Raw genomic sequence first — 44178 nt, forward strand, 5'->3', positions numbered from 1 at the left:
TACAATGTCAGCCAAAGACAAGTTTCATGAAGTCGTCAAAAACGCACTTCAAAAAGATGGGTGGATGATAACCGATGACCCTCTCAAAATTCGTGTTACTACTACAAGCAAATTATACATAGATTTAGGTGCCGAGAGAATTCTAGCTGCTAACCGCAATGGAGAAAAAATTGCTGTTGAAGTTAAAAGCTTTATAGGTGCCTCGACGATGACAGAGTTTCACGTCGCAATAGGACAGTATACAAACTATCGTTATGCTCTTGACGACTTACAATATGAACATACCTTATATTTAGCTGTACCTTTAACTACTTATAATGATTTTTTTAGCGATAAATTTGTACAATCAGTCATTCAGCGCAGTCAAGTTAATTTAATTATCTACGATGAAGAGAAAGAAGAGGTTGTAAAATGGCAAAAATAGATGAATACCGAGAAGCTATTCAAAAAATGCTTACAGAATACGCAGAGCGAGATTCTGATGAGGAAGATGTTGAATTACAAAAAGTATTTGACACCTTACACGACCATTATCAACTTTTATATGTAGGCTGGGAAAAACGAAAAAGAATATTTGGCCCAGTTATGCATCTAGATATTAGAAATGAAAAAATCTGGATTCAGTGGAATGGTACAGAAACCGATATTGCAGCAGAATTAATGAGTAGGGGCGTAGCTAGAGAAGATATTGTGCTAGGGTTTCATACACCTTATATGCGACAATTTAGTGATTTTGCAGTTGGATAAATCTTGGAATATTGTGATTTTAACCATAATTTGACCAAACTTTTCCTTTAAGTTACACTCAGGATGATTGGGTACTCGCTGAATTGGTCGGCAGAGTTAATAGGAGAATTTTATGGTATGGATATTTAGCTTATCTGCTGAGTGTGGTTCAGACTCAGAGCTAGCGCAGGAATTTTCAAAGCATTTTGATGGCGCCAGTTTGACGCTCTCAAATGGTACGAATAGTAATTAAGCTATTTGTGCAGTTACTTGTACTACACAAATAGATAATTTAAAAGTTTTGAAATTTGTCAAAATTCCCAATTATGATCTGGGTCATCAAGAGCGGCTCTAACAGATGCTAAATCAGCAAAATCTTTGAATGGGCTAGACTTAGCAATTTCTACAATTGAATGCAAAGCTAAATTTAACTGGTTATTATCACTACTTGCTATTGCATTATCCACTTTTTCAAATAAAAAGCGAAAGTTCTGTGACCGCTCGTCAAATGATAATTCAAGATACTTTATTAAAGCATCACGCTGCGCTTTAATCTGGGTAATAGTTGTTTTTTCCCAAGCTTCAATACCACGTCGTTTTGTACGTTCTTCTTCTGCTAAAATTTTGTATTCGGTATAGGCTTCAACAATCGCGCGTAAACATTGAGAAGCATCCGCACCTCCATGTAATACTTCTACAGGAACTTTTTTTACGTTCATATTTAGCTACCTGGTAAAATGCGGTATTTTTCTAATACGGTGACAGCACCAAGGTTCAACTTTCCTTCATTATTTAAAACAGGCGTTTTCAATATTTCTACTAATCCCTTCATCAAAATACCTACTTGTTGAAACTTCTCAGCATCCCTTTTAGAATCAAAAGTCTGAGATTCAAGTTCGTTAAGACCAGAAATTGCGCGAGAATTTAGAGATTCAAATACTCCTTTCAACTCATTAATACGTTTTCTCACTTCTATCGCATAGTCATCAGCAGCATAAATTTCCATGACAGCTTTATTAACTTTGGCTTCATATTCGCGCGCTTTTGTCATCGCTTTTTCGCCTTCACTAGCTGCGAAAAATCCGCCAATAGCTAAAGCAGGTAAAATAGTAATGCCACCCAAAACTACAGCACCAAGAGCCATACCACCGCCACCTGCTGCAATTGCTCCACCGCCAAACCATGCTAAAGTCGCATTCCAAGCAGCGGCGCCACTAAGACTAGAAATAGCTGTTCCTGTACTTGCTGCTCCAATAGAAGTTGCAACTCCTATTGCACCACCATAACCAGCAGCAGCAGCTCCAGCAGCTTTGGCGCCTTCCATAAAATATTGTTCTGCTCCTATCGCCGCAGCTTTGTACTCTTTAAGTTGTTGAACAGAAAAGTCCATTCCTTCCAAAAGCCGCTTTTCACTTTCAGAAGCTTTTCTACCTGTACGCTCAACAAATTCTACAAAGCGCTTAATAGTGCCTCTAATTACATTAGGAATCCTCGAAGTTATAGAAGTTTACATATTCCATGACCAACCAGTATTATTTTCTTGTAAGAATAAATCAGGGTTATTCTATATTGTACTTAGTATAGATGAAACAGATTCTTCAGAAATATGGTTATATGCCCCCATTTCTAAATCTAGATTACAGAGATTGGTTCGGGGCGAAGTCGAACTTAGAGATGTGTTTACTGATGCAGAAGATGCCTTTGTTTATCGTGTAGAAATCCCGTATGATGATGAGTCAAATGCAATTGTCGATTTGATTGATTGTCATGAAATACCAGATGAAGATTTGCCAGAAGAAGGAATAACAATTCAATCTGAAAAATGGGATGATTAACGGATTTGCTTTATTTGCTTAGGTTCTAGATAGCTACAAATCTTACGTCCGGGCAAGCTGCAATCGCTATCAATACAGCGGCTTGTAATTCTTCCATTCGCATAACCTCCTTACTTAACTGCCTAGATTATCCAACGTTAACTTGCGAATATAGCTAATTTATAAAATACTGTTGTGCTAAATTTAGAGTCAATAGCTCATCTAAATCAAAAAATAACGTCTCTGGCAGGTACTTTTATGACTGACCTTTATGGAGGAGTAGACCCTAGAAATATCCCAACCTACTCTATTGGTGATGCCGCGCGCTACCTACGCATTCCATCAGGTACTATTCGCTCTTGGGCAGTTGGGCGAAAATATGTGACAGAAGACGGTTCATGTTTTTCTAAACCGCTTATCAAAATTAAAAAACTTAAGCCACTGCTCCTCTCGTTTACTAACCTCGCCGAAATTCATGTTCTTCGAGCAATTCGTAAACACCACAAAATTCAATTAGATAAGGTACGAACTGCTCTTGATTATATTGATGAGCAGTTTCAAGCACCTCATCCCCTAGCACTTGAACGTTTCCGTACTGATGGCGTTGACTTGTTTATCGAGCGATATAATTCCCTCGTTAATGTCTCTAAACGCGGGCAAACCCAACTGAAAGATGCTTTTAATGCTCATATTGAACGAATTGAACCCGATGATACTGGGCTTGCTATTAAACTTTATCCTTTTACTCGCTCTCATGAGGAAAACAATCCTCGTATCGTGGTTATTGACTCTCAAATCGCCTTTGGGCGCCTCGTTATTGCTGAAACAGGAATCCCAACTCGCGTTTTAGCGGAACGTTATCAAGCGGGTGATTCAATTGACGAGCTTGCCTATGATTATGACTGCGAGCGTTTTATGATTGAAGAAGCTATACGTTGTGAACTGCCTGCTGCCGCATGACTGAACCTGAATCTATTACCTTTTTTATAGATCGATGTTTAGGTAGCAAACGTATTGTTGAAAAGCTTAAGGGTGCTGGTATCAGCGTTGAAATTCACGACGACCATTTTGGCAAAAATGCCAAGGATGTAGATTGGCTACCAGAGGTTGGTAAAAGAGGTTGGGTTGTTTTGACCAAAGATAGTAGTATTGGTAAAAACTTTTTAGAAAGGATTGCTGTTGCCCGTGCCCACATTAAAATGTTTGCTTTTGCTTCCCAAAGTGTATCAGGCGAAGATATGGCAACAATCTTTTTAAATACTATTGTCTTGATGCAAGAATTTGTTCGTAAGCATCCTGCCCCATTTATTGCCAAAATATATCGTGACGGGCGCCTCGATATGTGGAAAGATTATAAAATATTGATGGAAGAACTGGAGCAATAAAATAAAAAATTTCAATCATATCAAACTGTCTTGTGGGATAGGCGTCCTCGCCTGTCCCTCATTACTGGTAAGGATGTCTATTGTACAAAATAATTAAGTCGTAGGACGGCCAGGGATGCCCGTTCCACAAGATGCAAGATAATTAGTTTCACTAGATAATTAAAAAACAAGCCGATGGCGGGATTTGAACCCGCGACCGCTCGATTACGAATCGAGTGCTCTACCACTGAGCCACATCGGCACCATTATCACCCAAAACTCTCACGATTATAGCACTCACAGCATTAATATGGTAGAACAAAATTCTAAAAAAAATCCAAATCAAAGTCCAAACGGACGTGCGTCTAAACTTGACCCAGAAATTTACGCGCGTCTCAAAGCCGAAGCTGCTGCCCCATATCGAGGGTTTCGGAAGTTTTTCTATTTTGCTGGCGCCGCTTCGGGATTCATTGGCGCCTTTGTGTTTCTGTCTCAAATCATTGCTGGACGAGACGTTGAAACCGCATTGCCGAATTTTGCACTACAAACAGGAATCATCGCTCTGATGGTGCTTTTATGGCAATGGGAACAAAAGCGAGAACATAAGAAGGGCTAATCCAGTGATTTGCTTTACTTTTGTTCATATGACGCAACATACTGCAATAAAAGGTGAGGAAACATAAAAAAATATTAGGAAATTCAGAATTCGCAGAATTTCTGAGAAACTGATAATTGTTGAAACGAGGTCAGCTTATATAAAGACCTTGAACATACATAAACGTTATTAAATGGGAGTCAGCTTTTTAAAGACTCCAGCTTAAGATTAAATCGACTGCATACTTTGTGCCAGAATTGACGATTAGTCATTCTGGCACATTTAATTTTTAAATGGTAATTATATAAAAGTCTGTTTATGACTGTTACTAAAATTTGGAGTTGACAAATGCACAGATTTATGGATGAATTTGATTAACAAATTTGTAATGCTAAGTTCATAAAGTTAAATTCATAAAATTAAATTGATAGGGGCTGTACTTGTTTGAGGATAATCCGATTTCGTCCTTGTTCTTTGGCTTGGTATAATGCCTTGTCCGCTGTTGTTATTAATTCCTGTGGTGAGGAATCAAAGTTAGGAATCATTGTTCCGACTCCTAAGCTCAAGGTGACATACTGACTTACAGTAGATTCAACATGAAAAATTTCTAATTCGCGTATTCCTGCCTGCATTGATGCTGCAATGCTAACTGCACCAGCACCAGTAGCATGTGGCAAAATTACCGCAAACTCTTCACCACCATAACGAGCGACTAAATTTTGCTCTTTTTCGGCTGTATATTTCAATACTGTAGCAACCTTTTGTAGGCACGTATCTCCGGCTGGGTGTCCGTATTTGTCGTTAAAACGTTTGAAATAATCGATATCACATAATATCAATGATAGCGGCGCCTGTTCTTGCGCTAAAGATAACCATTTGGAATTGAGACATTGATCAAAGTGGCGCCTATTAGCTACATTCGTTAACCCATCAACGTTTGCGAGTTGCTGTAAAGCTTGGTTTGCAGCTTCAAGCTGTTTATAAAGTTGAGCTTGCTGTAACAGTCTTCGGACTCGCTGGCGTAATACTGCCCAATGAATGGGTTTTGTAACAAAATCACTCGCTCCAACTTCAAACGCATGGTCTACTGACTCCGGGTCATCTAACCCAGTAATCATCAATATCGGTGTTCGCTCCCAGAGTTTGGAAATAACTGTATTCCCAAATGAACCATTGCCGCTGTCAAAGTTGGCAAGTGCAACGGCAAGATTGTTTTTAGCAATTTGTAGTAGTTGTTTGCAGCAAGAAAAACCATCCATTTCTGGCATAACTGCATCCATCAGTATCAAATCTGGTTTTTCTTGTTCAAAAGCTTCCAGACACTCTCTACCATTATTTTTTTCAACTACTCGGTAGCCTTCTTGCTCCATAAATTCACGCAACAGTAGCCGCATGGTTTTGTCATCATCAACTACAAGAATTAGTGGTGGTTTTCCCTTAATTGTTACTGCTCTATTGCCTGACATGAGTTTCGTTATATTCTCAGAGTTTAGTAGTATGGAAGGACACTCGAAAGTAGTTAGCTAGTCGGTATCATGACTAACTAAATCAAGGCGCCTGCAAAGCAATTACATATCGGTTAAGAAAATAACCACAATCTTGCTCTGCTTATCACAAAAGGTTATATAGTAGTAAGGGAGTTTTTACGTAAGGCTAAAAGTTTATAGGGATATATAGTAAAAAGTTTGTTGTCATGCTGATGCCAACAGCAGTACACAGTGTTAGTAATCTGATTACAACGTGAGCTTGACAAAGCTAGTGTATGGCTAAGATGCATAGATACTCTCATTCGGAACGCAAAGACTGGTTTACTTTTTACACCCACCGATAGCAGGTGTAATATTGTTACTATTTATATTTCCCATCTATTAGCGCGTAATTTCATTATTTCTAAAAATGATTACTTTTTACTGGCTGTGGAACAACAAGAGAACGCTTACAAAGCCTGTACTCACTTGCTTTTCTGACTTATAACCCTGTGAATCAAGTAAAATATAAGCGCACATTACCTGTCGGAAAAACTAGAACATGGGCACTATTCCCCAAAAACTGCAAATTGGATATTATTTTTGTATACCAGGTATTAGTACTGAATGCGTGTATAGAAAAGCAAGTAGTGTAGAGTGTAGTTTAGGCGCTGCAGAAAATAAACAAATCCAACTAGTCTAATAAATAAACATGCCAAATTCGCTAATGTATGAGGAAGATTATTTCGTCATCCTCGAAACAAATCAACCAGAACAAATTGTCTCAGTCTTAGAACTCCAAGAAAAACTCAAAGCCACCTTACAAAAGTTACAACCAGAAGATTTACCGAACGACTTGCGACAGTTTGAGTCAGTAGAAGCACAAGTCAAATACTTAATTGATACAAGTTGCGAGTTAGACCTTGGTCCCGGAGAGTACTTACAATGGTATGCAGTGCGTTTGGAAAAGTAGGGTGCGTGACGCAATAACAATTAACGAAGCAACAATCTAGTAGCGTCACGCACCTACTAGTATTTGTGTATGTTTAACTTTTGGTAGTAATCAAAGTTAGTTCAATTTGTTCTTCACCTGTCTGTGCTACCTTGACTTCAACGTTAGGTCCAAAGTACTTCGTCATTTTTTCCTGTTTTGCTTGCCATGCTTCTAACGGTACGCAAGGTGAATCAAATTCTAAAGTTAAAGTGTATGCTCCATCAGTAGAGGTTTCGCGTAAACCTGTGACAATGGGCATTTCATCATCACTTGGACTCAGTTGAAGGTATTCAAGTGCTTGGTCAAAATGAGCTTCTTGTCCGTAGCAGTAGCGAGTAATATCCTTGCGGATTTTATTTTGAGTTACTGTTGCTTGCTCAGAGCGCAGTTGTAATACCTCTGGGGTAGTTGGCTCAGTATAAGGTACTGGCTCAAGTTCGCTCGCTTTGAGCGCTAGTCCTCCCAACAGTAGAGGTATACCGTAAAAGAAACCAGCCAGGTTGAGCGTAGCGTTATCGTTAGCATACGCAATAAAACCAATCGTTGTTAAAATGCCACCTACAGTTAAACCGAGAATCGACAAGCGAATTTTGCCAAACATAATTACAGAGGTATAAATTAATTTATCAGGACTCTAGTTTTTATATCATCGGCTATTGTTTGGCATTTAGGAAACATTTTAACCTCTGGGTAAATGAAACATAATGTGCTATGTCCCGTCTCATACCTTGTAGATGCAATATTCTGGGCTACTTGCCTGTAAACTACAAAGTATACCGTGAATTCTATAATCATTCCAGATTGTGTCTCTTGGCGCCTGGAGATATTACTAGAAATCACTAAAATTAAGCCACTAAAACAACAAAATTATAAATTTCCAAATCCTTATGGTTTGTGCTAATAAATTCCTCACAAGTAATTTACGCCGTTTCGGTATTGCTTTAGTGCTGCCTGTTACACTTTTCGGCGCCCTCAATTTAGATAACCCGTTTCGCCAAAACACATCCCTAACTTCGACACTAACAGCTTTTGCTCAAAATGCTGGACAAAATCGCGGAATTCGCATTAACTCCGACGTTCAAGAGTACGATGCTAAAGCGCAAGTCGCTACAGCGCGCGGTAACGTGCAAATGTTCTATCCAGCCCGTGGTATTCAAGCAACAGCAGCTCAAGCACAGTACTTCAGCCGCGAGCGTCAAATTATTTTAAGTGGTAATGTGTATGTCTTACAACAGGGCGGCAATAGCATTAGAGGCGAACGTGTAGTTTATTTGATCGATGCGGGAAGATTTGTCGCACAACCACAAAATGGTCGTCAAGTTGAATCTATTTATATTATCGATGAAGCACAGTCTGCTGCGGCACCTGCTCCCAAAACACCCGCATTAAAACGTTCCAGATAAATGTATAGACGTTACATATCGTGGAGACGTTACATGTAACGTCTCTACAACACATGGCGCCATCGTAGCAAGGTGTAATACAGAGTGAAAATAGTCTTAGAAAACGTTCATAAATCTTACGGTAAGCGAGTAATTGTTAACCGCGTTAGTATATCGGTCGCTCAGGGAGAGGTTGTTGGGTTGTTGGGTCCAAATGGAGCAGGTAAAACAACTACGTTTTATATCGCTACAGGTTTAGTCAAACCCAACCAAGGCAAGGTTTGGCTTGATAATATGGATATTACTGCCTTGCCAATGCACAAACGCGCGCGTCTTGGAATTGGCTATTTAGCACAGGAGGCAAGCGTATTTCGTCAATTAACAGTGCAAGAAAACATTCTTTTAGTACTCGAACAAACAAATGTACCCCGCTGGGAATGGTCGATCAGAATGGATACACTACTCCGAGAATTCCGTTTGGAAAAAGTCGCTCGCAGTAAAGGAATTCAACTTTCTGGAGGTGAACGGCGCCGGACTGAGTTAGCGCGCGCTTTAGCCGCAGGAAGCAACGGGCCGAGTTTCTTATTATTAGATGAACCCTTTGCTGGAGTTGACCCAATTGCAGTTTCAGAAATTCAGCAAATCGTAGCACAACTTCGTGATCGAAATATGGGTATTCTAATTACTGACCACAACGTTCGTGAAACTCTCGCGATTACCGACCGTTCGTATATTATGCGTGAAGGACAAATACTAGCTAATGGTACATCAGAAGAATTGTATAACAACCCTCTTGTTAGGCAATATTACTTAGGCGATAATTTTCAAGTTTAGTTTAGTTGTTCGTATTTGTTCGTTGTAAGGACTTCAGTTCTTCCCTTATTCTATATACCCATAAAAAATAATTATTATTAAAACCTCGCATACTCACCCGCCCTTTGCGGGTTGATGTTTATTTTAATGACATATGATGGCATCAAAAAAGCTCAAATCATTTTATAGTATTGGCTCGTGGGTACCATTCACCATTATGGATCGCTACCTAATCAGCCAATTATTACCACCGTTTTTATTTGGTGTTGGTGCATTCGCATCGCTTGTACTAGCTATAGACAGCTTATTTGAAGTGATGCGAAAATTGGTAGAATCTGGGCTTCCACCTGCCGTTGCATTGAAAGTTCTTGTTTTACAACTACCTCGTAGCGTTGTATTTGCCTTTCCAATGTCAACGCTATTAGCGACTTTAATGACCTACAGTCGTCTTTCTGGTGAAAGTGAACTCGTGGCCTTGCGTAGTTGTGGGGTCAGCGTTTACCGAATGGTAATACCAGCAGTGATGTTAAGCTTAATGGTTACGGGTTTAACTTTTGTTTTCAACGAGAAAATTGTTCCTGCTGCAACTTATGAAGCCGGTCTCACGCTAGAAAGCGCAATCAAATCGGATAAACCAACGTATCGACGCGAAAATATATTTTACCCTGAATACCGCGAAGTTAAAGATGCCAAAGGCAAAAAACAAAAATACTTATCGCGCTTATTTTATGCCGATGAATTCGACGGCAAACAGATGAAAGGGTTGACAATTATTGACCGTTCTGAGGGAGCTTTAAACCAAATAGTTGTTTCTGAGTCTGGCGAATGGAACCCTATCGAAAACATTTGGGATTTTTATAATGGAACAGCTTATTTAATTGCACCAGATAATTCCTATCGTAATATAGTTCGCTTCAAGCGCCAAAAAATTGAACTACCCCGTACACCATTAAGTTTGGCAGAACGTGAGCGTGACACAGAAGAAATGAATATTTCCGAGTCGATACAGCAACTTGAGTTAGAACGTCTTAGTAGTAATGATCAAAAAATTCGCAAACTTAAAGTACGTATCCAGCAGAAAATTGCCTTCCCGTTTGCCTGTGTTGTGTTTGGTTTAGTTGGTTCGGTTGTTGGAACTGTTCCCCAACGTACAGGTCGAGGCGCCAGTTTTGGGATAAGTTTGATAGTAATTTTTTCATTCTACGTGTTGCTAGTTTTTACGCGCGCGCTTGGAGATGCTGGTATTTTATCTCCTTATGTAGCCGCGTGGTCGCCAAATGCATTTGGTTTGGGAGCAGGTATGATTTTGTTAGTGCGAGTTGCTAAGAAGTAGGTCAGGGCAGGCTGTCCGGCCTACCCTACGTTATTAATATCGCTTCATCGCGCGCTGCATTTCACGTTGGTCATCGCGTCGCTTCATATCTTCGCGTTTGTCGTGTAATTTTTTACCTTTACCTAGAGCGAAGCTAACTTTGACAAGACCACGCTTGAGATACATTTTTAGGGGTACTAAAGTTAAACCCTGCTGTTCGACTTTTCCTACCAAGGTTCTGATTTCTTTACGATGTAACAGCAGTTTGCGAGTACGACGCGGTTCGTGGTTGAAATACTCGCTACTTTGGGTATAAGGAGAAATATGCACGTTGATGAGCCATATTTCACCATTGCGAATTAGCGCATATCCATCTTGGAGATTTACTTTTCCAGCGCGGATCGATTTAACCTCTGTCCCTGTCAGTTGTATTCCTGCTTCGTAGGTTTCGAGGATTTCATACAAAAAGCGCGCTTGACGGTTGTCGGCAATAACTTTGAAACCTTCGCTTTTTTCTTTCATCTATAATTTGGCTCGTATCGTACATGTAAAAGAATTAATCTTTACATTTTTACTAATATAACCAACAAATCGCTCTTGACCTCTAAGCATTAACAAATAACAACGTTCGGTTATGGTTGTATACCTATAGTGCGAGTTCAAACTTAAATATCTTGAATAAGTTTATGGCTAATGGTTGATTTAACCAAGATGTTGGCTCTGTAAAGTTAGGAGTAACAAAAAGTTGAATAAGGATTTTTACCATGAAACGTCATTTTAGCAAAGTCATCAGCGCTAGTGCGTTAGCTGCAGGTTTGTCTATATTACCTTTGTCAATGATAGCTCAGGCTCAAACTAATACAGATAGTGGCGCCTCAACAAATACAACTACCACTAGAACTACGAACGATGGTACTGCTTACAGAGATAATAATTTTGATTGGGGATGGTTAGGATTACTTGGTTTAGTCGGTTTGGCAGGTCTTGCTGGTAAGAAGCGCGCGGAAGAAACTCGTTACCGTGACCCTAATGCTGTTGGCACCAGTAACTACCGCGAGTAGTACAAAAAATTAAGCATTTGCAATAATTGAATAACTAGGTGAATAACTAGTGGTCTGTGTCAATAGTTTTGATGTGTTGGAAAATAAAGTCCCCCCAACCCCCCTTATTAAGGGGGGCTTAAAACTGCTCTTATTCCCCCCTTATTAAGGGGGGCTAGGGGGGATCAAATCTATAGTAACACCCCAGAATTAATGACATGAACCACTAGGGCATTCGCAAAAATCGTCAACAGTTTTGCGAATGCCCTTTTTACATTTTTTAATTTGCTGCGGGTTGGGGGTCGGGGGAGTTGATTTCTTCGCGGTTATATGAAGGTTGTTGCGTCCAGTAGCTCGCTACTAAAGCTACCATTAACCACCATAAGGTGTTAATCTCTGGACGATACCAAACTGTATCTACTAAACCATGACCGAGCATTGCTACGAGTGATGCTATGGCACCTATCAACCATAATCCATCGTTGTTGTGGGCAGCACGAAATTTTCTTAACTGTAGCCAACCTGTGTTAAAGGTGACAACTAAAAACCATAGAAAGGCGCCTAAGCCAATAAAGCCCATTTCTACGATAACTTCTAAAATGATTGAGTACGCACTTAATGCTGTGAAACGTGGTATTTGATACAGCGGATATACGTGGTTAAACGAAGCGTGACCTGGACCAATACCAATTATCGGACGGTCGCGAATCATTTGGAAGACCGCAGTCCATACGTTGATTCGGAAATTATTGCTGCTATCGCCCCGACCTGCAAAAATACTTACTATCCGCAGGCGAAACTCTTCTGATATACCAAAAGCAACAGCAAATAATGCCACAAAGCTACCAAGTATGATTGGCACTAACCAAGTTCGCCAAAACCTCGGTAATAAGTCACTGTACCAATAGCGTAATAGTAACACAAGAACTATTGAAGCTAATGCTAGCCCGATAAAGCTACCGCGACTGTCAGCAAATCGAAAGCACGCAATGTTGATCACCAACATTGTGGCAGCTAACGCCTTACGCGCGATTCCACGCCAAGCAAAAATAGCTATCAAGCTTAAAATTACCGCAGGCAGCAAATACCCTGCTAGTAAGTTGGGATTACCTAAATAACTATAAACTCTCGTATTTTTAGAAAGTGGTGACTCTGGGTCTACCCATGTCGCTAACTGTGCGGCGCCAAATAACTTTTGCCTGACTCCATATACACTAATAACAAGCGACACAAGCAGGTATAAAACAAGCAATGACTCACGAAACGGAGGCAATCTAAGTACTCTGGCACAAAGAGCAAATAGTAATAGATAAAGACTAAGATTTATGAAGTCTGAGATTGCGTACTGTCGTACTGGTGACAATGCTGTTGCTAGGAGGGCGACTACCCAGTAAAGCAGCACTAGCAGGTGGATGGGGGTAACAGTTGGGATGTTGTGATCTGCTGGTTCATCGGATACTGTTAAAAGTAGCCAAAAAGCCGCACATGCTCCTAAAAGTACCCCCGTCAACGTGCTTGTGACAAAAGGCGTTAATGCGTAAACAAAGCTGACTAGTACCGCAGCTATTGTTTCTCCCCACTGCATTATGATGCTGCTTTGCTTCCAGGTACGCAGCAGCCCAAACAGTGAGCGGTGTAAGTAGCTAGTACTTAGGTATTGCCTTAGAGGCAAATCGGACAATGTAAATCGTTGCCAAACTAGATTCATAAACAACGTCGCGATATAAGTCTACTCCCTCAAAGGAAGTGCGACTTAATCATAATCTGCATAGTTCCAAAAAGTTAATAATCATAGACTGCAAATTGTTAATTAGTACTCACAAGGCGCTGGGAGCATTAATTGTCTGTCTTTTCGGCTGTTACATCTTGGATAGGTAACGATAATACATAGCGGTATCCCGATTCCAGAGACCCCTGAATCGAAATTTGCCCTTTATGAAGTTCTGCTAACTGGCAACTCAGCAATAAGCCTAAGCTTTCGCGCGACATATGGCTTGTTGATGCTTTTAAATCCAATTCACTAGAATTCAACGAAACGGCGCTATTCGAGGCAAATGCATCTTTCGATTTCTCTACCATTACCGAACCGTCTGACATTTCTTGGTTATCTAAATTTATATTATAGTTCTGAGCAATGCTTGTCAGTTCGAGTAATGGCTGTGGATTCAAGCGGAAATACGGGTCAACTTCAGTAATTCCATCTCCCAACCAAGGATGAGAAACCCATACTGTAACGTTGAGGGAATCATCTTTGTAGGAGACATGAATCCGCACAATACTACCTGTCGCCGAAACCTGAATCACACTAAAGATCAGGTGATACAACATTTGCCGCACTTTATCTTTATCCAGAGGTAAAATGCGATTACGCCCAGGTTCTAGCGAAAGCCGTATATCTTGCTCACGACGATTTGCTGCTTCTTCAAGCGTATTAATCGCTTGTTGACATAGCATTTCAATATCTACTGGCGCCACATTCAGTACGTCAGTATTGCTATCCATTGTGCCTAACTCGGTAATTTCGTTAACGAGCGAGAGCAAATAACGACCGCTGTGCTGAATAATTTCGAGGTATTCACGCTGTTTTGTTGTTAATGGACCGTAGATTTCCCGTCCTAACACACTCGCCATTCCCAGTACTGAAGTTAATGGGGTACGCAACTCGTGTGTTAATTGCGATAACAGTTCGAGTTTAAGTTGGTTTGTCGTGCCGTCGTTTTTAAGGTCTTTTTGTAAAATTGGCGCCGTCAGCTTGATTTCTTTGCTGCTAATAGGTTGTTGTGCCCAACCTGAGTCACCATGTCCTTTTTCACCAGTAGATGATTGTAACAAGCGGTTACGCTCGAACTCGCTCATGCTCCAGCGCGCGATGATTTGTAAAAATTCGATATCTCGCGAAGTGAAACTACGTGGTACAAGGTCAAAAACTGCTAGCGTTCCTAAGCAATTACCACTAGCATCGATTAATGGCGCCCCCAGATAAGCACGAACTCCGTATTCTTGCACAAGCTTGGTTGTTACAAGTTCGGGGCTTGAGTATTTATGCGTATCGTTAATAACAATAATTTGATTGCTATCAACTACAAGCGCACAGAAAGATTCCCGACGCGGTAAAGCTCGCGCTTGTGCAAGTTGGTTCATTAATCCCAAACGAGATAAACCGACTGCGGATTTAAACCAGTGACGTTCCTGGTCAATAAACCCTAGTAGTGAGATTGGAGCTTCGAGAAAATGGGCAGCTGTTTGAGTCGCTTCCTCAAACACTGGAATCGTCTCATGCTGGCGTAAACCTAACTCAGATAAGGCTTTGAGACGTTTTTGCTCCCGAGAGTCCGAAGTACTCCAACCTTCCTTTATACTTAATAATTTGTGTTCCGGCTCTAACATTACCACTGTTACCTGGATAAGTACTCGATAGTGTATTTCATATAACCAAGCGAAAGTACTGGTTATTCCTATTTTTAAGCATTCCCCATTTTCATCCCAGACAAACAATTCTTCTGTATTTTTTTTAAACCATTTCAAGTCCACGATTTAAAGTACTGTTTGCTACACGATAAAAAACGCCTTAAATCCCCGAACACAGACGCTTTTGATTTGTAGCATCTCGAACGCCACTACAAATATAAAAATAATCATTAACATCCTGTAAATCGAAACCTGAACTACGCAGCTCGTTGCTACCTCAGCAATATTCCGTGACGTATATGTTTTATATATTGCTATCATTTAAATAAATATACGGTAGTCAAAATAAATTTACTTAGAATTGTACTTGTAATTTTAGTATTTAAAATATCATTGTTATTACTGAGGTAGGTTAGTGAATGTTTTGTGCTAATTATTAATTAGGAAACTATATTTTCTAGTTCTAGAAATATCTAATAATTTATCAATAAGGAGCTATATATATTATGTAATATATATAAACTGAGCTTGCATATTATTTGCCTCAAAAACATAAAAATACATCTAATTACAAAAGAAAAAGCAAATAAAACTCAAGCTTAATAAAAAATTTACATTTTCTTTATATTGATGACCTATCGAGTAACCTATGCTCAGTCAAATATAGATTTAGAGCTTCGTTGAAGGTCATTTCAGCAAAGTATTTTACTCAATTTCAGTTATTTGAATAATATGAACGTTAAAATTCCTTTTGTAGATTTAAATTTCCAACATTTACCTATTCAAAACAAAATAAATTCTGCTATACAGTCCGTGTTGCGCTCCGGAGATTTTATTTTAGGTAAAGCACTGACTGAATTTGAAAAAGCCTTTGCAGCAGCATCTTCAGTAGAATTTGGAATTGGAGTTGCTTCTGGAACTGATGCTATTGCTTTGGGGTTACAGGCAATAAATATTGGCGCCGGTGACGAAATAATTTTGCCTGCTAATACATTTGTGGCAACTTTAATAGGGGTAATCAGAGCAGGTGCTACGCCTATTTTTGTAGATTGCGACCCCGAAACCGCTTTAATTGACTTGAATGCAGCATCACTAGCTGTGACACCTAAAACAAAAGCAATTGTTCCAGTCCATCTTTATGGACAAATGGTATCACCCTTAGAACTATTAAGTTTTGCAGCTAGACACAACCTATTAATTTTTGAAGATGCAGCACAAGCGCATTTAGCTAACCGTGATGGATATCGTGCGGGTTCAGTTGGAAGTGCAGCAGCATTCAGCTTTTATCCTAGTAAGAACTTAGGTGCTATTGGTGATGGAGGAATTGTGCTGACTAACGATGCGGAAGTCGCGCAAAAGATGACGCGCTTGCGTAACTATGGTGCCTCTTATAAATATTATCACACCGACCCAGGTACAAATAGCCGTTTGGATACCCTTCAAGCAGCAGTACTGTTAGAAAAACTACCACACTTAGCTCAATGGAACCACGAGCGTTCTGTAATTGCCCAACTGTATGATTCAGAACTGGCGCCGTTAGCAGCAAAGGGGATAGTGCCGATGCAAAATCAAAGCGGCTCTGGACATGTATATCACTTATACGTTGTTAGAATTACTGAAGAATGTCCAGTATCACGCCAAGACTTGCAGCAAAAACTCATTGAAGTTGGAATCCAAACAGGCATTCATTATCCCATTCCTTGCCACCTTCAACCCGCATTTAATAATCTTGGTTATCAAATAGGTGATTTTCCCCATGCTGAAGCATTGGCAAAACAAATACTTTCATTACCTATGTACCCAGGTTTAACTCCAAGTCAAGTTAAAGAAGTAGTTGCAGCGATCTCCGAGACAGTTCCTCACTCCCTTACTCCTTACCATGTATCAACGCCAATTTAGAACTACAAACCCAACAGAGTTATTCAACTTCGCCATAGTTGGTATATTGGTACTGCTATATGCTCCTATACTTTTGCACTGGTGCGATGGTTGGATTAATAAAACCATTAGTACCGAACATGAGTATTTTAGCCACGGCTTGATTGGTTTACCCTTTGCTGCATACCTAGCTTGGTTAAATAGAAAATTATGGTACAGACTACCTCCGCGTAATCATCCGCTTGGCGCCGTTTTATTATTGTTGGGTGCGTTTTTTTACACTAGCGGCATCACTGAAATGGTAAACCTGTCGCTTCCGATTATTTTAACTGGCTTATGTCTATGGCTAAAAGGTCGAGCCGGGTTGAAACTGCAATGGTTTCCTTTAATCCTAGTATTTCTCGCAACACCTAATTCACTACCGTATCTCATTGCTCCGTTTACCTTACCACTACAAAGCTTTATTGCTGGTACAGCTGGTTTTATATTGAACCAGTTAGGGATGAATATTAATGTTGACAGTATATATCTATATGTTGGTGGTCGGGTTGTTGAAGTGGCGCCGTACTGTGCTGGCTTAAAAATGATGTTCACAACGCTATATGTATGTTTGATGCTGCTACACTGGACAGGCGCCATTGCCTCACGTCGTAAAGTCCTTTGGTTTCTCTGTAGCGCAGTTGTGATCAGCGTTGCTGCTAATATTATCCGCAACACACTTCTAACGTTTTTTCACGGAACTGGTCAAGAAGGATTATTTAAATGGCTACATGATAGTTGGGGTGGTGATATTTATTCAGCTTTGATGCTGCTATCCCTTGTTCCAGTTCTAAATTTGATTGATAACCATTTTTCCGAACCATCGGAAGCAAACGAAGAACCTATAGCTTGATTTACAGATTTTGATCCCCCCTTGAAAGCCTTAATAAGGGGGGAACAAGATTTAAAGCCTCATCTTAGATAAGGAACAAGATTTAAAGCCCCCCTTAATAAGGGGGGTTGGGGGGATTGATTACTATGCTTTAGTATATTTGTCAATTACCTTGGCAAAATCTGGCACTGCTTCTTCCACGTGCTTCTTGGCTGAACCACGAAGCTTTTCATATGTTCCCTTGACAATTTGACGACTTGAGTTCTTGACTTTCCCATCAACTATATTAAGCAATGCGTCTGCTGTTACAGAACTACTTGCTGCCAAATGTCCCACTGGGTCACCATTCTGTATACCTTCATTCCATATCGGGTCAATAGCTGTAAAGCATTCTGGTAAAAGTTGCTCTACGGCGCCGTTAACATATCCAGGCTTAATTCCCTTAAGAGCAGCATAAGCGGCTTTTAATGCCATACCACTAATACCTGACTTTGAAGCAAGCTGGGTTTCAATCATGTTGCAGCAGTCATCAACAACCATTTGTTTTTTGGTTGGGTCTAAAAGTCCTTGGTTTAGTTCCATGTCACTCCTCTTGTCTTGAAATTTTTCTTTATTTTACAATTATACTGATGTACTACAGATTACTCTGTATCCTCAGCAATTACTTCGTTTTTTTGCCGCTCAATCCGGATAGCGTCCTATGATTAGCGACTCGATTCACGTGTTGCTTATAGATAGATTTCGCAAAATCTTTACCAACTATAACAAGTATTTGACTTGACGCAATTAAAAAAGTCGCAATTTTATCTGAATCTTTACTTGTTAATTTACGGTTTTTGTAATTTCAAATACCAATTCAAAAAAAATAAAAAAATATACACATTTATTGATACCAATGTTATCTAAAAAGATGTATAAAAGTTTATAAGATATTTTTTCCATGAATTTTTGTTGAAGTATTTAATGCTTCTCGTAATGAACGTTCTTTATGTGATGGCTTTGACATCAATGTGTGTACTGATTCATTTTGGAGAATAGTTAATGAGTGAAGCTAATATGCTTATATTCCCTTGAGTGTTGGGTTACGCGCATTGCGAGGAACCCAACCTACAAGTTAAACAATGTTATTTAAGCTATTTATTATATTATCAAGCCTTGATACAGCTTTTTTAAATGATAACTTTTCATCCTCACCTGCATAAGACATAGCAATGACAAAGCTTTGATACTCTTGTTCATAAATAGGGTTATTTTTTAAGCATGAAGACGCTCTTTGTAAACGCTCAAGCGGTTGAATCTCAGATAAATTGATAGTTTATTTGTAACAATAATATTTTCTAACGCTGTTATAGTCACCAATGTCCTTAAAATCCTTACGTATAAAGACTTCATCATCAGCAAGCGTAATTTTTTCTAATATCTTATCCTCCAATGTTTTAGAAGCCTCAAGGGTATTCATATTCAATTAGCCTTTAAATGTAAAATTTGTGATTGAGGAACGATGCCTAAATTATAACAATATTTGTATGGTGCGTTACGCCACTAACATTTTACAAAGAAGCGCAGTTATTGGTAGCGTAACGCACCCTACTTCTAACGGATGTTTCAGTAAAAGTATATTTTGCTGTTGTAGTTGACTGTAAAATTGATATCACCAAATGCTTAAATTTATACAACAGCAAATCACTTCTACAAAAATACGTTGGTTTGGAATTCGGCACCGTTGGTTTATATTAATTCTGTTATCTTTTTGGCTTGTAGTTTTATTATGGCAGGCGCCTATCGGATCATCTATTTAACCTTTAGTTAATAATTTTCTTGAACAATGGGAAAATAGGATTCGACAATTTCATGGTGACTCAAATGATTGCAATACGTCGGAAACATAGGAAATGGATGGCTTTGATGGCATCTGCTGTCTTGATAACATTTGTCGCGTTTGGCTGTGTGCCTTTTCTTTCCAAGCAAACGCGCGGTAACGGTATCAATGTAATATTAATGATTGGCGATGGTATGGGATGGCAAATGGCGCGCGCTGGTGCAGTTGGAAACGGCGCTCCTATGTATACATCCGGTAAAGGACAAGGTTTAAATTTTCAAAAGCTTAAGGGTTATACTTGGGCGACTACTTACGGTACGCTCATACAGGGCAAAGATGGTTCGTTTTCCCCTAATAACTCAGCCCTTGATGAATCAAATTTTGAAACTGGCAAAAGTCCCGTCACGTCTGGCTTTGTTTTCAAACCAGCATTCAATAACACTGACAGTAAAAACCCCAGCATTACCAACGGTGGTAATTTGGTTGGCTATGACCCAGCGCGCGGTGGTGTAAATCCTTGGACACCCGGTAACGACAAAGAGTATATCAAAATAAATTATCCTGATTCGGCGGGTACTGCTACAACTCTTTACACAGGCGTTAAAACTTATAACAACGCGATGGGTGTAGATATTTATGAAAGGCGCCAAACTACTATTCTTGAACTTGCTGCACTCAAAGGTAAATCTACAGGTTTAGTTACTTCAGTCCCCATTAGCCACGCAACACCTGGCGCCGCTGCTTCTTTTGTAAATCGACGCAGCAAGTATGATGCTCCTAATGCTGACCTAGATAATATTCTCCAACAAACGCTAAGAATCTTCAAGCCGACTGTGCTATTAGGTGGTGGTCATCCGCTTGACTTGGATAACAAAACAGCTTTAGGAGGATTTAATAACTATATATATATGATGGAGTCAACTTATAAGGAGTTCAAAGCTAATCCCAAGAATAACTCCTATGGTTACACCTTTGTAGAACGAGGACCCAACGCTGCTAAAACTTTATTGGAAACTGCTAAATCTCTTGACCCCAATAAACACGAAAAGCTTTTGGGATTATATGGCGCCCGTGGACAAAGCGGTAATTTACCTTTTAGCACGGCGAACGGTGATTACAGCAGTACTGGATTTGATAGTGCTTCGGTATATTCTACCGCGAGTAAAAATAAACAAATTCCTCAACCTGACAAAATACGCCCTTTATTACCAGGTGAAACCGATGCCGATTTTATCAAAAGAGAAACCAACGAAAACCCTACTTTATCTGATTTAACTCAGGCAGCCTTAACTGTTTTGGGTAAAGACCCTGATGGGTTTTGGCTGATGGTTGAAGGTGGGGATATCGACTGGGCTTGTCACGATGATAATATGGACAATCTAATTGGTACGGTTAAAGACTTTGATAAAGCTGTTGGCGCCGTCGTGAGTTGGATTAATAATAACGGTGGTTGGAAAAAGAATTTGCTAATCGTCACTGCTGACCATGACCATTATTTAACGCTCAATCCAAACTTTCCCGAATTAATAACTCAAGTCGGCGCCGAGGATTTAACTTATAACAAACATATACCAACTGAAGCCGCGCATTTTTGGGGTAGTGATAACAGTATTAAATATGGCTGGGGTAATCATAGTAATCACTTAGTGCCTGTCTACTATCAAGGTGATGTTGTCAGCTTTGATAAATATATTGGCAAAAATGTTACATTTACAGACCACCCACCCGGAGGTGCCGCACAAACAGTTTCGATACCTGGAATTAAAGGTGCTATAGACCAGTCGCATATTCACCAAATTATGGTTGATGCAATAAAGGCGCCTACTGTTAAAAGTTAGATTGATATATAGTGATGTATAAATATTAATTTAATAATTCGGGTTGTTGTCGGACAATCATATCGTATAGGGGTTGGAAACTAAACCAACCCGTATAATGTGAACCGACTTGATGACGTGCTAAAGTAGCTGAGTCGTGGTTGATAAAGTTGGGTTTACCAGCAGCTTCAGCGAGTAATTGCGCTTGACTGTTACGCTCCATTGATATGAACCACCATGCAGCTTCATCAACTGAGTGACCAACTGTTAGTAAACCACGATTTTTGATAATCAAAGCTTTGTTGTCAGCTAGAGTTAGAGCGACACGTCTACCTTCTTCAACGCCTAAAACTTCGTCATTATATTCATGGACAGTATGGTGCTGGTAAAAAGCACAAGCGTCTTGGCTGAGTGGGTCGAGTGGGCGCCCACTTGACGACCAGCTTTTGCCATAAATGGAATGAGTATGAACAACAGCTATTACATCAGGACGTGCGGCGTGAATTTGGGAATGTATAATATATGCAGCTTTGTTAACCGGGTTATAGCCTTCGACTACTTCGCCCATGTGGTTAACACGAATAAGGTCACTAGCTTTAATCTCTCTAAAATGCATCCCCAACGGATTTACCCAGAAATGATCCAAGTGTTCTGGGTCACGTGCGCTAATATGTCCACCAACACCTTCATCAAAACCATATTTAGAAAAGAGTCGGAGGGTTGCGGCGAGACGCTGCTTGCGGTGTAAACGTTCTTCGCCAATACAAGTAAAAGTAGGTAGAGTTAGAGTTTGGGGTTTGAATCGCGCTCTTGTTTGCATTTTTAATTTATATATATAGGTTTAACAGGGTTAGCAATAAAAACAAATTTTTAAGGCTTTTTATACAAGTTTATACTTGTCTATATATTTATGCACTTTTTCGTTTCAAATAATTACAAATAGTTACGAATAGTTACGATAATTCAGAAACCGGGTTTCCACATCTTAAGCGGGTGAAAATTTTTCTACAATTTATGTGAAGACTATATACAGGGTCTTGTCTTTACTCAGTAATGCAAGAACGCATAGGAATATTGATTGCATGTCTAAAACCGTTGCCGATGTGATGAGCCACAACCCAGTTGTTGTTCGACGTGAAACTACCTTAACCGAAGCAATAAAGATTTTAGCAGAGCGTCGAATCAGCGGACTACCCGTTGTAGACGATAGTGGCAAACTCGTAGGCATTATTTCGGAGACAGATTTGATGTGGCAGGAAACAGGTGTAACACCACCTGCCTATATTATGTTTCTCGATAGTGTGATTTATTTACAAAATCCTGCCACATACGAACGCGATTTGCATAAAGCGCTTGGGCAAACGGTTGGAGAGGTAATGAGCAAAGACCCTATTACTATATCTCCAGATAAGTCGCTGCGTGATGCTGCCAAACTTATGCACGACAAAAATATTCACCGTCTGCCGATACTTGACAGCGAGGGTCAAGTGATTGGTATTCTCACACGAGGTGACATCATCCGCGCGATGGCTAGTAGTTAATTTACTAGTATATTTACCCTCACCTATTCAAAGAAGTTTTAAAAGAGAGAGATTTTTAATGAGCGTTACACCTGACGAAGTTAAGCAGATGCTTAGTTCAGAAAATTTAGGTGACCGTCTACGCGCGGTGAACTTAATTAGAGACTTGGAGCCAAAAATTGGTTTTGAGTTGATACAATCTGCAATGAATGACTCGAATACGCGCGTTCGGTATTCAGCAGTGAGTCAGATGGATACTTTGGGTGGACAAGATTTAGATTTATCGCTGTCAATATTGCGTCGCATGTTGCAAGACCCAGAACCCGACGTTCAAGCTGCTGCTGCTGACTGTGTAGGCGCCTTAAAGTTAGTAACAGCATACGATGAATTGAATCAGCTATATCACAGCACAAGCGAATGGATTGTACAACTTAGCGTAATTGCCACATTAGGAGCATTAGGGGAACCACGGGGGTTTGAGTTGCTAAAAGAAGCACTCGACTCAAGTAATGAATTAGTTAAAATTTCCGCCATTAGCGCTCTAGGTGAGTTAGGGAACCTCGAAGCTGTTTCTTTAATAGCACCACTTGCAGAAAATCCTGACTGGCAAATTCGTCATCGAGTAGTCCTTGCTTTACGTCTTCTAGGTGGAGAACAAGCAAACTCGATATTGCAGTCTTTAAGCAACGACGAAGTAGAAGCTGTTGCCGCTGAAGCCAAAAGAACTGCCTAGTAGATATATAGTCATGAATTAATTAGGAATTTCCAAAAATTAAATTAACCTGCAATTGTGGGGTGGGCATCCTTGCCCACCCTAATTATTGGCATTGCTTAATTTTTTTGCTGAAAATGGATTGACGATGCTGTTTATTATTAGAAAATTTTACAAAGATAATACAAAGTTTTATTTTTTATTAGTGAAAGCATTAAGCCTCGGACTTTTTTTGCTTACTTTTTCAATTTACCAGCATTAAATACTACATAGCTATTAAGTAATTTTCCGAAAATTATTACCAGTATTAAGTTGAAGTAAACCTTGTAGAAAAGGGATGACGATTGCACTTAGGCGGAAATAACATACAAATATCAAACGGGGAAAACACGCAGAGCAAAATCTAGTGTGCAACCTGAAATAAATACGTAAATTATTTTAAAATCAAACCGTGCAAAAAGCTATGTTATCCGCCAAAATTCTTGCAGCCGTTACTTTCGGTTTAGGTGTTATTACTTTTGCTCCTGCTGCAAAAGCCGTTTCTTTAGTTCCTAGTACTGAGGGTGAAATTAAAACTACTAACCTTGGCTGTATTGATCCGACTAAATGTATTGATACTACTAATGCAGTTCAATCACCTTTTACTTTTGAAGTCACCAGCTTAGATTACGATTCTAACTTAGGTCTAAGCCGCTTGTTCGTTGACAACCGCGATACTCCGAATACTTACGGACTTGGTATTACATTTGGCACAACAGATGCAGGTACAAACCCCACTCCTGGTGAAAACTGGTTCCGTGCTGTCGCAATGCCACTTACTGGTAATGCTGTTGAAAATGGTCAATTAGAAGTTGGTAGATTCTTATTTAATTTTCTTGATAAAACTGTTGCTTCTGTGACTTTTGATTTATTCGATGTCGAAGACGCAGATAAAACCAGAATTTTGAAAGTTAACGATGTAGAACTTAACCCCCAAATTATCGCTGCTGCTGGTGCCGATGGTAACAGACAAAAAATCACAATCTACAATGTTAACTCGTTTGAAATTCAACTTGGCAACCCTGGTCCTAACAGCAATTTTCCTAACACTGGTGATGGTGTTGCAATGCGTGCAAGTGTTCCTGAACCCAGCACAGTTATTAGCTTAGGTGCATTGGCTGTTGCTGGTATGTTTGGCGCCTGTCAACGCAAAAAAGTAAGTATTGGTTAGTACTAAATAACTGCACAGGCGAGATGCCTGTGCTACGGGTTAACTAAAAACTTGGGGGTAGGTGGAGTAAATAAATACGGCAACTGCGGCGATAGCGAGTAATCCTTGAATCAAATTTCCAACCACAGTACCAACAACAATACCAATACCAGCTTTAACCGCAGTTTGAATATTTTTACAATATAAATACTCGCCAATAATTGCTCCTAACAATGGTCCAAGTAACATACCTAACAATGGACCACCGAAAGGAAGCGCAGGTAATAAACCCAAAAAACCAACTATCAAACCAACAAAGGCGCCAATTTGTCCCCATTGACTAGCACCTGCTTTCTTGGCACCTATATAACCTGCCAAGAAATCAACGCCAATACTCAATAGTAAAACTATACCTGTAACAATAAGTGGAGTACTAATTGCAGTAAAAGACTTTTGCACCACACCCCAAATGATAATAGCAATCAAAATCAAACTGCTTCCAGGTAAGGCAGGAACAACGGCGCCGACCACACCAATTATCATTACAGCTATCAGCGACCAATAAATAATTTGCATAAAAAGTTAGGAATTAGGAGTTAGAAGTTAGGAGTTAAACTCAGCACTCAGCACTCAGCACTCAGCACTCAGCACTCAGCACTCAGCACTCATAACTCAGCACTCAGCACTCAGCACTCAGCACTCAGCACTCAGCACTCTTCCAGACTAACAGCTAATTTATCGGCAATTCCAGCTATCCAGTTTTCATCAAGCTTTGTGTAACTACGGGGTGCGCTGGCGCCTAATATCATCGCACCATCTTTAGTAATTGGTTGACAAATTATTCCTTGCGTGTTTTCAGGTAAGTAATCAAACTCTATTTTTCCTGGGTAAGCTTTGACATCTACTAGGTAAACTGGCTTTTGTTTTTCAAGTACCCGGTCTAGTATTGCTCCTGGTTTGACTTCTGATTTTGGACTCAGAATTCCTCGCCGCAATAAAACTTTACCTTTATATACGATTACAATCGAGCGCGTTATTGTGTTGAGTAGCAATAACCGCGTAGCCCAGGCTAATTCATTTTTAACTTGCTCAGGTAATAGTGGGTCTAGCTCAAACCCTTCTTCCCCTATTAGCTCAACAGCATCAGGAGTACGTGGTTGTACCTGCTGCCACAACATCCCTGTCAGTATTAATAGCGCACTCAGTATTACTCCCAAAACATCAGCGCGCGATTGGGAGTTAGTTAGTTCTGGTGTAAATACTCTATTTATGAACAATAATATGGCGCCTAACCCACCTACAACTAATGGTAGGCGCCTAATCACACGATTTTGGTCTTCTTTTGCCATAAACACCTACATTAATTTTGGTGGTACAGATTTTTACCACAGAGACAGTAGAGACCGAATTAATTCGGTCTTTACAAAGAGTTATAAGGAAGGCGCGTTTGTGACTCATAAAGCTAAAAGTTAAGAATTATGAATCTCAATTTACTGTTATCTAATCAAGCCTTCATAATTCTTAACTATTATTGTTGGGAGAAGATTTATGAAGTCAGGTGCGTGACGCTACATAGTATCACGCAGCCTACTCTTCACCTGGCTCGGTGATACGTTGAAAAAGGTAGCCGGTACCTCGTGCTGTTAATATCAATTCTGGGTTGCTGGGGTCGTCTTCGAGTTTTGCCCGGAGTCGAGAAATATGTACGTCTACTACGCGCGTATCAACGTGACGTTCGGGTGTATACCCCCAAACTTCCTGCAAAATTTCCGACCGAGAAAACGCTTCCCCAGAACGACTCACGAGTAATTCGAGTAAGCTAAACTCCATTCCTGTCAAGCGAATGCGTTCATCACCTTTATAAACTTGACGCTTGTTAGTATCAATTTTTATTGTGCTGACATGAATCACGCCTGAACTTGGAATTCCTGAAGCTCCTGTTTTATCGACTCTACGAAGTACAGAGCGAATTCGAGCTTCGAGTTCTTTCGGTGAAAAAGGCTTAACTACGTAGTCATCAGCACCTAATTCCAGCCCTGTAATACGGTCAGCCACATCTCCAAGGGCTGTTAACATAATGATAGGTACATCTGATTCCTTGCGTAATTCCTGGCAAACTCCATAGCCATCTAGCTTTGGCATCATTACGTCCAAAACTACCAAGTCAGGTTCTGCTTTACGAAACGTTTCTAAAGCTTCTTCACCATCCCCAGCGGTGACTACATCGTAGCCAATCATCGAAAGGCGCGTTTCCAATATTCGACGAATACTAGCCTCATCGTCAACCACTAGGATTTTCTCTTTATGACTTTCCAAGTTTCTCAACGCTCCTTAACTAAATTTTTCATCATTAATTTTTACTACCATATTATTAAGATATCATTCTTATTATTCGTTAATAAAACCTACAAGCCTTGTAATTCCTAGCTTTTACTTTGCGCTCGAAACTTAAGGAAAAATTAAGAAAATTTAACTAAATTAAAATGCCAAAGACTCGTACAGTTTACGTTTGCAATGAATGTGGTTGTGAATCACCGCAATGGTTCGGTCGGTGTCCAGCTTGTGGAACTTACAACTCCCTCGAAGAGCAGGTTTCAAACCAGTCGGCAAGTGATGCTTCACCGAGTCGAGGTGTGGGTAGCTGGCACAATCAATCTGGTACTAGTAAAGCACCTAATAAACCTCCAAAAGCACGCGCGTCCCTCAAGTTCGACCAAATAAGCGACCGTCAAGTTTTACGTTTACCTTCAGGATATGGAGAACTCGACCGTGTTCTTGGTGGAGGTGTAGTACCTGGTTCGATGGTTCTCATTGGTGGAGACCCAGGTATTGGTAAATCAACGTTGCTTTTACAGGTATCTAATGAGTTAGCGCAGCGTTACCGCATTTTGTACGTCTCTGGAGAAGAATCTGGACAGCAAGTCAAACTGCGCGCGTCACGCTTGGGAGTTTCAAAAATAAATGGTCTTGAAGTGCCTGACGACAATGAGAGTAACAGTGAGAATGGGAATGGAGCTAGCAAGTTACAAGAAATAACTGTAGTCGGAACGCCAATAGAAACGCCAATAGAAACGCTAATAGAAACGCCCAAGTCAATCGATGCCGACTTATATATATTGCCAGAAACCGATTTAGAAGAAATACTACGCGAAATAGATTCACTAAAACCGGATTTAGCGGTGATAGACAGTATTCAAACAGTATTCTTTCCAAGTCTAGCTTCGGCGCCAGGTTCAGTAGCACAGGTACGGGAATGCACTGCTGCGCTAATGAAAGTCGCAAAACACGAAGATATCACGATGTTGATAGTTGGGCACGTAACGAAAGAAGGTGCTATTGCAGGTCCTAGGGTATTAGAACACCTTGTTGATACAGTATTGTATTTTGAGGGTGACAGGTTTGCTTCACACCGTTTGCTTCGTACCGTTAAAAACCGTTTTGGCGCCACTCACGAGATTGGTATTTTTGAAATGGTCGCTAACGGACTCAGAGAAGTACCCAACCCATCGGAATTATTTTTGGGAAACCGTGATGACCCGGCGCCTGGAAGTGCAATAGTTGTAGCTTGTGAAGGAACACGTCCCATCGTAGTAGAACTACAAGCGTTGGTAAGTCCTACGAGTTACTCATCTCCACGTCGTTCAACAACAGGTATTGACTATAACCGTCTAGTGCAAATTCTTGCGGTGTTGGAAAAACGAGTTGGAATTCCAATGTCAAAATTAGATTCTTATGTTGCTTCAGTAGGTGGTTTAAACGTTGAAGAACCTGCTGTTGACTTAGGAGTGGCAATAGCTTTAGTCGCGAGTTTCCGAGACAGAATAGTAGATTCGAGTACAGTGCTAATTGGTGAAGTTGGTTTAGGAGGTCAAGTCCGTCCTGTCTCGCAAATGGAAATGCGACTCAAAGAAGCTGCAAAACTTGGATTCAAACGCGCGATTGTACCAAAAGGTCAAAAATTCCCCGATTTAGATATCGAAATTATACCAGTAGCAAAAGTAATCGATGCCATCATTGCCGCAATACCTCAACAATCACTCAGCGTTGAAGATTTTGCCCCCGATGATGACGATGAAGTCGAAAGTACTGATTTTTAAGTTTTGTAGCACAGGCAAGGATGCCTGTGCAGTGATATAAATTTAAGTTTTGTACAATTAGTAGTACAGTTTAAAAACAGACACAAGCTTTGGTTTATTAGAAGGCAACTTACTGTAAATATATCTACAGAGTTTTTCCTTAACAATTTGTACTCAATTGGAAAAAAGTCATGATAAAATCTCCTGTTGCCCAACTACAAGTGACGTGGGAAAAACTACCAGATGATTACGTGTTACCTGACGAACCAGTGGATAACATCAACCAACCCCCACTTGCAGCAGCATTGTCAGAAATTTTGGAAATGAATGGTAAACTGCCAGCAAATGCTTTAACTCCTACTAATTATGGTATATGCGTCAAAGTAAATGGTCGAGTTATAGTTAAGGCACCTGATTGGGCATATATACCTAATATTATCGTACATAGAAGCGAAGTAGAGCGCAGTTATACACCGACTTTACAAGGTGATATGCCTGTAATTGTTATAGAATTTGTTTCTGATACCGAAGGCAATGAGTATTCTGTAAAACCAACTTACCCACCAGGCAAATGGTATTTTTACGAGACCATTTTAAAGGTGAGTAACTATGTGATATTTCAGCCTGATACAGGTGGTATTGAGTTTTACGTTCTAAATACTTCTGGAAAGTACACCATACAAGACGCTGACCAAAATAATCGTTATTGGGTTTCTCAAATGAACCTTTTCCTTGGAGTATGGCAAGGAACCAAAGAAAACCGAACTGGCTACTGGTTGCGCTGGTGGGATGAAGAAGGAAATCTTCTGCTTTGGGGCACCGAACAGGTTGAACTTGAACGTCAGCGTACCGAACAAGAAAGCCAGCGTGCTGAAAGATTAGCAAACCAATTGCGAGCAATGGGGATTGAGCCAGAAATATAATTAGATCCTAAATTAACATCTGTAGAGACCGTATTAATCCGGTCTCTAATTGTTACTGATTAACAATTCAAATAATTAAAAATGACAATTAAAAACATATTATATTAGTAATTTATAACACTTTTTTAACAAAATATTGCAAAGTATATTTATTTAATTAGTATTTCATTTCAACTGTCATTCAGATAAATAATTAATCATCACGCTATAACTCACTCTCTGTAATGAAATTTATGAGTTTATCGCGCGTTCTGCTGCTGCAAGTTCTAATTATTGGACTGTTTGCGATAGGATGCGAAACTAAGAACGTGCCGGATGACGACTCGAATATCGATAAGCTCAGTATTGGTGTTGTTAGCTACGGTGAAGGCGCCAACTTACTTTCTAAATACGAACAATTTAAGGACTATATCGCGACCAAAACTAGGAAAATTGTTGAACTGGAACCTGCCTATAATGAATTGCAAGCAGTAGCACAAGTAGAACGTAAAAACTGGGAAATTGTTTTTGCACCACCTGGACTAGCAGCAATTGCCATTGTGTCATCGCAATATAAACCTATTTTTTCGATGGAGGGTGTAAGCAGCACACAGCGTTCGTTAATCTTGGTTCGCGATGATAGACCTTATCAAAAAATTGGCGACTTGGCAAATAAAGTTATTGCTTTAGGCAAAACTGGTTCTGCTGCTGGTTTTTATGTGCCGCTATACGATTTGTATGGAATGACCTTAGCACAAATTAAGTCGGCGCCAACTCCAAAAGTGGCATTAACCTGGTTGAGCGATGGAACTGTTGAAGCTATCGCAATGTCAGAAAGCGATTTTGAAACAGGGAAACGCGAATTTCCACAAACTAAGTTCCGAATTTTACATACAAGTCGTTGGATACCAGCAGGAGTTGTATTAGCAGCACCAAATATTGACCCTAATCTTCTTGCTGTCATTCAAAAATCAATGCGTGAGGCGCCTCCCGGTATTATCGCTGATGCTGGGTATGCGCCTGCTGCTAAAATCCCTAATTACGAGCAATTTATTAAACTAGTCCAAAAAGTTAAACCATTCGAGGAAAAAGTTAACCAAACCCCCGTTGTATTAGTACAACCCACAACACCAATCGCATCTCCATAGTTAGGAGTATAATTTTATGTCTGGGGTACCTTTGGCAGGTTCAGAAATTCCTGCTGGAACACTAATAGATAACCGTTACATAATTCAAAAGCTACTTGGACAAGGAGGACTGGGAAGAACTTACTTGGCTTTTGATACACGTCGCTTTAATGAAGCTTGTGTCCTCAAAGAGTTTGCACCAATTGGTACGGGTGAAAGCGGTATAGAAAAATGCCGTAATTTATTTAAACGTGAAGCCAAGATATTGCACCAACTCGAACATCCACAAATCCCTCGTTTTTTGGCGTGTTTTGAGTGTGAAGGCAGATTATTTTTGGTGCAGGAATATGTTGACGGTAAGACTTATTCTGCTTTGCTGCGCGAACGGCAACAGCAGGAGAAAGTTTTTACTGAGAAGGAAGTTATCGAATGGCTGAATAAATTATTACCTGTTCTTGAGTATGTTCACGAACATAATATTATTCATCGCGATATTTCTCCTGATAATATTATGTTGCCTTCAGGTAAGGATTTGCCTGTATTAATCGATTTTGGGGTTGGGAAACAAGTTGCTGACCTTAACGAAGCAAATAACGGCGAGCAGGTAAGTTTTGTCGGCAAAATGTCCTTGGTTGGAAAAGTCGGATATGCACCGCGCGAGCAAATAAGCATCGGGATGTGTTCTCCTAGTAGTGATTTATATGCTTTAGGTGTAACAGCAGTTGTTTTACTAACGGGTCGTGACCCATCGTTTTTGATGGATCAATATTCATTAGAGTGGAAATGGCGACTATATACTGATGTCGGTGATAGTTTTGCCCAAATTCTAGATCAAATGCTTATAGATATTCCCAAAGACCGCCATCAGTCAGCAGTAGAAGTTCTTCAACACCTCGAAAAATTAGAGGCAAAAGAAGTACTATCCACCGAAGCGCAAAAAAACGAGATTAATCTACCTTATTCGTTACTGCCCAAAATAGAGGTGCCTTCTTCCGATATTCCTGCCCAGTTGCGTTCACAATCACCCAATGTACCTTGGCAAGAACTACAATTCACTCAAAGCCAGGAAGAAAATACTTTTATTAATATTCCATCGCACAATACTTTTAATAACATATCTAATGATGTATCAAATAATACTTTTGATAATCCTTATGGTAACTCCAGTAACACATCAAATAATACTTCTAATACTTCAAACAAACGTAATTCGAACCAAGCACATCGATTACCATCATTAGAGATAGAATTTATCGAGCGCTGTGAACAGTCTTTAGCTTATTATATTGGTCCAATGGCTAACTTAATTGTTGAAGAAGTGCTAGCAGAAAATCCAGATATTTCTCACTACCATTTTATACAAGTTTTATCTAGAGAAATTACAGACTCGCGCGATGCTATCGAATTTTCACGTCAGTTAATTGGATGAGTGCTGAGTGATGAGTGCTGAGTGCTGAGTGCTGAGTGCTGAGTGATGAGTGATGAGTGCTGAGTGATGAGTGCTGAGTGATGAGTGCTGAGTGATGAGTGCTGAGTGATGAGTGCTGAGTGCTGAGTTATAAGTACTAACTCTTAAACTCTACATCTCTTAGAAACTAAGTTACTTCAATCTTTACTCAGCACTCAGCACTCAGCACTTTTAACTCCTAGTGTTTCTGGGTGATTTTTTGAGTCTTCGCATTGCCATTTCTAAGCTAAACTGCATTCGTTTAAATGCTTTGGCTAAGTTACCAATTTCATCGTTTGAGTATTGTTCAAATTCTACGTCCATATGACCTGTACTGACTTCTTCAGCTACACGAGTTATGCGCTTCAGCGGACGAATTACTTGATTGTTTAAGAACATGTTGACAAGTAAAATTACCGCGATAAAAACTCCTGATACTAGTCCAATAATTACAAACGATGATTTGTTTGCTTTATTTATCACTTTACTTGCTGGCGCCGAAATTACTTGGGCGCCGATAATTTCATTCAATTGCCAGTTAAAACCGTTTGCGCTACCGTAACGCTCAATCATGCTTTTGGGAGCAATATCTGGGGTCGAGTGACACTGTAAACAGCTAGGTTCAGAAACTGATAAGGGACGCGCTATATAATATATGTCTCTGCCTGATATCGAACGAAAACCACTTAGCTGTTTGAGACTTTTTTCACTCTTGAAACGGTCGATTAAACTAGACTCAAAGCTGTCTGCTTTATCCCGTAAATTCGTAGGATTTAGCGTTGCTTCTTTGTAAAAAAAGTCTCGATAATCCTGTTTCCCCCGTAGTATCTCAAATACTTCCCGCGCGGAGTAACCAGGTACAGATTGCGGTAAAAATTTAGTTTCTAATTTGTCTACAAGTTCTGGATTAACTTGAGTACTAGTGTATTTACGAACCGAAGTCATTGCTTCCATCAGCATTAAACCAGTAGAAGCAATATCGTTTCTAGCGTTTTGTCGCAATAGAGAAGATAATGTAAATCCACTTATACCTATACCGAATACTAATATTACAATCAGAAGTACTGTAAATTTTTGCTTCAAATACAAATTCTTCAACATATTAATTTCTTGTTTGCGTGCAGTTAACCCTTAATCAACACAATTACTAAGCAAAGATATTATGTAAGATGCGGCATAGCCCCACTTACTAATTAACTAATTAATTCTTTGATTAAATATATCAACTGAAACTTTATATTGATGCTATTGACAAACATTTTAATAAAAAGTAACTCTTTAAAATTGCTTTTAACACAAGGTTTTGGGCATATAAGTTTATTTTATGTATGTTAATAACAGTTATAAAAATCAAGAAGTATTTAAGTAGAGAATGAACCGCACTCGTACACAAAGTCAGAAGGATAACTCACCAGAATACAGAAACGTATTAATATTGATTTTTTTGTTTTTAATAAACATTCAAATTTATCAATAATACGAAAAATGAGCTTTTTTAGCCTGCTCCCGTCAGGCTTCGCTCGTATAGCCTCACCCGCGATTGGGTGTGAATACTCAATAATATAATTATTTTTAGCGAGAAAATGGTTTGGAATCGTGGACAATCGTTATTTGGTGGACGCTATGTAATCGAGGCAAAACTTGGTGAAGGGGGAATAGGTATAACTTACTTAGCGAGAAACCAAAGTGATGAATTACGGGTTATCAAAACCCTCAAAAAAGAAATTCTTAATAATCGTACATGGAAATCATACGGCGATAAGTTACGCCAAGATTTTCGCTCGGAAGGAGTTAGACTCGCAGTCTGTCGTCATCCTCACATTGTTCAAATCGAAAATATCTTTGATGACTACGATTTGCCATGTATTGTTATGGAGTATATCGAAGGTGATGATTTAGGTAGAAGGTTAAGGGAGCAAGGTATTTTATCTGAAGCTGAAGCGGTACTGTATATTCGGCAAATTGGAGATGCACTGAAGATTATTCATCACAAAGGTTTACTCCACCGAGATATCAAACCCCGCAACATTATCATTCGTATGGGTAAACACGAAGCAGTGTTGATCGATTTTGGTATTTCTAGAGAGTTTATACCTGGTGCTGTACAACGTCACACTGTTTACCGCACTCCAGGGTTTGCACCTCCTGAACAATACCAACAACTGGCGCCGCGCGGTGAATATATTGATGTATATGGTTTAGCTGCAACACTATATACATTACTTACTGGTGTCGTCCCAACCTGCGCTTCACAACGCAACCGCAGTACCCCTCTTTTACCACCACGGCATTTTAATCCAAATATCAGCAGCAGTGTTGACTGGGCTATTATGCAGGCAATGGAGATGCAACCCCAACATCGTCCTCAATCTGTACAAGAATGGTTATCGCTTTTATCTAGTCCAAATGCTGAAAAGAATATAGGTAGTAAGATTTATGTATCAGAAATCACATGGCCACCAACATCCCCACCAGTAACCCCAAAACCCCCAGTAATTTTTACTGATACTGCTATTCAATCATCAAAATTACCCCAGCCTGCAATTATACCCCAATTTACATGGCAATGCGTCCGTACTATTAACGGACATGCGGGTATGGTTCACGCGATAGCAATTAGTCCTTCGGGGCAATTAATCGCTAGTGGCAGCAGTGATAATCGTGTAAAGTTATGGAAATTAGATACAGGTAGAAATATACGAAATTTTGGACGCTGGTCTGGACATACTGATTCAGTGCTAACAATTGCCATTAGTCCAGATGGGCAAATACTTGCTAGCGGTGGTTGGGACAATATTATCAAGCTTTGGTTTTTAAATACTGGTAAATATATTCGTACTTTATACACTCATACTAACTGGGTAAATGCGCTTGCTTTTAGTCCAAATGGAAAGTTATTAGCTAGTGCGAGTTCTGATTGTAGCGTTAAACTGACCCTTGTTAGTACTGGTGATGTAGTTAGTACTTTGTTTGGTCATACTGATACTGTTTTGTCCGTTGCGTTTAGTCCCGACGGACAATTGCTTGCTAGTGCTGGCGCCGACTGTACAATTAGACTGTGGCAAGTTAGCACAGGTCGTGAAATACGCGCGCTAGTTGGACATTCTTGTAATGTAAACTGCCTTGCTTTTGACTTTAACAGTGAAACTATTATTAGTGGCAGTAGCGATAAAACGATTAAATTTTGGCACGCAATAACTGGCAGAATGCTAAAAACCTTTACAGGTCATACTCACACAGTCTCATCAATTGTATTGAGTCGAGAAACGCAAATCCTTGCTAGTGGTAGTTGGGACAAGACGATTAAACTTTGGCATGTAAATACTAACACGGAGATTTGCACTCTAGTTGGTCATAATAATTACATTCGGTCGGTAGCTTTTAGCCCAAATGGACGTACTCTTGTGAGTGCTGGTGATGACGATACGATTAAAATTTGGCGAAATAATGAACGATCAAGTTAGTTCTTTAGGTAGAAATTTTATTAGCCGAAAATTGTGAGAATATATGGCGGCAACTACTATTCTTGAACCAAGATTAACTAATTATGGGCTTCGGTATCGGTGATATATTCTGGATTTTTCTTTTGCTATCCTCGCTGCAACCTATCTGGCAACGGCGCCAAATCGAGTATCGTCGCTTAAGTTCGTTACAAGGGTTCCAGCAGGAACGCAAAAGCCGGGTGATTTTATTAATTCACCGTCAAGAATCCATCAGTTTGCTAGGAATTCCTTTATCTCGCTACATTACTATCGAGGATTCCGAACAAATTTTACGTGCGATTCGTTTAACCCCAGATGATGTACCTATCGACTTGGTTCTACACACTCCTGGTGGTTTGGTTTTAGCAACTGAACAAATAGCCCGTGCGTTAATTCGTCATCCCTCTAAAGTAACAGTTTTTGTACCACATTACGCAATGAGTGGTGGTACGATGCTCGCGCTTGCTGCGGACGAAATTGTAATGGATGCTAACGCTGTACTTGGACCAGTAGACCCACAATTAGGTAATTACCCTGCTGCTAGTATTATTAAGGTTGTTGAAGATAAGCCAATTGGCGAAGTAGACGACCAAACGTTGATTATGGCTGACTTGTCGCGTAAAGCAATAGCGCAGGTTCAGCGGTTTGTGCGGACACTGCTTAAAGATTCAACGCCTAAGCAAAAGGTTTTACCAGAGAATATCGAAAATATTATTGATGCTTTAACAACTGGACGTGTTACTCACGATTATCCAATAACCGTTGAAGAAGCTACCGAAATGGGACTACCTGTAACTGTTGGTCTTCCACGTTCGATTTACGGTTTGATGGATTTATACCCACAACCTCAAGGTGGTAGACCTAGCGTTCAATATATTCCTATGCCTTTTGATGACAGGCGCCCAAGTTTACCTGTTCCAAAAGGTAGACCAATGGAAGAACCTACACAACGTATGTAAATTCGTAGCATAGGCGTCCCGCCTGTGCAGTATACATAATTCCTGTGCAGTATATTAATAATCTTTACCACAGAGACACAGAGTACACAGAGGGAGTAGTAAGAGAAGTTTGAAGAAAGTAACTCTTATCTCTGTGGTTTCTGTGTCTCTGTGGTAAAAAACGTGCGTCACTGCACAGGCGAGACGCCCGTGCTACGACACAGCAGAACACTACCTTCTTGTTCTAGTGGGAGAGGGAGTTGGAGTTGGGGTTGCTGTTGAAGTTGGTGTCGGTGTAGCTTCGGGTGTTGGAGTTGTTTCTGGAGTTGGGGTTTCTGTTGGTGTAGCTTCGGGTGTTGCGGTATCTGTTGGAGTTGGAGTTGGGGTTGGTTTTGGTGTAGTAGTTCTCCTTGGTTTTGTTGTCGGTTTTGTTGTCGGTTTTGTTGGAGTTGGAGTTGGTTTGCTAGGCGCCGTAGAAGGTTTTTGCTCTAAAATATTACCCGCTTCTTGGTCAAGCTTTTGTCTCAAAGCTAAGTCAGCTATCCCCGTTTCAGTTAGCTGATTTTTCTTTTGGTACGCTTTTACCACTGATTCCGTTCTAGCACTGTAGTACTGACTACGGGGTAAAGGAGGATTGGGTTTCATTACCACGTTAAGATTTGCTTGTAAAATTTGCACAATTTGTGCGGCAAAGTCTTGTGTCTTGGGCCCTACTATTCCATCTGCTGGTTTTAATCTATACCCAGTTTGAAATTCTTGAATCGCTTTTTTGGCATCTGCACTTGTTAATGGTTCGGGTGAAACTTTGACTTTATAACCTAAGCCACGCAATACCGAACGGAATTGTTGTGGAGTATAATCGCGTTGTCGTGCCGCATCCGCTGTATCTGATATTACAACTGCTGCGGAAACCAAACACGCTGTTGCTATGCTAAAACTAGATTTTCCTATCCCACACCACATGGTCAAAACTCCTCTTGACTGAATCTGTCGTTGATAACTATTTTTTCATTGATTATTCATGATTTTCAATTATTTTTACTGATGTTAATTTTATCTAAATAATTTGATACAAACTTGAGTCGTCATCGTCCAATAGAAGTATTTTGTATTGGTAACGTGCGTTTTCCTTAAACTCATAAAGTCAAGTATAAAAACTATCAAGTAACTTAATTAATAAATTAAAGATATGGTTAGCCGCAAACCTTTGAATGGGTTGAAATTATTGTTTGAGAGATTCATGGCGATTACAGCCACAATCAATTTAGGGTTAGTGATATTTGATTTAAGTTACATTCCTTGGCGGGATTTTTACTTACGTAACTTACCCTCTTTGACTCGTTTGTATGACCCTGTTAAAGGTATACAACCCCATCGCGATACAGAAGCTTATTTGGCAGTTGTTGATGTAGTCTCTGAACAAGTTAGTCAAACGGGGTTACAGTCGCAACAAGTCGAAACCCAATTGGATGAACTGAGGCGCCTAAGTAGTGAAATAATTGACACAAACCCGTTTGCAGTCGCAGATAAAAGTGGGACGCTTGAAAAAATCAAGAATCGAATGCGCGACCATACAGGAGAAAAGTCCGCAAAAAAAGCATTCGCTAAGTTTTGGAGTCAACCTAACCTACAGCAAAAGGGGTGGAACCAGGAAATAGAGTTTTTTAATCGTCGCATCAAACCGCTCATTGCCACGAACTACTTCCGTCAAATCGGTGAAAATGGGGAATATGTTGACAACTTTATTTGGATTGACCTGCCTTTTATTTTATTATTTGGGCTAGAGTTGCTCACACGAAGCTTTTTTATTAAACGTCGTCATCCAGAATTTAGCTGGCTTGAGGCAATTGTTTGGCATTGGTATAACTTACTACTTTTAATACCTGTATGGCGAACTTTGCGCGTTATCCCTGTAATTGTACGTCTTGATAAAGCAAGGATAATCAATTTTCAATCTATCCGCACGCAAATTCACCGAGGTATTGTATCTAACTTTGCGGAAGAACTGACAGAAATTATTGTAGTTCGGGTAATTAATCAAATTCAGGGTTCAGTAAAACGTGGTGACTTAACCAGGTGGCTACTACAAAAAGAAAGTATTCGCCCTTATATCGAAGTTAATAGTGTAAATGAAATCGAGGCAATTACTAAAATCCTTGTACAAACGATAATTTACCAGGTTTTACCCAAAATTCAGCCCGAAATTACTGCTATCTTACGTCATAATATCGACGGCGCCCTAAATCAAACCCCGATGTACAAAAACTTACAGGCTCTACCCGGTGTCTCATTGGTTCAATCTCAAGTTAGCGAACAGTTGGCGAATTCAATCGCAACCAATCTACATAGTGCCATTGTTAGCGCCGCCTCCGATCCAGTTTCAGCTAAACTATCAAGTCAACTAATACAGCAATTTACCGATACTCTATCAGAGGAAATACAGAAACAACACGTTGTTACAGAAGTCCAAAGTCTTCTAACTGACTTTTTAGAAGAAGTCAAACTTAATTATGTTCAGCGTTTGTCCCAAGAAGATATTGACCAAATAGTCGAGCAAACGCGAAAAATCAGAGGTCAAGCAACCGTTCAAGGTACAATAGTGCTGCCAAAAAGAGAAGAAATTACATAAAGAAAGTTAATTTATAGCTTCTCGGTCTCGTCGAAATGCGCTAAACTCGAAACAGAGGCGAACCACCTTACGGTTCGTCACAAGACTTCTTGGAAGATATCCTTATCGCAGGAAGTGGGTAGAAGCCCACTTTTTTTGTTGGAATTTATTGCATGACTCATCCGTTAGTCCCACAAGTTATAGAAATAGCGACACCAGTGGCAGAAGAACTGGGGTTAGAAGTTGTTGGCGCTGTTTTTCATACAAATCAGCGTCCTCCCGTTTTACGGGTAGATATCCGTAATAAAGAGCAGGATACTGGTTTAAATGATTGTGAGCGAATGAGTCGTGCCTTAGAAGCCTCATTAGATGCTTTGTCTATTATTCCAGATGCTTATGTTTTGGAAATTTCTAGTCCAGGGATTTCTAGAGAGCTAACTACTGACCGGGAGTTTATTTCTTTTAAAGGTTTTCCTGTAGTTGTCTCAACTTCCCCACCTTACTCAGGACAGCAAGAGTGGGCGGGGCAATTGATCCGTAGGGACGAAAATACAGTATGTTTGAACCAAAAAGGACGCACGATTGATATTCCTCGCTCTCAAATTACTAGAGTTAAACTCGACGAGCGTCGGAGTAACTAAGACACCCTGAAGACTCGATGGAACGTTTTCCAAGGCGCCTCCTTGTTTGTATATCAACAAATCGAAACTGACTCTGTATAGCGCAGACGCGCGCCTTTAAAGTCGATTGTTGGTTTTTTTGTTATCAGTCGATTCCAACGCCAGTGCGTTGCGATATCGATTTATAACTTGCTTCCCCTGTGTTATCTAGACAGGTGAACAACACCGTTTGGTTACAAATAGTGACTATTAACTATCAAGCACTGTCAACCATTAACTAATAAACAACTAGCTTTACAAATCTATATTCAGGAGATTCATGTTATGTCGATGATTGAATTACAAGGATTAAAAGAATTAATCGAAAGTATTAGCCGAGAGCGCAATTTACCTCGTTCTGCTGTACAAGCGGCAATTCGAGAAGCTTTGCTCAAGGGATATGAACGTTACCGACGCGCTCAAAATTTAGAGCGCAAACAATTCGATGAGGATTATTTTGATAATTTTGACGTTCAGCTTGATATCGAAGACCAAGGATTCCGCGTAGTCGCTACCAAAACAATCGTCGAGCAAGTCGTAAACTCCGACCATGAAATCTCACTCGAACAAGTTAAGAATATGGGTGGTGAGGGAGCAGAGTTAGGACAGGAAGTTGTTCTTGATGTTACCCCAGATAAAAAAGAAGAGTTTGGACGCATGGCAGCGATGCAAACGAAGCAAGTCTTGGCGCAAAAGCTGCGCGACCAACAGCGTCAAATGGTGCAAGAAGAGTTTCAGGACTTGGAAAGCTCAGTGATGAACGCGCGCGTACTTCGGTTTGAGCGGCAGTCTGTAATTATGGCTGTTACTAGTGGCTTTGGGCAGCCAGAAGTTGAAGCCGAATTGCCAAAGCGCGAACAATTACCCAATGATAATTATCGAGCTAATGCTACATTTAAGGTTTATTTAAAGAAAGTATCTCAAGGACAACAGCGTGGACCTCAATTGATGGTGTCGCGCGCGGATGCTGGTTTAGTTGTATATTTATTTGCCAACGAAGTCCCCGAAATCGAGGACGAAGTAGTACGGATAGTCGCCGTTGCTAGAGAAGCAAATCCTCCTTCTCGTTACGTTGGACCTAGAACTAAAATTGCTGTAGATACCTTAGACCGTGATGTAGACCCTGTTGGTGCCTGTATTGGCGCGCGGGGATCAAGAATTCAGGTTGTTGTTAATGAGTTGCGCGGCGAAAAAATTGACGTAATTCGCTGGTCTCCTGACCCTGCTACTTATATTGCTAATGCTTTAAGTCCCGCACGGGTAGATGAAGTACGATTAATGGATCCAGAAACTCGTCAAACACATGTACTAGTGGCTGAAGACCAATTAAGTTTGGCAATAGGTAAAGAAGGACAAAACGTGCGGTTAGCAGCTCGCCTAACTGGTTGGAAAATAGATATAAAGGATAAAGCGAAGTACGATCGAGAAGGAGAAGATACAAAATTTGCAGCTGCTCGTGCAAAAGCAGCAGTTGAAGCAGCGCGACTTGAAGCTCTTGAAGACGAAGAGGAAGAATATGAATACGACGAGGAAAATGATTACGAGGAGGAATTGGAATCAGAGCTTGATGCCGATTATGAAAAAGATATGCGATTATAAAAATCTTTGACACACTGTATAGTAAGTAGAGTCAAAGAAATATCACAATCTTTTTTAAAAAAAGACATCTCACAAAATGCACTTAAAAAATGAAACCAAATTTGAGGCGCTGCTTAAGCTGCCGCAAAATAGGCTTAAAGGAAGACTTTTGGCGAATTGTCCGCGTGTTTCCTTCTGGGCAGGTACAATTAGATGAGGGCATGGGGCGTTCTGCCTATCTTTGTCCATCGAGCAGTTGTTTAGGAGTAGCTCAAAAAAAAAATCGGTTAGGGCGAGCTTTGCACGCACCAGTTTGTGAAGAACTGTATCAGATGCTGTGGCAACGGTTAGCGTAAACTAACTCACGACAAATCTAGAAGTTTTGCGTCATAGCGCAAAAAATTATACCCGTATAGGCATTTGAAACACCTCAAATGCAATTGCACAGGCAAAATAATCGTGCGTAGCTTCGGGGTTAATGCCACAATAGTAATTGAGTGGGTATTATGTAGCTATTTGAGTTTGCTTCTTAAAAGAGCGCGTCTTCACTCAAAACCCGCGTTCGTTTGATTTGATTGTGTCGAGCTTTCCTCAATTGGTAACAAAACAAAAAACATAAAATTGGCACTCCCATTTGTCGCACAAACAAGCCGCAAGGCATTGTACCGATTCTACGGTGATGGTGCCAGCGTTAAAACAAACATCTCTCTTTCCTATATATACTTGAAACTTGGAGGCGGCACCGGCACTTAGAAATTCGACGGCAACCTAAAAGCAGTAACCGAAGGATGGAGATGCAATTGGCACTCAACTCGCTGGCAACCATCCGCAAAAACTGTAATGTTATAGGGGAAGAGTGGATGAACAACGGCAAAGTAAGAATCTATGAATTATCAAAGGAATTGAATTTGGATAACAAAGGGCTATTAGCAATTTGCGACCAGCTCAATATCTCAGTTAAGAGTCATAGTAGTACAATTACAGAATCAGAGGCAGAGCTAATCCGGTTAGAAGCCGAGAAGTTGCCACCTGCTTCAAATATCAAAAAGGATAATGGCGCCAGTCACAAACAAAATTTACAAGTGTCTGGTACCCGACCGACAACACCAACCAAACAACAGATTTTAGAAATTCGCAAACCTAAATTGTTAAATAACTCTAATATCAACGCCGTTGATGCGTTCAGCACCCCTAATAATCAATCTGCTCATAACGACGCTAAATCTAATTCAAACCCTCGATCTATCGCTCCAGCAGTCTCCCCCATGAAGCCGACGGCACCTATTCGACCTGTAGCCCGTAACCAATCTGAAACCACACAACCTGCACCAGCAGTGAATGTGGATCAAAAACCTAATTCCAATCAGCCCGCTGAGAAAATTGCAGCCGAGAAACCTGAAAAACCGACTGGGGGACGGCAAAAACCGGATAAACCCCAAAAGCCACAGTTGTCGGCGCCTCCAAGCCGACCAGAGGCACAGGACGCATTGGCGGGTACATCGGTAACGATGCCATCTGAAAAACCGATATTAAAGCGTGACCGGAGCGAAGCACCTCCTAGCAAGCCAAAAGTTGGTAAGGGTGGGGCGCCAAACACCGAGCAGCAAGCCGGAACGCCAAAACCATCACGTCCCGGTGGTGCTGGAAAACCAGAAAGAGGAAATCGGCAAAATGCCGCAGCAGTTGGTGCAGGCAGTGACGTAGCTCGACCAACAAGCCGTTCACGCAACGCTCCAGAAGCTGCGCCAACAGCAACTCCACCTAGATTAGTTGCTCCAACGCGACCCCCAGCAGCCGAAAAAAACAATGATAATCAATCTGCTGCGGTGGTCATTGACGATGGAATCGAACTTCGGCGCCCAACACCACCACGTCCTGCTAAAGGTGGTAAAAAATGGGTTGAGGAAGAAATCGAAGAATCGAAAGAAGCTAAGGCAGCTAAAGCGGCTAAAGTTAAGCGCAATAAACCTCTCATCGAAGACGAGTTCGACGAAGATGACCTTCTTGATGATGAAGATTCAGATGTAGTAACTGCCATTCAGGTTAGCAACGCGATTGTTCGTCCTCCAAAACCAAAATCAAACAAACCTATAGCTGCCCCAGCAACAGCTGCTGTAACTACTACTAGAGGCAAGAAAAGTACAAGTAGTTCTCGCGACCAAAATCGCCGTCGTGCTGACACCGAAGTCAAACGCGAACGTCCAGAAATACTATTTGTAACTGGTCCAATGACCGTCCAAGAATTAGCTGATTCTTTGGCAGTTGCGGATACAGAAATCGTCAAAATCCTTTTCATTAAAGGTATACCTGTAAGCATTACTCAAAACCTTGACATCCCAACAATCACTTTGATTGCTACCGAGCTAGAAATACCTGTTGAGACTCAACAGAAGGAAGCCGAAGCTCGTAAAGTTACCGAAATGATTGAGGCTGGTGACTTGGATAGTCTCCAACGTCGTCCACCAGTTGTTACGATTATGGGTCACGTTGACCACGGTAAAACAACTCTGCTCGATTCGATTCGTAAAACTAAGGTTGCTGCTGGTGAAGCTGGTGGTATTACCCAGCACATTGGTGCCTACCACGTTGATGTTGAACACAACGGTCAAATGCAGCAAGTTGTCTTCCTTGATACACCTGG

At 40.4% G+C, this 44178-nt stretch carries 42 protein-coding genes and 1 tRNA gene; 28 read left to right on the forward strand and 15 right to left on the reverse strand.

Annotated elements, in window-relative coordinates; genetic code table 11:
- Window positions 1-424 (forward strand): XisH family protein (locus AC2JBO_RS14690; protein ID WP_496954391.1); only part of this gene is annotated, 424 nt, incomplete at its 5' end.
- Window positions 412-747, forward strand: a complete 336-nt coding sequence (locus AC2JBO_RS14695) for a XisI protein (protein WP_496954392.1) — start codon at window positions 412-414, stop codon at window positions 745-747. The genes AC2JBO_RS14690 and AC2JBO_RS14695, both read left to right, overlap by 13 nt.
- 290 nt (window positions 748-1037) lie before the next feature.
- On the opposite strand, the gene AC2JBO_RS14700 is transcribed toward AC2JBO_RS14695, so the two are convergent.
- A complete protein-coding gene (locus AC2JBO_RS14700) occupies window positions 1038-1445 on the reverse strand; it encodes a hypothetical protein (protein WP_496954393.1) in 408 nt (135 codons plus the stop codon).
- A 2-nt stretch (window positions 1446-1447) separates the two neighbouring features.
- Window positions 1448-2116 carry a hypothetical protein gene (locus AC2JBO_RS14705; protein WP_496954394.1) on the reverse strand — a complete coding sequence of 223 codons (669 nt, stop codon included), beginning with the start codon at window positions 2114-2116 and terminating at the stop codon, window positions 1448-1450.
- Window positions 2117-2192: 76 nt separating this feature from the next.
- On the opposite strand from AC2JBO_RS14705, the gene AC2JBO_RS14710 reads away from it, so the two are divergent.
- The 3 genes from AC2JBO_RS14710 to AC2JBO_RS14720 all read left to right on the forward strand — a co-directional run bounded on the left by AC2JBO_RS14710 (window position 2193) and on the right by AC2JBO_RS14720 (window position 3925).
- Window positions 2193-2561, forward strand: a complete 369-nt coding sequence (locus AC2JBO_RS14710; RefSeq protein ID WP_496954395.1) for a DUF6575 domain-containing protein — start codon at window positions 2193-2195, stop codon at window positions 2559-2561.
- 237 nt (window positions 2562-2798) lie between these two features.
- Window positions 2799-3500 (forward strand): DUF433 domain-containing protein, encoded by a 702-nt coding sequence (locus AC2JBO_RS14715; RefSeq protein WP_496954396.1) that lies wholly within the window; start codon window positions 2799-2801, stop codon window positions 3498-3500.
- Window positions 3497-3925: a PIN-like domain-containing protein gene (locus AC2JBO_RS14720; protein WP_496954397.1), complete on the forward strand. Its 429-nt coding sequence runs from the start codon at window positions 3497-3499 to the stop codon at window positions 3923-3925. The genes AC2JBO_RS14715 and AC2JBO_RS14720 overlap by 4 nt, the downstream gene beginning before the upstream one ends.
- 169 nt (window positions 3926-4094) lie before the next feature.
- Here AC2JBO_RS14720 and AC2JBO_RS14725 read toward each other — a convergent pair.
- A tRNA-Thr gene (locus AC2JBO_RS14725) sits at window positions 4095-4166 on the reverse strand.
- A gap of 48 nt (window positions 4167-4214) precedes the next feature.
- Between AC2JBO_RS14725 and AC2JBO_RS14730 the strand changes: the two genes are divergently transcribed.
- A complete protein-coding gene (locus AC2JBO_RS14730; RefSeq protein ID WP_496954398.1) occupies window positions 4215-4520 on the forward strand; it encodes a DUF3493 domain-containing protein in 306 nt (101 codons plus the stop codon).
- Window positions 4521-4918: 398 nt separating this feature from the next.
- Here the strand turns inward: AC2JBO_RS14730 and AC2JBO_RS14735 are convergent, their stop codons facing one another.
- A complete protein-coding gene (locus tag AC2JBO_RS14735) occupies window positions 4919-5965 on the reverse strand; it encodes a diguanylate cyclase domain-containing protein (RefSeq protein WP_496954399.1) in 1047 nt (348 codons plus the stop codon).
- A gap of 712 nt (window positions 5966-6677) precedes the next feature.
- Here AC2JBO_RS14735 and AC2JBO_RS14740 point away from each other — a divergent pair.
- Entirely contained in the window at window positions 6678-6938 is a 261-nt protein-coding gene (locus AC2JBO_RS14740) for a CRR7 family NDH-1 assembly protein (protein ID WP_496954400.1), read from the forward strand.
- Between the two features lie 73 nt (window positions 6939-7011).
- On the opposite strand, the gene AC2JBO_RS14745 is transcribed toward AC2JBO_RS14740, so the two are convergent.
- Window positions 7012-7560, reverse strand: coding sequence for a DUF2854 domain-containing protein (locus AC2JBO_RS14745; protein WP_496954401.1), 549 nt, complete (start codon window positions 7558-7560; stop codon window positions 7012-7014).
- 286 nt (window positions 7561-7846) lie between these two features.
- Here AC2JBO_RS14745 and AC2JBO_RS14750 point away from each other — a divergent pair, with 286 nt between their 5' ends.
- The 3 genes from AC2JBO_RS14750 to AC2JBO_RS14760 all read left to right on the forward strand — a co-directional run bounded on the left by AC2JBO_RS14750 (window position 7847) and on the right by AC2JBO_RS14760 (window position 10487).
- On the forward strand, window positions 7847-8362 hold the full coding sequence (locus AC2JBO_RS14750; RefSeq protein WP_496954402.1) for an LptA/OstA family protein: 516 nt from the start codon (window positions 7847-7849) through the stop codon (window positions 8360-8362).
- A gap of 84 nt (window positions 8363-8446) precedes the next feature.
- Window positions 8447-9175 carry an LPS export ABC transporter ATP-binding protein gene (gene lptB, locus AC2JBO_RS14755; RefSeq protein WP_496954403.1) on the forward strand — a complete coding sequence of 243 codons (729 nt, stop codon included), beginning with the start codon at window positions 8447-8449 and terminating at the stop codon, window positions 9173-9175.
- A gap of 196 nt (window positions 9176-9371) precedes the next feature.
- The gene (locus tag AC2JBO_RS14760; protein ID WP_496954404.1) at window positions 9372-10487 is read left to right on the forward strand and encodes an LptF/LptG family permease; all 1116 of its coding nucleotides are present in this window, start codon (window positions 9372-9374) and stop codon (window positions 10485-10487) included.
- 33 nt (window positions 10488-10520) lie between these two features.
- Here AC2JBO_RS14760 and smpB read toward each other — a convergent pair whose 3' ends face one another.
- On the reverse strand, window positions 10521-10988 hold the full coding sequence (gene smpB / locus AC2JBO_RS14765) for an SsrA-binding protein SmpB (RefSeq protein ID WP_496954405.1): 468 nt from the start codon (window positions 10986-10988) through the stop codon (window positions 10521-10523).
- A 242-nt stretch (window positions 10989-11230) separates the two neighbouring features.
- Here smpB and AC2JBO_RS14770 point away from each other — a divergent pair, with 242 nt between their 5' ends.
- Entirely contained in the window at window positions 11231-11527 is a 297-nt protein-coding gene (locus AC2JBO_RS14770; protein WP_496954406.1) for a WGxxGxxG family protein, read from the forward strand.
- A 259-nt stretch (window positions 11528-11786) separates the two neighbouring features.
- On the opposite strand, the gene AC2JBO_RS14775 is transcribed toward AC2JBO_RS14770, so the two are convergent.
- Both AC2JBO_RS14775 and AC2JBO_RS14780 read right to left on the reverse strand, forming a co-directional pair.
- Window positions 11787-13214, reverse strand: a complete 1428-nt coding sequence (locus AC2JBO_RS14775; RefSeq protein ID WP_496954407.1) for an IctB family putative bicarbonate transporter — start codon at window positions 13212-13214, stop codon at window positions 11787-11789.
- Between the two features lie 128 nt (window positions 13215-13342).
- Complete coding sequence (locus AC2JBO_RS14780) at window positions 13343-14893, reverse strand: GAF domain-containing sensor histidine kinase (RefSeq protein ID WP_496954430.1); 1551 nt, start codon at window positions 14891-14893, stop codon at window positions 13343-13345.
- 753 nt (window positions 14894-15646) lie between these two features.
- Here AC2JBO_RS14780 and AC2JBO_RS14785 point away from each other — a divergent pair.
- A complete protein-coding gene (locus AC2JBO_RS14785) occupies window positions 15647-16813 on the forward strand; it encodes a DegT/DnrJ/EryC1/StrS family aminotransferase (RefSeq protein ID WP_496954408.1) in 1167 nt (388 codons plus the stop codon).
- Window positions 16794-17684 carry a cyanoexosortase B gene (gene crtB / locus AC2JBO_RS14790; RefSeq protein ID WP_496954409.1) on the forward strand — a complete coding sequence of 297 codons (891 nt, stop codon included), beginning with the start codon at window positions 16794-16796 and terminating at the stop codon, window positions 17682-17684. Before AC2JBO_RS14785 ends, crtB begins: the two co-directional genes overlap by 20 nt.
- Before the next feature lie 123 nt (window positions 17685-17807).
- Here the strand turns inward: crtB and AC2JBO_RS14795 are convergent, their stop codons facing one another.
- Window positions 17808-18245 carry a DUF6918 family protein gene (locus AC2JBO_RS14795; RefSeq protein ID WP_496954410.1) on the reverse strand — a complete coding sequence of 146 codons (438 nt, stop codon included), beginning with the start codon at window positions 18243-18245 and terminating at the stop codon, window positions 17808-17810.
- A gap of 1281 nt (window positions 18246-19526) precedes the next feature.
- Between AC2JBO_RS14795 and AC2JBO_RS14800 the strand changes: the two genes are divergently transcribed.
- The gene (locus AC2JBO_RS14800) at window positions 19527-21320 is read left to right on the forward strand and encodes an alkaline phosphatase (protein ID WP_496954411.1); all 1794 of its coding nucleotides are present in this window, start codon (window positions 19527-19529) and stop codon (window positions 21318-21320) included.
- A gap of 25 nt (window positions 21321-21345) precedes the next feature.
- Here AC2JBO_RS14800 and AC2JBO_RS14805 read toward each other — a convergent pair whose 3' ends face one another.
- Entirely contained in the window at window positions 21346-22119 is a 774-nt protein-coding gene (locus tag AC2JBO_RS14805; protein WP_496954412.1) for a class II aldolase/adducin family protein, read from the reverse strand.
- Window positions 22120-22381: 262 nt separating this feature from the next.
- Here AC2JBO_RS14805 and AC2JBO_RS14810 point away from each other — a divergent pair, with 262 nt between their 5' ends.
- The 3 genes from AC2JBO_RS14810 to AC2JBO_RS14820 all read left to right on the forward strand — a co-directional run bounded on the left by AC2JBO_RS14810 (window position 22382) and on the right by AC2JBO_RS14820 (window position 24741).
- Window positions 22382-22840 carry a CBS domain-containing protein gene (locus AC2JBO_RS14810; RefSeq protein ID WP_496954413.1) on the forward strand — a complete coding sequence of 153 codons (459 nt, stop codon included), beginning with the start codon at window positions 22382-22384 and terminating at the stop codon, window positions 22838-22840.
- Window positions 22841-22898: 58 nt separating this feature from the next.
- Entirely contained in the window at window positions 22899-23552 is a 654-nt protein-coding gene (gene nblB / locus AC2JBO_RS14815) for a phycobilisome degradation protein NblB (RefSeq protein WP_496954414.1), read from the forward strand.
- A gap of 442 nt (window positions 23553-23994) precedes the next feature.
- Window positions 23995-24741, forward strand: coding sequence for an LEVG family PEP-CTERM protein (locus AC2JBO_RS14820; RefSeq protein WP_496954415.1), 747 nt, complete (start codon window positions 23995-23997; stop codon window positions 24739-24741).
- A 39-nt stretch (window positions 24742-24780) separates the two neighbouring features.
- Here the strand turns inward: AC2JBO_RS14820 and AC2JBO_RS14825 are convergent, their stop codons facing one another.
- The 3 genes from AC2JBO_RS14825 to rpaB form a co-directional block, all read right to left on the reverse strand.
- Window positions 24781-25296 carry a DUF456 domain-containing protein gene (locus tag AC2JBO_RS14825; protein WP_496954416.1) on the reverse strand — a complete coding sequence of 172 codons (516 nt, stop codon included), beginning with the start codon at window positions 25294-25296 and terminating at the stop codon, window positions 24781-24783.
- 131 nt (window positions 25297-25427) lie between these two features.
- Window positions 25428-26069 carry a cofactor assembly of complex C subunit B gene (locus tag AC2JBO_RS14830; protein ID WP_496954417.1) on the reverse strand — a complete coding sequence of 214 codons (642 nt, stop codon included), beginning with the start codon at window positions 26067-26069 and terminating at the stop codon, window positions 25428-25430.
- Window positions 26070-26307: 238 nt separating this feature from the next.
- Window positions 26308-27036 carry a response regulator transcription factor RpaB gene (gene rpaB, locus AC2JBO_RS14835; protein ID WP_496954418.1) on the reverse strand — a complete coding sequence of 243 codons (729 nt, stop codon included), beginning with the start codon at window positions 27034-27036 and terminating at the stop codon, window positions 26308-26310.
- 167 nt (window positions 27037-27203) lie between these two features.
- Here rpaB and radA point away from each other — a divergent pair, with 167 nt between their 5' ends.
- From radA to AC2JBO_RS14855, 4 genes are all read left to right on the forward strand, one after another.
- Window positions 27204-28817 (forward strand): DNA repair protein RadA, encoded by a 1614-nt coding sequence (gene radA / locus AC2JBO_RS14840; RefSeq protein WP_496954419.1) that lies wholly within the window; start codon window positions 27204-27206, stop codon window positions 28815-28817.
- 170 nt (window positions 28818-28987) lie between these two features.
- Window positions 28988-29719, forward strand: coding sequence for a Uma2 family endonuclease (locus AC2JBO_RS14845; RefSeq protein WP_496954420.1), 732 nt, complete (start codon window positions 28988-28990; stop codon window positions 29717-29719).
- Between the two features lie 224 nt (window positions 29720-29943).
- Complete coding sequence (locus AC2JBO_RS14850; RefSeq protein WP_496954421.1) at window positions 29944-30846, forward strand: phosphate/phosphite/phosphonate ABC transporter substrate-binding protein; 903 nt, start codon at window positions 29944-29946, stop codon at window positions 30844-30846.
- A 16-nt stretch (window positions 30847-30862) separates the two neighbouring features.
- Window positions 30863-32254 carry a protein kinase domain-containing protein gene (locus tag AC2JBO_RS14855; RefSeq protein ID WP_496954422.1) on the forward strand — a complete coding sequence of 464 codons (1392 nt, stop codon included), beginning with the start codon at window positions 30863-30865 and terminating at the stop codon, window positions 32252-32254.
- Between the two features lie 210 nt (window positions 32255-32464).
- On the opposite strand, the gene AC2JBO_RS14860 is transcribed toward AC2JBO_RS14855, so the two are convergent.
- Complete coding sequence (locus AC2JBO_RS14860) at window positions 32465-33373, reverse strand: c-type heme family protein (RefSeq protein ID WP_496954423.1); 909 nt, start codon at window positions 33371-33373, stop codon at window positions 32465-32467.
- Window positions 33374-33855: 482 nt separating this feature from the next.
- Here AC2JBO_RS14860 and AC2JBO_RS14865 point away from each other — a divergent pair, with 482 nt between their 5' ends.
- A complete protein-coding gene (locus AC2JBO_RS14865) occupies window positions 33856-35736 on the forward strand; it encodes a protein kinase domain-containing protein (protein ID WP_496954424.1) in 1881 nt (626 codons plus the stop codon).
- Window positions 35737-35819: 83 nt separating this feature from the next.
- Entirely contained in the window at window positions 35820-36713 is an 894-nt protein-coding gene (locus tag AC2JBO_RS14870) for an SDH family Clp fold serine proteinase (RefSeq protein WP_496954425.1), read from the forward strand.
- Window positions 36714-36923: 210 nt separating this feature from the next.
- Here AC2JBO_RS14870 and AC2JBO_RS14875 read toward each other — a convergent pair whose 3' ends face one another.
- The gene (locus AC2JBO_RS14875; RefSeq protein WP_496954426.1) at window positions 36924-37655 is read right to left on the reverse strand and encodes a peptidoglycan-binding domain-containing protein; all 732 of its coding nucleotides are present in this window, start codon (window positions 37653-37655) and stop codon (window positions 36924-36926) included.
- A 226-nt stretch (window positions 37656-37881) separates the two neighbouring features.
- On the opposite strand from AC2JBO_RS14875, the gene AC2JBO_RS14880 reads away from it, so the two are divergent.
- The 5 genes from AC2JBO_RS14880 to AC2JBO_RS14900 form a co-directional block, all read left to right on the forward strand.
- Window positions 37882-39321 (forward strand): hypothetical protein, encoded by a 1440-nt coding sequence (locus AC2JBO_RS14880; protein WP_496954427.1) that lies wholly within the window; start codon window positions 37882-37884, stop codon window positions 39319-39321.
- A gap of 152 nt (window positions 39322-39473) precedes the next feature.
- A complete protein-coding gene (gene rimP / locus AC2JBO_RS14885; RefSeq protein ID WP_496954428.1) occupies window positions 39474-39941 on the forward strand; it encodes a ribosome maturation factor RimP in 468 nt (155 codons plus the stop codon).
- Window positions 39942-40250: 309 nt separating this feature from the next.
- Window positions 40251-41558: a transcription termination factor NusA gene (nusA, locus tag AC2JBO_RS14890; RefSeq protein ID WP_496954431.1), complete on the forward strand. Its 1308-nt coding sequence runs from the start codon at window positions 40251-40253 to the stop codon at window positions 41556-41558.
- A gap of 89 nt (window positions 41559-41647) precedes the next feature.
- Window positions 41648-41893: a YlxR family protein gene (locus AC2JBO_RS14895; RefSeq protein WP_496954429.1), complete on the forward strand. Its 246-nt coding sequence runs from the start codon at window positions 41648-41650 to the stop codon at window positions 41891-41893.
- 504 nt (window positions 41894-42397) lie between these two features.
- The coding region (locus tag AC2JBO_RS14900; protein ID WP_496954432.1) for a translation initiation factor IF-2 N-terminal domain-containing protein at window positions 42398-44178 on the forward strand (1781 nt) is incomplete at its 3' end.

It is taken from the genome of Calothrix sp. CBUCES-K 9914, assembly GCF_059640475.1.

What these genes read in the sequence shown, in the direction of transcription:
- AC2JBO_RS14895 (WP_496954429.1), top strand. Translation starts at nt 41,648, where the DNA reads ATGAAACCAAATTTGAGGCGCTGCTTAAGCTGCCGCAAAATAGGCTTA.
- AC2JBO_RS14785 (WP_496954408.1), top strand. Translation starts at nt 15,647, where the DNA reads ATGAACGTTAAAATTCCTTTTGTAGATTTAAATTTCCAACATTTACCT.
- crtB (WP_496954409.1), top strand. Translation starts at nt 16,794, where the DNA reads ATGTATCAACGCCAATTTAGAACTACAAACCCAACAGAGTTATTCAAC.
- AC2JBO_RS14775 (WP_496954407.1), bottom strand. Translation starts at nt 13,214, where the DNA reads ATGAATCTAGTTTGGCAACGATTTACATTGTCCGATTTGCCTCTAAGG.
- AC2JBO_RS14770 (WP_496954406.1), top strand. Translation starts at nt 11,231, where the DNA reads ATGAAACGTCATTTTAGCAAAGTCATCAGCGCTAGTGCGTTAGCTGCA.
- AC2JBO_RS14865 (WP_496954424.1), top strand. Translation starts at nt 33,856, where the DNA reads ATGGTTTGGAATCGTGGACAATCGTTATTTGGTGGACGCTATGTAATC.
- AC2JBO_RS14820 (WP_496954415.1), top strand. Translation starts at nt 23,995, where the DNA reads ATGTTATCCGCCAAAATTCTTGCAGCCGTTACTTTCGGTTTAGGTGTT.
- nusA (WP_496954431.1), top strand. Translation starts at nt 40,251, where the DNA reads ATGATTGAATTACAAGGATTAAAAGAATTAATCGAAAGTATTAGCCGA.
- AC2JBO_RS14860 (WP_496954423.1), bottom strand. Translation starts at nt 33,373, where the DNA reads ATGTTGAAGAATTTGTATTTGAAGCAAAAATTTACAGTACTTCTGATT.
- AC2JBO_RS14720 (WP_496954397.1), top strand. Translation starts at nt 3,497, where the DNA reads ATGACTGAACCTGAATCTATTACCTTTTTTATAGATCGATGTTTAGGT.
- AC2JBO_RS14830 (WP_496954417.1), bottom strand. Translation starts at nt 26,069, where the DNA reads ATGGCAAAAGAAGACCAAAATCGTGTGATTAGGCGCCTACCATTAGTT.
- rimP (WP_496954428.1), top strand. Translation starts at nt 39,474, where the DNA reads ATGACTCATCCGTTAGTCCCACAAGTTATAGAAATAGCGACACCAGTG.
- AC2JBO_RS14695 (WP_496954392.1), top strand. Translation starts at nt 412, where the DNA reads ATGGCAAAAATAGATGAATACCGAGAAGCTATTCAAAAAATGCTTACA.
- AC2JBO_RS14810 (WP_496954413.1), top strand. Translation starts at nt 22,382, where the DNA reads ATGTCTAAAACCGTTGCCGATGTGATGAGCCACAACCCAGTTGTTGTT.
- AC2JBO_RS14845 (WP_496954420.1), top strand. Translation starts at nt 28,988, where the DNA reads ATGATAAAATCTCCTGTTGCCCAACTACAAGTGACGTGGGAAAAACTA.
- AC2JBO_RS14850 (WP_496954421.1), top strand. Translation starts at nt 29,944, where the DNA reads ATGAAATTTATGAGTTTATCGCGCGTTCTGCTGCTGCAAGTTCTAATT.
- AC2JBO_RS14735 (WP_496954399.1), bottom strand. Translation starts at nt 5,965, where the DNA reads ATGTCAGGCAATAGAGCAGTAACAATTAAGGGAAAACCACCACTAATT.
- AC2JBO_RS14825 (WP_496954416.1), bottom strand. Translation starts at nt 25,296, where the DNA reads ATGCAAATTATTTATTGGTCGCTGATAGCTGTAATGATAATTGGTGTG.
- smpB (WP_496954405.1), bottom strand. Translation starts at nt 10,988, where the DNA reads ATGAAAGAAAAAAGCGAAGGTTTCAAAGTTATTGCCGACAACCGTCAA.
- AC2JBO_RS14715 (WP_496954396.1), top strand. Translation starts at nt 2,799, where the DNA reads ATGACTGACCTTTATGGAGGAGTAGACCCTAGAAATATCCCAACCTAC.
- AC2JBO_RS14795 (WP_496954410.1), bottom strand. Translation starts at nt 18,245, where the DNA reads ATGGAACTAAACCAAGGACTTTTAGACCCAACCAAAAAACAAATGGTT.
- AC2JBO_RS14750 (WP_496954402.1), top strand. Translation starts at nt 7,847, where the DNA reads ATGGTTTGTGCTAATAAATTCCTCACAAGTAATTTACGCCGTTTCGGT.
- AC2JBO_RS14880 (WP_496954427.1), top strand. Translation starts at nt 37,882, where the DNA reads ATGGTTAGCCGCAAACCTTTGAATGGGTTGAAATTATTGTTTGAGAGA.
- AC2JBO_RS14760 (WP_496954404.1), top strand. Translation starts at nt 9,372, where the DNA reads ATGGATCGCTACCTAATCAGCCAATTATTACCACCGTTTTTATTTGGT.
- AC2JBO_RS14800 (WP_496954411.1), top strand. Translation starts at nt 19,527, where the DNA reads ATGATTGCAATACGTCGGAAACATAGGAAATGGATGGCTTTGATGGCA.
- AC2JBO_RS14730 (WP_496954398.1), top strand. Translation starts at nt 4,215, where the DNA reads ATGGTAGAACAAAATTCTAAAAAAAATCCAAATCAAAGTCCAAACGGA.
- AC2JBO_RS14705 (WP_496954394.1), bottom strand. Translation starts at nt 2,116, where the DNA reads ATGGACTTTTCTGTTCAACAACTTAAAGAGTACAAAGCTGCGGCGATA.
- radA (WP_496954419.1), top strand. Translation starts at nt 27,204, where the DNA reads ATGCCAAAGACTCGTACAGTTTACGTTTGCAATGAATGTGGTTGTGAA.
- AC2JBO_RS14805 (WP_496954412.1), bottom strand. Translation starts at nt 22,119, where the DNA reads ATGCAAACAAGAGCGCGATTCAAACCCCAAACTCTAACTCTACCTACT.
- nblB (WP_496954414.1), top strand. Translation starts at nt 22,899, where the DNA reads ATGAGCGTTACACCTGACGAAGTTAAGCAGATGCTTAGTTCAGAAAAT.
- AC2JBO_RS14780 (WP_496954430.1), bottom strand. Translation starts at nt 14,893, where the DNA reads ATGTTAGAGCCGGAACACAAATTATTAAGTATAAAGGAAGGTTGGAGT.
- AC2JBO_RS14740 (WP_496954400.1), top strand. Translation starts at nt 6,678, where the DNA reads ATGCCAAATTCGCTAATGTATGAGGAAGATTATTTCGTCATCCTCGAA.
- AC2JBO_RS14745 (WP_496954401.1), bottom strand. Translation starts at nt 7,560, where the DNA reads ATGTTTGGCAAAATTCGCTTGTCGATTCTCGGTTTAACTGTAGGTGGC.
- AC2JBO_RS14870 (WP_496954425.1), top strand. Translation starts at nt 35,820, where the DNA reads ATGGGCTTCGGTATCGGTGATATATTCTGGATTTTTCTTTTGCTATCC.
- AC2JBO_RS14700 (WP_496954393.1), bottom strand. Translation starts at nt 1,445, where the DNA reads ATGAACGTAAAAAAAGTTCCTGTAGAAGTATTACATGGAGGTGCGGAT.
- AC2JBO_RS14855 (WP_496954422.1), top strand. Translation starts at nt 30,863, where the DNA reads ATGTCTGGGGTACCTTTGGCAGGTTCAGAAATTCCTGCTGGAACACTA.
- AC2JBO_RS14875 (WP_496954426.1), bottom strand. Translation starts at nt 37,655, where the DNA reads ATGTGGTGTGGGATAGGAAAATCTAGTTTTAGCATAGCAACAGCGTGT.